Origin of the sequence: Sulfuriferula thiophila, assembly GCF_003864975.1 — a bacterium.
Classification (GTDB): Bacteria; Pseudomonadota; Gammaproteobacteria; order Burkholderiales; family Sulfuriferulaceae; genus Sulfuriferula; species Sulfuriferula thiophila.
Genome location: NZ_BHGL01000007.1, coordinates 134,359 through 192,029 on the forward strand (window position 1 = coordinate 134,359; position 57,671 = coordinate 192,029).

General features: G+C 51.5%; 52 protein-coding genes and 4 tRNA genes (1 of these 56 running past the window's edge). 23 read left to right on the plus strand and 33 right to left on the minus strand.

The features are described from left to right. Window positions 1-11: 11 nt before the first annotated feature. Complete coding sequence (locus EJE49_RS05425; RefSeq protein ID WP_124949399.1) at window positions 12-1,250, minus strand: tyrosine-type recombinase/integrase; 1,239 nt, start codon at window positions 1,248-1,250, stop codon at window positions 12-14. 216 nt (window positions 1,251-1,466) lie between these two features. After that, window positions 1,467-1,554, minus strand: a tRNA-Ser gene (locus EJE49_RS05430). A gap of 147 nt (window positions 1,555-1,701) precedes the next feature. Between EJE49_RS05430 and EJE49_RS05435 the strand changes: the two genes are divergently transcribed. Beyond that, window positions 1,702-3,306 (plus strand): cyclic-di-GMP receptor FimW-related protein, encoded by a 1,605-nt coding sequence (locus EJE49_RS05435; RefSeq protein WP_189941720.1) that lies wholly within the window; start codon window positions 1,702-1,704, stop codon window positions 3,304-3,306. Here the strand turns inward: EJE49_RS05435 and EJE49_RS05440 are convergent. The 10 genes from EJE49_RS05440 to EJE49_RS05485 form a co-directional block, all read right to left on the minus strand. After that, window positions 3,303-3,842 carry an NUDIX hydrolase gene (locus tag EJE49_RS05440; protein WP_124949401.1) on the minus strand — a complete coding sequence of 180 codons (540 nt, stop codon included), beginning with the start codon at window positions 3,840-3,842 and terminating at the stop codon, window positions 3,303-3,305. The genes EJE49_RS05435 and EJE49_RS05440 overlap by 4 nt on opposite strands. Further along, window positions 3,839-4,759 carry a tRNA pseudouridine(55) synthase TruB gene (gene truB / locus EJE49_RS05445; protein ID WP_124949774.1) on the minus strand — a complete coding sequence of 307 codons (921 nt, stop codon included), beginning with the start codon at window positions 4,757-4,759 and terminating at the stop codon, window positions 3,839-3,841. Before truB ends, EJE49_RS05440 begins: the two co-directional genes overlap by 4 nt. Continuing rightward, entirely contained in the window at window positions 4,759-5,139 is a 381-nt protein-coding gene (gene rbfA, locus EJE49_RS05450) for a 30S ribosome-binding factor RbfA (protein WP_124949402.1), read from the minus strand. The genes truB and rbfA overlap by 1 nt, the downstream gene beginning before the upstream one ends. Next, complete coding sequence (gene infB / locus EJE49_RS05455; RefSeq protein ID WP_124949403.1) at window positions 5,139-7,982, minus strand: translation initiation factor IF-2; 2,844 nt, start codon at window positions 7,980-7,982, stop codon at window positions 5,139-5,141. The genes rbfA and infB overlap by 1 nt, the downstream gene beginning before the upstream one ends. 34 nt (window positions 7,983-8,016) lie before the next feature. Beyond that, window positions 8,017-9,489, minus strand: a complete 1,473-nt coding sequence (gene nusA, locus EJE49_RS05460) for a transcription termination factor NusA (RefSeq protein WP_124949404.1) — start codon at window positions 9,487-9,489, stop codon at window positions 8,017-8,019. Between the two features lie 29 nt (window positions 9,490-9,518). After that, the gene (gene rimP / locus EJE49_RS05465; protein WP_124949405.1) at window positions 9,519-9,947 is read right to left on the minus strand and encodes a ribosome maturation factor RimP; all 429 of its coding nucleotides are present in this window, start codon (window positions 9,945-9,947) and stop codon (window positions 9,519-9,521) included. Between the two features lie 104 nt (window positions 9,948-10,051). Continuing rightward, window positions 10,052-10,140: transfer RNA gene (locus tag EJE49_RS05470), tRNA-Leu, on the minus strand. A gap of 3 nt (window positions 10,141-10,143) precedes the next feature. Continuing rightward, window positions 10,144-10,217: transfer RNA gene (locus EJE49_RS05475), tRNA-Cys, on the minus strand. Between the two features lie 108 nt (window positions 10,218-10,325). Beyond that, window positions 10,326-10,401 (minus strand) — tRNA-Gly (locus tag EJE49_RS05480). A 58-nt stretch (window positions 10,402-10,459) separates the two neighbouring features. Beyond that, the gene (locus EJE49_RS05485) at window positions 10,460-11,287 is read right to left on the minus strand and encodes a class I SAM-dependent methyltransferase (protein ID WP_124949406.1); all 828 of its coding nucleotides are present in this window, start codon (window positions 11,285-11,287) and stop codon (window positions 10,460-10,462) included. 118 nt (window positions 11,288-11,405) lie between these two features. Here EJE49_RS05485 and folB point away from each other — a divergent pair, with 118 nt between their 5' ends. Next, on the plus strand, window positions 11,406-11,762 hold the full coding sequence (folB, locus tag EJE49_RS05490; RefSeq protein ID WP_124949407.1) for a dihydroneopterin aldolase: 357 nt from the start codon (window positions 11,406-11,408) through the stop codon (window positions 11,760-11,762). Then, on the plus strand, window positions 11,759-12,496 hold the full coding sequence (locus tag EJE49_RS05495; RefSeq protein WP_223246763.1) for a sulfite exporter TauE/SafE family protein: 738 nt from the start codon (window positions 11,759-11,761) through the stop codon (window positions 12,494-12,496). The genes folB and EJE49_RS05495 overlap by 4 nt, the downstream gene beginning before the upstream one ends. A gap of 5 nt (window positions 12,497-12,501) precedes the next feature. Here the strand turns inward: EJE49_RS05495 and xerD are convergent, their stop codons facing one another. Genes xerD through EJE49_RS05510 form a run of 3 tightly spaced genes read right to left on the minus strand, consistent with a single transcriptional unit; the run spans window position 12,502 to window position 15,531 of the window. Continuing rightward, window positions 12,502-13,392, minus strand: coding sequence for a site-specific tyrosine recombinase XerD (gene xerD, locus EJE49_RS05500; protein WP_124949408.1), 891 nt, complete (start codon window positions 13,390-13,392; stop codon window positions 12,502-12,504). Further along, complete coding sequence (locus tag EJE49_RS05505) at window positions 13,389-13,874, minus strand: methylated-DNA--[protein]-cysteine S-methyltransferase (protein WP_124949409.1); 486 nt, start codon at window positions 13,872-13,874, stop codon at window positions 13,389-13,391. Before EJE49_RS05505 ends, xerD begins: the two co-directional genes overlap by 4 nt. Continuing rightward, window positions 13,855-15,531, minus strand: a complete 1,677-nt coding sequence (locus tag EJE49_RS05510) for a hypothetical protein (protein ID WP_124949410.1) — start codon at window positions 15,529-15,531, stop codon at window positions 13,855-13,857. Before EJE49_RS05510 ends, EJE49_RS05505 begins: the two co-directional genes overlap by 20 nt. 45 nt (window positions 15,532-15,576) lie before the next feature. Between EJE49_RS05510 and EJE49_RS05515 the strand changes: the two genes are divergently transcribed. From EJE49_RS05515 to rng, 6 genes are read left to right on the plus strand one after another with little or no spacing between them, the layout of a single operon-like run. After that, entirely contained in the window at window positions 15,577-16,833 is a 1,257-nt protein-coding gene (locus EJE49_RS05515; RefSeq protein ID WP_124949411.1) for a glutamate-5-semialdehyde dehydrogenase, read from the plus strand. Then, entirely contained in the window at window positions 16,811-17,503 is a 693-nt protein-coding gene (nadD, locus tag EJE49_RS05520; RefSeq protein WP_223246764.1) for a nicotinate-nucleotide adenylyltransferase, read from the plus strand. Before EJE49_RS05515 ends, nadD begins: the two co-directional genes overlap by 23 nt. Then, window positions 17,500-17,856, plus strand: a complete 357-nt coding sequence (rsfS, locus tag EJE49_RS05525; protein WP_124949412.1) for a ribosome silencing factor — start codon at window positions 17,500-17,502, stop codon at window positions 17,854-17,856. Before nadD ends, rsfS begins: the two co-directional genes overlap by 4 nt. Before the next feature lie 18 nt (window positions 17,857-17,874). Continuing rightward, the gene (gene rlmH / locus EJE49_RS05530) at window positions 17,875-18,345 is read left to right on the plus strand and encodes a 23S rRNA (pseudouridine(1915)-N(3))-methyltransferase RlmH (protein WP_124949413.1); all 471 of its coding nucleotides are present in this window, start codon (window positions 17,875-17,877) and stop codon (window positions 18,343-18,345) included. Next, entirely contained in the window at window positions 18,338-18,958 is a 621-nt protein-coding gene (locus EJE49_RS05535) for a Maf family protein (protein WP_223246765.1), read from the plus strand. Before rlmH ends, EJE49_RS05535 begins: the two co-directional genes overlap by 8 nt. 17 nt (window positions 18,959-18,975) lie before the next feature. Then, window positions 18,976-20,430 (plus strand): ribonuclease G, encoded by a 1,455-nt coding sequence (gene rng / locus EJE49_RS05540; RefSeq protein WP_124949414.1) that lies wholly within the window; start codon window positions 18,976-18,978, stop codon window positions 20,428-20,430. A gap of 44 nt (window positions 20,431-20,474) precedes the next feature. On the opposite strand, the gene EJE49_RS05545 is transcribed toward rng, so the two are convergent. The 5 genes from EJE49_RS05545 to EJE49_RS05565 form a co-directional block, all read right to left on the minus strand. After that, a complete protein-coding gene (locus EJE49_RS05545) occupies window positions 20,475-22,145 on the minus strand; it encodes a type IV pilus assembly protein FimV (RefSeq protein WP_124949415.1) in 1,671 nt (556 codons plus the stop codon). A gap of 14 nt (window positions 22,146-22,159) precedes the next feature. After that, window positions 22,160-24,082, minus strand: coding sequence for a dynamin family protein (locus EJE49_RS05550; RefSeq protein ID WP_124949416.1), 1,923 nt, complete (start codon window positions 24,080-24,082; stop codon window positions 22,160-22,162). A 153-nt stretch (window positions 24,083-24,235) separates the two neighbouring features. Beyond that, window positions 24,236-24,811 (minus strand): YggT family protein, encoded by a 576-nt coding sequence (locus EJE49_RS05555; protein ID WP_124949417.1) that lies wholly within the window; start codon window positions 24,809-24,811, stop codon window positions 24,236-24,238. A gap of 15 nt (window positions 24,812-24,826) precedes the next feature. Further along, entirely contained in the window at window positions 24,827-25,633 is an 807-nt protein-coding gene (gene proC, locus EJE49_RS05560) for a pyrroline-5-carboxylate reductase (RefSeq protein ID WP_124949418.1), read from the minus strand. A gap of 4 nt (window positions 25,634-25,637) precedes the next feature. Beyond that, window positions 25,638-26,327 carry a YggS family pyridoxal phosphate-dependent enzyme gene (locus EJE49_RS05565; RefSeq protein WP_124949419.1) on the minus strand — a complete coding sequence of 230 codons (690 nt, stop codon included), beginning with the start codon at window positions 26,325-26,327 and terminating at the stop codon, window positions 25,638-25,640. A 33-nt stretch (window positions 26,328-26,360) separates the two neighbouring features. Here EJE49_RS05565 and EJE49_RS05570 point away from each other — a divergent pair, with 33 nt between their 5' ends. Then, window positions 26,361-27,404: a type IV pilus twitching motility protein PilT gene (locus EJE49_RS05570; protein WP_124949420.1), complete on the plus strand. Its 1,044-nt coding sequence runs from the start codon at window positions 26,361-26,363 to the stop codon at window positions 27,402-27,404. Between the two features lie 3 nt (window positions 27,405-27,407). Next, window positions 27,408-28,535 carry a PilT/PilU family type 4a pilus ATPase gene (locus EJE49_RS05575; protein ID WP_124949421.1) on the plus strand — a complete coding sequence of 376 codons (1,128 nt, stop codon included), beginning with the start codon at window positions 27,408-27,410 and terminating at the stop codon, window positions 28,533-28,535. 50 nt (window positions 28,536-28,585) lie between these two features. On the opposite strand, the gene EJE49_RS05580 is transcribed toward EJE49_RS05575, so the two are convergent. Both EJE49_RS05580 and EJE49_RS05585 read right to left on the minus strand, forming a co-directional pair. Then, window positions 28,586-29,737, minus strand: coding sequence for a THUMP domain-containing class I SAM-dependent RNA methyltransferase (locus EJE49_RS05580; RefSeq protein WP_124949422.1), 1,152 nt, complete (start codon window positions 29,735-29,737; stop codon window positions 28,586-28,588). After that, a complete protein-coding gene (locus EJE49_RS05585; RefSeq protein ID WP_124949778.1) occupies window positions 29,734-30,150 on the minus strand; it encodes a CopD family protein in 417 nt (138 codons plus the stop codon). The genes EJE49_RS05580 and EJE49_RS05585 overlap by 4 nt, the downstream gene beginning before the upstream one ends. A gap of 16 nt (window positions 30,151-30,166) precedes the next feature. Here EJE49_RS05585 and EJE49_RS05590 point away from each other — a divergent pair, with 16 nt between their 5' ends. Continuing rightward, window positions 30,167-30,703, plus strand: a complete 537-nt coding sequence (locus EJE49_RS05590) for a peroxiredoxin family protein (protein ID WP_124949423.1) — start codon at window positions 30,167-30,169, stop codon at window positions 30,701-30,703. On the opposite strand, the gene EJE49_RS05595 is transcribed toward EJE49_RS05590, so the two are convergent. Next, the gene (locus EJE49_RS05595) at window positions 30,693-31,238 is read right to left on the minus strand and encodes a DinB family protein (protein WP_124949424.1); all 546 of its coding nucleotides are present in this window, start codon (window positions 31,236-31,238) and stop codon (window positions 30,693-30,695) included. The two genes, EJE49_RS05590 and EJE49_RS05595, sit on opposite strands and share 11 nt — an antisense overlap. Next, entirely contained in the window at window positions 31,235-31,744 is a 510-nt protein-coding gene (locus EJE49_RS05600; protein WP_124949425.1) for a peroxiredoxin family protein, read from the minus strand. Before EJE49_RS05600 ends, EJE49_RS05595 begins: the two co-directional genes overlap by 4 nt. 26 nt (window positions 31,745-31,770) lie before the next feature. Between EJE49_RS05600 and EJE49_RS05605 the strand changes: the two genes are divergently transcribed. The 8 genes from EJE49_RS05605 (at window position 31,771) to EJE49_RS05640 (ending at window position 45,038) form a co-directional block, all read left to right on the plus strand. Beyond that, window positions 31,771-32,478, plus strand: a complete 708-nt coding sequence (locus tag EJE49_RS05605; RefSeq protein WP_124949426.1) for a DUF4197 domain-containing protein — start codon at window positions 31,771-31,773, stop codon at window positions 32,476-32,478. A 4-nt stretch (window positions 32,479-32,482) separates the two neighbouring features. Beyond that, on the plus strand, window positions 32,483-33,229 hold the full coding sequence (locus tag EJE49_RS05610; protein WP_124949427.1) for a type 1 glutamine amidotransferase domain-containing protein: 747 nt from the start codon (window positions 32,483-32,485) through the stop codon (window positions 33,227-33,229). 180 nt (window positions 33,230-33,409) lie between these two features. Next, window positions 33,410-34,849 carry a circularly permuted type 2 ATP-grasp protein gene (locus EJE49_RS05615; protein WP_124949779.1) on the plus strand — a complete coding sequence of 480 codons (1,440 nt, stop codon included), beginning with the start codon at window positions 33,410-33,412 and terminating at the stop codon, window positions 34,847-34,849. A 2-nt stretch (window positions 34,850-34,851) separates the two neighbouring features. Then, window positions 34,852-35,841: an alpha-E domain-containing protein gene (locus EJE49_RS05620; protein ID WP_124949428.1), complete on the plus strand. Its 990-nt coding sequence runs from the start codon at window positions 34,852-34,854 to the stop codon at window positions 35,839-35,841. Between the two features lie 18 nt (window positions 35,842-35,859). Next, entirely contained in the window at window positions 35,860-36,624 is a 765-nt protein-coding gene (locus EJE49_RS05625) for a proteasome-type protease (protein ID WP_124949429.1), read from the plus strand. Continuing rightward, a complete protein-coding gene (locus EJE49_RS05630; RefSeq protein WP_124949430.1) occupies window positions 36,621-39,905 on the plus strand; it encodes a transglutaminase family protein in 3,285 nt (1,094 codons plus the stop codon). The genes EJE49_RS05625 and EJE49_RS05630 overlap by 4 nt, the downstream gene beginning before the upstream one ends. 7 nt (window positions 39,906-39,912) lie before the next feature. Further along, entirely contained in the window at window positions 39,913-41,133 is a 1,221-nt protein-coding gene (locus EJE49_RS05635) for a VOC family protein (protein WP_124949431.1), read from the plus strand. Between the two features lie 74 nt (window positions 41,134-41,207). Continuing rightward, window positions 41,208-45,038 (plus strand): DUF3683 domain-containing protein, encoded by a 3,831-nt coding sequence (locus EJE49_RS05640; protein WP_124949432.1) that lies wholly within the window; start codon window positions 41,208-41,210, stop codon window positions 45,036-45,038. Window positions 45,039-45,085: 47 nt separating this feature from the next. Here the strand turns inward: EJE49_RS05640 and EJE49_RS05645 are convergent, their stop codons facing one another. The 7 genes from EJE49_RS05645 to EJE49_RS05675 all read right to left on the minus strand — a co-directional run bounded on the left by EJE49_RS05645 (window position 45,086) and on the right by EJE49_RS05675 (window position 52,521). Further along, window positions 45,086-46,699 carry an adenylyl-sulfate kinase gene (locus EJE49_RS05645; protein ID WP_124949433.1) on the minus strand — a complete coding sequence of 538 codons (1,614 nt, stop codon included), beginning with the start codon at window positions 46,697-46,699 and terminating at the stop codon, window positions 45,086-45,088. Between the two features lie 156 nt (window positions 46,700-46,855). Continuing rightward, window positions 46,856-47,398 carry a shikimate kinase gene (locus EJE49_RS05650; protein WP_124949434.1) on the minus strand — a complete coding sequence of 181 codons (543 nt, stop codon included), beginning with the start codon at window positions 47,396-47,398 and terminating at the stop codon, window positions 46,856-46,858. An 81-nt stretch (window positions 47,399-47,479) separates the two neighbouring features. Next, window positions 47,480-49,702 (minus strand): type IV pilus secretin PilQ, encoded by a 2,223-nt coding sequence (locus EJE49_RS05655; RefSeq protein WP_124949435.1) that lies wholly within the window; start codon window positions 49,700-49,702, stop codon window positions 47,480-47,482. 14 nt (window positions 49,703-49,716) lie between these two features. Next, window positions 49,717-50,223: a pilus assembly protein PilP gene (locus EJE49_RS05660; RefSeq protein WP_124949436.1), complete on the minus strand. Its 507-nt coding sequence runs from the start codon at window positions 50,221-50,223 to the stop codon at window positions 49,717-49,719. Beyond that, window positions 50,223-50,861, minus strand: a complete 639-nt coding sequence (locus EJE49_RS05665) for a type IV pilus inner membrane component PilO (RefSeq protein ID WP_124949437.1) — start codon at window positions 50,859-50,861, stop codon at window positions 50,223-50,225. The genes EJE49_RS05660 and EJE49_RS05665 overlap by 1 nt, the downstream gene beginning before the upstream one ends. Then, window positions 50,858-51,448, minus strand: coding sequence for a PilN domain-containing protein (locus tag EJE49_RS05670; RefSeq protein WP_124949438.1), 591 nt, complete (start codon window positions 51,446-51,448; stop codon window positions 50,858-50,860). Before EJE49_RS05670 ends, EJE49_RS05665 begins: the two co-directional genes overlap by 4 nt. Then, a complete protein-coding gene (locus EJE49_RS05675) occupies window positions 51,445-52,521 on the minus strand; it encodes a pilus assembly protein PilM (protein WP_124949439.1) in 1,077 nt (358 codons plus the stop codon). The genes EJE49_RS05670 and EJE49_RS05675 overlap by 4 nt, the downstream gene beginning before the upstream one ends. Window positions 52,522-52,704: 183 nt before the next feature. Between EJE49_RS05675 and EJE49_RS05680 the strand changes: the two genes are divergently transcribed. Both EJE49_RS05680 and EJE49_RS05685 read left to right on the plus strand, forming a co-directional pair. Further along, window positions 52,705-55,053, plus strand: a complete 2,349-nt coding sequence (locus EJE49_RS05680) for a penicillin-binding protein 1A (RefSeq protein WP_124949440.1) — start codon at window positions 52,705-52,707, stop codon at window positions 55,051-55,053. Between the two features lie 5 nt (window positions 55,054-55,058). Beyond that, the gene (locus EJE49_RS05685; RefSeq protein WP_124949441.1) at window positions 55,059-55,652 is read left to right on the plus strand and encodes a nucleotidyltransferase family protein; all 594 of its coding nucleotides are present in this window, start codon (window positions 55,059-55,061) and stop codon (window positions 55,650-55,652) included. Here the strand turns inward: EJE49_RS05685 and hemB are convergent. Both hemB and yihA read right to left on the minus strand, forming a co-directional pair. Then, complete coding sequence (gene hemB / locus EJE49_RS05690; RefSeq protein ID WP_124949442.1) at window positions 55,644-56,657, minus strand: porphobilinogen synthase; 1,014 nt, start codon at window positions 56,655-56,657, stop codon at window positions 55,644-55,646. The genes EJE49_RS05685 and hemB overlap by 9 nt on opposite strands. A gap of 131 nt (window positions 56,658-56,788) precedes the next feature. Next, a complete protein-coding gene (gene yihA, locus EJE49_RS05695) occupies window positions 56,789-57,421 on the minus strand; it encodes a ribosome biogenesis GTP-binding protein YihA/YsxC (protein WP_124949443.1) in 633 nt (210 codons plus the stop codon). A 107-nt stretch (window positions 57,422-57,528) separates the two neighbouring features. Here yihA and EJE49_RS05700 point away from each other — a divergent pair, with 107 nt between their 5' ends. Beyond that, window positions 57,529-57,671, plus strand: the beginning of a protein-coding gene (locus tag EJE49_RS05700) for a c-type cytochrome (protein WP_124949444.1). It continues 487 nt past the right edge of the window; the window shows 143 of its 630 coding nt (coding positions 1-143); the start codon lies at window positions 57,529-57,531; its stop codon lies beyond the right edge, outside the window.

Here is a 57,671-nt window from a genome sequence, read left to right on the forward strand (position 1 = left end):
CAACATGACCATTAAGCCCGCTTCAATTCCACAATATCCGCACTCGATCTAACCGTGTCCAAATAATCGGCCCATTTCTGCATAATGCCCCGCCGTTCTTCCAGATAATTAGTACGAACGTAAGCCGCCTCAGTCTGATTTTCAATTGCATGTGATAGCATCGCTTCCAGCACCTCACGCCGATATCCCATTTCACCCAAAATAGTACGCGCAAGGCTTCGGAAGCCGTGCCCGGTCATCCTGCCTTTATAACCAATGGTTTCAATAATTTTCAATATCGTATTTTCACTGATAACCCGCCCGTGCGTATTTCGATTCGGAAATACAAAATCGCCACCGCCAGTAATTGGGAAGAGTGCGCGTAAGATCGCTACAACCTGAGATGATAGGGGTACGGTGTGGGCCTTGCGCTTGCCGTGCTTGCCTTTGCGTCCCTGCTGTTCTTCAGGAATCACCCATAACCCTTCATCAAGATCAAAATCACACCATTTTGCGAAGCGTACTTCGCTGGTACGGGTTGCAGTCAACATAACCAACTTAAAAGCTGATATTGCAATAGGTGACACCTTATCTAAACTCTCGTAAGCTGCAACCGCACGCAAAAAAACAGGCAATTCAGCAGGACTGATACATTTAAAATTTATTGTCTTTGGACGCTCAACCAGCGCGATTCTAATATCTGCAACCGGATTGTATTTAGCCCGCCCTGTGGCTATCGCATACTTGAATACTGCGCCAATTGATTGCCCTAACCTGTCACGTGTTTCATAATTCTTACGTTCTTCCAGATCACGCAATACCGCCACGACATCCAGAGGCTCAATCTCACTGATCGGCCTATCACCAAGCTTTGGAAAAGCATAGCGTTCCAAATTAACTAACCACTGCTTGGCGTGACCTGCCGTCCATGTTGGTACTTTGATTGGGTGATACTCCAACGCGATACTCTTAAAGCTGTTTGTAACTTCCGCTGTTGCAGTTTGCCTGGCAGCTTTCTTGGTTCCGCAAGGGTCAACACCATTTTTTATCTGCTTACGCGCCTCTTCGCGCCGTTCTCTCGCTTCAACCAAGGCTACGTCAGGATAAACACCAATAGCCAAAGTTTTACGTTTACCATCAAAGCGATAATCAAGTCGCCAGTATTTACCGCCATTCGGGTGAATGAGCAAATACAAACCACCGCCATCACTCAACTTCTGCGGTTTATCGGTCGCCTTAGTTTTACTTACCTTAACCGCAGTGAGTGCCATTAATATCCCTTTTATGACGGTATATTTCAATTTGACGGTATATTTTCTTATACCGTGACGGTACAAATGGAAATATACCGTCATTTGTCGTGGGATTCAATGACACCATTTGACAACGAATGAACGTAAAAAAACCCGCAAATCCTTATAGATAGCGGGTTTAATTAGCTTTTTGATACTGTTTGAAACCGTTTGAAAACGATTAAATACCAGTCCTGGCGGAGGCTGTGAGATTCGAACTCACGGAAGGTTTCCCTTCGGCAGTTTTCAAGACTGCTGGTTTAAACCACTCACCCAAACCTCCATGTCTGTTACGACAGATGCGCATTTTAACTGAAAAATAACGATTCAACCACCCTATTTGCAGTTCGTTTTTCGTCACATTATTACATTCTTTGTCAGTTCCACTCTGGTTTAGCAGGGCCGCATTTAATAAAACAACAATAAATCAATGACATTAGCCATTGGTATGATGTATGCTCAATTCAGAATAGATTATAAAAACAATATCACTACGATGCTCAATGAATTATTCGACAAATTCCGTATTAAACCCGCGCCAGCAATCTCTACGCCTCTGGACAGTTTAACTACGACCCATAAATGGGTTGAGCATCTCCAACAACTGCACGAGTATGAAGCTCACCAGCAAGTTGTCCTTTTACTCGATACCTACAACCGCTCAAAAGTCCCTTTTGATATCCAGCGTCTGCATATTTTAGGCGCAATTGAACACGCCGGTTCCAAATTGCAGCATGGCCTTATCACTCAGTTTTTAAAAAATCATGCTGATTACAAATATGCCGGAAAGTCGCTGTGGCAGGAGATAGTTGCGTTTTACTGGCAGCTTGCCCAGGCATATCAGGAAATGGCCAACACTATTCTGCATCATCAGCAAAGGGATAGCACCGCGTTGCCGACTATGGTATTGCGCGCGATACATTACCTGGGTAAGTTAATTCAATGGCGATATTTCCGTTATGAACTGCCCTCAGCTCAAACCTGGCACACCCTGCACAAGCTCTACAAATTAGCCGAACTACATGGCTTCGCTAAACAAAGCATGGTGCTCAAAGGTAGCGCTTATTGCAGTTGCGAACAGGCCTATGCAAGAATTTTACTGTTGCATCTGATGCGGCCGGTAGGTTTATCGCCCAGTGAAATTGAGTTGGCCGCCTACTGGGCATGGAAGTGGCGGGAATCAATTGTGTTCAGCAAAGAATTTGATGCCAACATGCACAGTCACTGCATAGCGTTGTCTGATAGCTTACCTCCGCAGGCAATTAATGGCCACGCCGTAGCATTAGATTCAGCAAGGTATTGGGCAATTAATGATGTTGTTGCGCAAATGGACAGGGTAAAGTCGAATACGGGTAGCCAGACCAAACTAATCAAGCTGTATGGCGTGCCTTATGCAGATAGTCCCAATGTCTTATTACAGCATATTCATGCGAAACTCACGAGCACCACGACGCCTGCTGAAAATTCCGTGTTTGATATGCCCGCAACGGTGAAGCTAAGCTGTGGTGTCAGATCCATTCTCAATGCATTTAAAGATACAGCGCCCAGCCCACAAGCTACCGCGTACTACCAGGCGACAGGTCACCCAAGCGAAGCCTATTACCGCTTGAGCATGGCCCCTGATGACGCCACTTGCAACGTGAAAGCGCACGACTTGCTTATCAGCTTTGATCAGAGCAATCGCCACATTCAAACATTATCGGCAATACGCTGGATGGAACAGTCCGCCAGTTCCACAATCACCCTCGGCATGGAACGCCTTGGGTGTTCACCGCAACTAATCAAGCTGCACGCGGTACAGGATGCAATTGCGCCTAGCCCGTTTATGCTGGCGGCAGATCAGTTAGTGTTTGTCGGTATCGCTGAAAAGCTGGCAACGACGCTGGTTAGCTTTCAGCACATGAAGCACAAGTATTACGATATGCAGGAAGGGGATTATATTTACCGGATTCGCATCCAGTTCTTACTGGAACAGAAACCAGGCTGGCTACGGGTACAATTCGTGCGTTTAACGCGCAGGTATCAGCCTGCTTAACGATTCCGACGTTCAATATCGCCAACATGGAATTCGAACTCGCCCTTGCGGCGATCTTCGAAATACTGACGCAGCGTTTTTTCTATGGTCAGAAATGCAATCTCATCCCAGGGAATCTCTTCCTCGGTAAAGAGTGCCACTTCCAGACTCTCTTCCCCGGCAGCAAAATCCAGATCTAGCAATCTGGCGCGAAACATCAGATACACCTGACTGATGTAAGGCAGGTTATAGAGGGTGAATAAATGGGAAATTTCCACTCGCGCGCCAGCTTCTTCCAGGGTTTCGCGTAAAGCACCTTGCTGGGTGCTTTCACCGTTTTCCATAAAGCCGGCAGGTAACGTCCATTTTCCGTATTGAGGTTCAATGGCGCGCTTGCATAGCAGCACTTTGTCTTCCCATTCCGGCAAGCAACCAACCACCATTTTCGGATTCTGATAATGTATGGTTTGACAATCCGCACACACAAAACGCAAGCGATTGTCACCAGTGGGGATAAGTTGACTGACCAGACTGCCGCATTCACTGCAAAATTTCATAGCGATTCTCCAAACGCATTAATCCGCATTAACCGTTGCGGGACTATCGCGCCATCAGCCTGCAAATTAACCAATCCCAGAAAAGTCGTCTGCTGATAAGCGCGCATCAAACCTGTTATGGTTACATCGCCGCTATAATTCGGCTGCTGTCCTTGTAACAGGGATTTGGCTTCCGCAACATTCAAAGCCACTGCCGGCAAATAACTAATCAGACCATCCACTGCTGCTAATCGAGCATCACGCTGGGGCAAATCATCCTGCTCCAACTGCGCAAGCGTTACCGCATCAGCCAAATTAAAACCGCCACTTGCCAGGCGTGTCAGCCGGGTCAAATGTGCGCCGCAACCGAGCTTCAGACCGATATCCTCAGCAAGAGTTCGGATATAAGTACCTGCGCTACAGGTCACATCTATGCTTAGCGTGTCACCGCCCCATGCCAATATCTCGATATTACGAATATGAACAGGGCGGGCGGGTCGGTCTATGGTAATTCCGGCTCGCGCATATTCATACAGGGGTTTACCCTGATATTTAAGCGCTGAATACATGGGGGGAGTTTGCATGGTATGGCCAAGGAATCTAGAAACAACTTCTGCTACCTGCTCCCCGCTAGTATTAACGGGACGCGTTTCCAGTATCTCACCTTCCGGATCACCCGTCGTTGTGGTGACGCCAAGCTGCAACACAGCACGATAGCGTTTATCTGCTTCAAGTTGATATTGGGAAAATTTGGTTGCTTCGCCAAAACATAATGGCAGCAGGCCATCTGCGAAAGGATCAAGTGTGCCGGTATGCCCGGCCTTTTCGGCCTGATATAAACGCTTGGCAATTTGTAATGCGGTATTAGAAGTGATACCGACCGGCTTGTTGAGCAACAATACCCCGTGAACCGGTCGTTTAATGCGTTTTACTTGTATCACTCGTGATTATCGTCCGGCCTAGCTGTGTCAGCGGCAACCGCTTCGTCAATCAAGCGGGATAATTCCGCTCCACGCGCCACTGAAGTATCGTAAACAAACGTTATTTGCGGCACGATACGCAGACGCATACGCGGCCCCAGTTGCGAGCGGATAAAGCCGGCAGCATGGTTCAACGCATGCGCAGCTTCTTGCGCCCGTTCCAGGCTCTCAAACACGGTGAAGTAGACTTTCGCATGTTCCAGATCATGGGTAACCACGACCTCGGTGATCGTAATCATACCCACTCGCGGATCATGTATCTCAGTCCGGATAATATCGGCTAATTCGCGCTGTATCTGCTCAGCAACACGACGGGAGCGTGGATAATCCTTAGCCATTATAAGCTACGCGCCACCTGAACAACTTCATACGCTTCAAGCTTGTCGCCTACTTCCAGCGCATTGAAGTTCTTTACCGACAGACCGCAGTCGTAACCGAATTTCACTTCCTTGACGTCGTCTTTGAAACGCTTCAGCGAATCAAGTTCGCCATCATGGATGACTTCATTATTACGCATGACACGAACACGCTGACCGCGTTTGATAACACCGTCCAGCACATGGCAACCCAGCACTGTACCGATCTTGGAGATTACATATACCTCACGCACCTCAGCCATACCGGTGATGTTCTCTTTCAGATCAGGCGTCAACATGCCGGACAATGCGGCTTTAACCAGATCCACAACTTCATAAATGATGTTGTAGTAACGGATATCGACGCCCAGCGTTTCAGCCAGTTTACGAGCAGCAGCATCAGCGCGGGTATTGAAGCCGATAATGACTGCTTTGGACGCCATCGCCAAGTTCACATCAGACTCGGAAATGGTACCTACCGCATTATGCAGAATATCGACCTTGACTTCGTTGGTAGATATTTTCTGTAACGAAGTAGACAAGGCTTCAGCAGAACCCTGTACGTCAGCCTTGATAATCAGCGGCAGACGTTTCGCTTCGCCATCGCCCATTTGCTCCATGATACTTTCGAGTTTGGCAGCCTGGCGTTTAGCCAGTTGCACATCACGGAATTTACCTTGACGGAACAACGCGATTTCGCGGGCTTTGCGCTCGTCCTGCAGCACCATTGCATCTTCACCTGCCTTAGGCACATCGGACAAACCTTGAATCTCGACCGGAATCGATGGACCCGCTTCCAGAACCGGCTTGCCGTCTTCATCCAGCATGGCCCGAACCCGGCCATACACGCCGCCAGCCAGCAGTACATCACCACGCTTCAACGTACCCGACTGTACCAGCAGCGTTGCTACCGGACCACGCCCTTTATCCAGACGCGCTTCAATAATCACGCCTTTGGCCGGTGCATCTTTAGCCGCTTTAAGCTCCAGCACTTCAGCCTGAAGCAGAATGGCTTCAATCAAACCATTGATGTTAGTGCCTTTCTTGGCAGAAACTTCAACGAATTGGGTATCACCGCCCCAGTCCTCAGGTACAACGCCCTGCGCAACCAGTTCCTGACGAATACGCTCGCCATTGGCTTCCGGCTTGTCTATTTTGTTGACTGCAACCACCATCGGCACATTAGCCGCTTTAGCATGGTGGATTGCTTCAATTGTTTGCGGCATCACGCCATCATCAGCAGCAACTACCAGCACTACCAAGTCAGTTACCTTGGCACCACGTGCACGCATTGCGGTAAACGCTTCGTGACCCGGGGTATCAAGGAAAGTCACCATGCCGTGATCAGTCTCAACGTGATAAGCACCAATGTGCTGGGTAATACCACCCGCTTCACCACTGGCGACACGCGCCCGGCGAATTGCATCGAGCAGCGATGTCTTACCATGGTCAACGTGACCCATAACGGTCACAACTGGTGCACGTGATAACAACTCTACTTCATGTTTTTCAGACTCATCCAGGAATGATTCCGGCGTATCCAATGGAGCAGGCTTGGCAACGTGCCCCATTTCCTCTACCACAATCATTGCTGTTTCTTGATCAAGTACCTGGTTAATCGTCACCATGCTACCCATTTTCATGAGCGTTTTGATAACTTCAGCAGCCTTAACCGACATTTTATGCGACAACTCGGCAACCGTAATTGTTTCCGGCACCATCACTTCTTGGACGATAGGCTCAGTTGGCGCACTGAATGCATTTGCTGCATCACTGTCGGATTTATGATGTCTGCCACCACCCTTGCGATTACGCCATGCGTCACCCCCCGTGTCGCCACGCGACTTGATACCGCGTTTTTTGGCCTGCATATCATTCCATGCAGTATCTTTGGTTTTGACGGGAGCTGCCGGTTTAGGTTTTTTATCAACCGGCTTGGGTTTTTCACCTGGTTTTGCTGGTGCTTTGTGCAAGGTACCTTCAGTAGTTGCCGGCTTGGCAACTACTGGTGGCGGATTCTTAGCAGCTTCTGCCGCGGCTTCTACAGCAGCCGCCTGATCTTCAATCTGTTGTTTGCGCTTCAGTTCACGCTCTTGCTTAAGGCGAATTTCTTCAGCCTGACGCTCATGTAACGCAGAATGTCGACGCGCTTCGTCAGCGCGACGCGCCAGCTCCGACTCATCCAACACTGGCCTTACTATGCGCCGGCGCTGCAATACCGGCTCTGCTGCCGCCGCATCCTGCGCTGGTGCAACTTCTGTTTCGACTTTCGGCACTTCCACAATTTGAGCAGGCTCAGCTTGCACAACTTCTGCGCTGACTTCTACCACAGGCGCAACTGCCACTTCGACTACAGGCACTTCAACCGGAGCCGGCTTAACCTCTTCTACAACTTCAATTATTTCCGCAACAGTTTCAGCAGGCGCCATCACTTCTTCAGCATGCTGCGCTTGCAATTCGGTTTCAGCTTCTGCTGACAAACCAGTATCAACTGGTTCCGATTCCTGTCCTGAGGTCACTTCATTTGCCAGAGGGGTTTCACGCTTCACCAGCACCCGTTTTTTACGCACTTCAACCTGAATAGTCCGCGCTTTGCCGGTACTATCCGATTTTTTGATTTCGGTGGTTTCCTTGCGGGTTAGCGTGATTTTACTTTTCACGTCGGTTGCACCGTGCTTTTTGCTTAAATAATCCAGCAAGCGAGCTTTATCCTGCTCGGTGACAGCATCCACAGCCGCCGATTTTTCTACGCCGGCTGCACGCAACTGCTCCAGCAATAATCCGGTGGAGAGCTTTAGTTCTTGGGCAAATTGTTCTACATTCATATCAGGGCTGTCGAGGCTTTCTCTACTAATTTATTTATGCAAACCACGGCGCACGCGCCGCCATAATCAGTGTAGAAGCACGCTCAGCATCCACACCCGTCATTTCTACTAATTCATCTACGCCCAGCTCGGCCAGGTCTTCTGAATTGACAATACCATGCTCGGCCAACTGGCGCAGCATTTCACCGTCCATACTTTCTAATGATGCCAGATCATTGGAAACATTTTCCACTTTTTCTTCGCTGGCGATAGCATCAGTCAACAATGCATTACGCGCACGCGCACGCAATTCATTGACCAACTCTTCGTCAAACCCTTCAATTTCCAGCATTTCACCGATAGGCACATAAGCTACCTCTTCCACGCTGCAGAAACCTTCTTGCACCAGCATGTCGGCAACTTCTTCATCGACGTCGAGCTTTTCTACAAACAACGCCCGCACTGCCAATGCTTCCGTTTCATTTTTCTTCTGCGCCTCTTCAACGGTCATGATGTTCAGTTCCCATCCCGTCAATTCCGAAGCCAGGCGCACGTTTTGTCCGCTACGGCCAATGGCCTGCGCCAACTGGTCTTCTTCCAGCACGACATCCATGCTGTGTTTTTCTTCATCAACAACAATACTGCTAACCTCAGCAGGCGCCAGTGCATTAATCACAAACTGCGCAGGCTCTGGCGACCACAATATGATATCCACCCGTTCGCCAGCTAATTCACCAGTAACAGCCTGTACGCGCGAACCACGCATACCGACACAGGTACCAATCGGATCCAGACGCTGATCGTTTGATTTTACTGCAATTTTAGCGCGCGCGCCGGGATCGCGTGCAGCACCTTTAATCTCCAGTAGGCCCTCTTCAATTTCAGGCACTTCCAGCTCAAACAGCTTGGCGATAAATTCGGGTGCGGTGCGTGACAAAATCAGTTGCGGCCCACGTCCACTGCGCTCTACGCGCAACAGGAAAGCCCGGACCCGATCACCAACACGCAAATTCTCTTTCGGTATCATCTGATCGCGCGGCAACAAACCTTCCACACGGCCGGATTCTATGATGGCACTGCCGCGCTCCATACGCTTCACAGTACCGGTTACCAGATACTCTTTGCGATCCAGGAAATCCGTCAGAATCTGCTCACGTTCCGCATCACGGATACGCTGCAGAATAACCTGCTTGGCAGCCTGCGCACCAATGCGGCCAAATTCGACCGCTTCCAGTGGCTCTTCGACAAAATCGCCAACCTGCAAATCAGGATGAGATATCTGCGAATCTGTCCACGCAATCTGGCTTTCCGGGAATTCGTGGTCATTATCTTCAACAATTTCCCAGCAGCGGAATGCATGATAATCACCGGTATCACGGTCAATCACCACGCGAATATCAGCATCTTCCTGAAAACGTTTTTTGGTAGCCGAAGCCAAGGCTTGCTCTAATGCACCAAACACGATTTCTTTGTTTACATTTTTTTCTCTGGCTAATGCATCAACCAACAGTAAAATCTCGCGGCTCATTCTCGAAAACCTCCGGCCATTTTTAGCAATTACAGACTAGGAACCAAACGCGCAGTATCAATATTGGCGATATCCAACTTGATTAACTGCCCATCCACATCCAATTCAATTTGAGTTTCAGTAGCACCATGTATAGTGCCAATAAAACGACGTTGCCCAGCTAAGGCGACGCGCAATTTAACTTGCGCTTTTTCGCCCATGAAACGTTGATAATCCGCCAGTTTCTTCAGCGGCCTATCCATACCTGGCGACGACACTTCCAGTCGCTCGTAGGCTATATTTTCCACCACCAGCCAGTTACTCAAATGATTACTCACCAAGGTGCAATCATCCAGCGTAATACCTTCCGGCTTATCAATAAAGACGCGCAGCTGTCCACTCTTGACCGACATGGACATATCGACCAATTCATAGCCCAGACCTGCCAGGGTAGCTTCTATTAACGACTCTAACGACATACGCGTTCCACAAACAAAAAATGGGCTGAAAGCCCATAAACATCTTGCGGCTCAAAAAACCCAAGACAAAAATATAATCCTACTCACAACTTAAATCCAACTACTGGTGCCCGGAGCCGGAATCGAACCGGCACGCCGATCTCTCAGCGAGGGATTTTAAGTCCCTTGTGTCTACCTATTCCACCACCCGGGCGGTTGGAGGCGGGGGTCGGAATCGAACCGGCGTCCACGGCTTTGCAGGCCGCTGCATAACCACTCTGCCACCCCGCCAATCGCTCAGCGCTACATTAACCAAAACCCAGGAACTAAAAAGGGAAAGCACCAAGCTTTCCCTTTTCTTTTTGGGTCTTCCCTTATTATCGGGATTTCTCCATATTCTGGAGCGGGAAACGAGATTCGAACTCGCGACCTATACCTTGGCAAGGTATCGCTCTACCAGCTGAGCTATTCCCGCGTTAATGAGATGCGTATTCTACGGATTACGCGGCGTTTGTCAACACTTTCCTGACATATCAATTAAACGGGGTAATGAAGAAACGCGACTCCAGCGCCTCTAAACCGAACATAATCAACAACTCACGCAAACGTTCCGCCGCTTTTCGGCGTGGTAAATTTTTATAAGTTGCCACTATTAATTCATTCTTCATGGAGTGTTCCCAGCCGACCAGCTCGGTTACTGTGAGTTGATAACCATGGGCTTCCAGCTGCAAACAACGCAATACGTTAGTAATATGACTGCCGAACTCACGCGTATGGATAGGGTGTCGCCACACTTCGGCCAGCGCCCCACGCGCCAATGCCTGTGCCTTACCCTGGCGCAGAGTTGATGCCACTTCCGCCTGACAACACGGCACCAGCACCATGAACCTGGCCTGCTTCTGCAAACCAAAACGGATAGCGTCATCCGTTGCCGTGTCACATGCATGCAATGCAGTTACCACATCTATCTTCTCTGGCAGCAACGGCGAAGCCATGGAATCTGCTACCGACAGATTGAGAAATGACATACGCTCAAAATCCAGTTGCGCGGCCAGCTCAACCGAACTCTTCACCAGCGCTTCGCGCGTTTCGATACCAAATATATGCGACGCATCATTACGCTGTTTAAAAAACAGGTCATAAAGAATGAAACCCAGATAGGACTTCCCCGCACCGTGATCAACCAGCTGCACGTTTTCGCCCACTTCCTGCAGTAGCGGCTCTATGAACTGGTACAAGTGATACACCTGCTTTAACTTGCGCCGGCTATCCTGATTCAATTTGCCATCCCTGGTCAGGATATGCAAAGCCTTGAGCAACTCTATGGATTGGCCGGGTTTAATTTCAGGAATCGCAAACATCTCTATACTTTCTTATCAGCAGCAAATAGAACGCATTGTAACCGTACTGGGCAATGCCACCATCACGCGACAGTTTAATAGGTTAAAATAGCGGCTTTTAATGCTAAGGCAAAATCTCATGGATACGCTGTTTTTGCGTGATTTCAGACTGCAAATGATTATCGGTATTTACGAGTGGGAGCGCAAAGTGCCGCAAACCGTGCAGCTCGACCTGGAAATCGGTTTGCCGCACAGCCGCGCCTGCCAGACCGATGATGTGGCTGACTCGATTAACTATGCTGATGTTGCCCAGCGTATCCGCGACACCATTGCCCAGCGCGACTTCAATCTGGTAGAAGCGCTGGCCGAACATGTCGCGCAAGTGGTGCTAACTGAATTCGGCTCGCCCTGGATCAAAGTCTGCGTCACCAAGCTCGCTGTCGTCCGCGGCATCAAACAACTGGGTATCTGCATCGAACGCGGCCAAAAAACTTGAGCCCGGAGCTGATCGCCCTTTCCATCGGCATCCTGCTGGCCGCTTATTTCATCCGCGGCATATCCGGGTTTGGTTCCGGCCTGGTCGCCATTCCACTACTGGCGTTATGGCTGCCACTCACGTTTGTCGTACCGTTAATGCTGCTGCTGGATTTTTCCGCCTCGATTTTACTCAGCGGTGTGAATTTACGTCAGGTTAATTGGCGCGAAATCCGCACCCTGATTCCGCTCAGCGTGATTGGCATACTACTCGGCACGCATTTATTAACGAGCCTGCCGATGCAGCCGATGCTTATTACGCTGTCGGTATTTGTGGCTATTTTCGGTGTGCGTTCCCTACTCAACCTGCACGGCGACAAAGCTATTTCACGCTGGTGGGCAATTCCAGCCGGCTTAAGCGGCGGCACAGTTGGCGCATTATTCGGTACCGGCGGGCCACCTTACATTATTTACCTGGGGCATCGCATCAGCGACAAAACCGCATTGCGCGCCACTTTTTCCGGGTTAGTACTCATCGAAGGCTCGTTGCGCATCAGCAGTTTTGCATACGCAGGCCTGTTCTCCGACACCCGCCTGCTGTGGTCATATCTGGCCGCCATGCCTGTGGTCGCCCTTGGCCTGACATTAGGGCATCGCGCTCACGTCGGCCTCAGCCGTGAACAGATGATGCGTATGATCGGCCTGTTATTGATGGGCAGCAGCGTCAGCCTGATGGTCAAGGCCTTTGCCCTATAGCACATTCATCCTCGCGGATGATGTTTTGCGTGTAGCTGTTTCAAACGTTCACGCGCAACGTGAGTATAGATTTGCGTAGTGGCAATATCGGCATGCCCCAGCAACAACTGCACCACCCGCAAATCCGCACCGTGATTCAGCAAATGCGTGGCAAAAGCATGACGCAACACATGTGGTGACGGCAACTTCAACAATCCCACCTGGCGCGCGCGGCGTTTGATCAGATACCAGAACGCCTGCCGCGTCATCGCCTCACCGCGATTCGTCACAAACAGCGCATCACTTACCCGTCCATGCAGCAACTGTGGCCGGCCCAGTTGCACATACTGCAACAGCGCATCTACCGCCACCTCCCCCAAGGGCACCAGCCGCTCCTTGCTACCCTTGCCCATCACCTGCACCACGCCCATATCGCTATTCACGCTACGCAGATGCAGGCCAACCAGCTCCGACACACGCAAACCACTGGCATACAGGATTTCCAGCATCGCCCGGTCACGCAGCGCCAGCGGCTCGTCGCCGGCCGGAGCAGCAAGCAACGCCTCCACTTCGGCTTCGCTCATGGATTTGGGCAAACTGCGCGGCAACTTAGGGGAATCAATTTTCAAGGTAGGATCTTGTGCAATACGCCCGTCACGCAATGCCAGCCGGTAAAAGCGTTTATAGGCTGACAACTGGCGTGCGGTACTGCGCGGACTGGTATGGCGCGCATAACGGTAATGCAGATAGCTTTCCAGATCGGCCTGCGTGACCTCGATCAAGGCTTTATCCCCAAGCCAGTCCGCCAATTGCAGCAGATCGCGCCGATAACTCTGCAAGGTATTGGACGCCAGTCCATCCTCCAGCCAGATCAGGTCGCAAAAACCATCTATTGCCCGCTGTGAATCAGGGTTCATAACGCTGACTCGTGTTGTAACAACCAGTCTTTATACGATAACGCCGCACTATCCAGCCGGTGCATGAATCCGCCGCGATTCGTTTTACCCACAACCCGGTGACAAGGAATCAAAATGGGCAACGGATTAGCACCACATGCCTGACCGACCGCGCGCGGACTGGAGCCAATCAGCCGGGCAATATCGCCATAAGTACGCGTCTGCCCTGGCGGAATAGCCAGCAACGCCTGCCATACCCGCAACTGATGTGCGCTACCCTGATACGACAACGGCAAATCGAATCCCTGTGTCGGGTCGCGCCAGTATTCTGCTAACGCCACACTCAGTTGCTGCACCGGTACATCTGCAGCGCTGAGCAAAGCATAATCCAGCGGCAGGAAATCAATACGCTGCACTGCTTGCGCATCCGCCATCACCCCCAGATGCGCAAAAGGCGCAGCAATGACCGCCGTATAATTTAACTTAGCGGGCGCCGAGCGCATAGCTTGCGGCTGCTTGTTGCGCAGCGTCCGTACTGGTCTTCAATACTAGTTCATACTGCTGTCCGGCATCACCATGCAACCCCGCCTTATCCAGACTGGCCGCCGCATCCAGCCGAGCCTGCCAGGCGAAACCATCAGCCTGCGGCAATTGCGTCGCAGCTTGCAAATACCATTGCGCCGCCTGCGTCCATTGCTGCTCGGCATCCGCCAACTGCGCCAGGCGATGCAACACCACGCGGCGCTGCTCTGGCGCCACTACCGGCAACAGCCGCAGCAGCAAATCTCGCGCCGGCACTACCATCGACGGTTGTTGCGACAAACGTTGCACCACGGCCAGCATCTGCCAACCGGCAGCTAACCCTGCCACAGATTCGTGGTCCAGCCAGGCTGACACAACACGGCTAGCAGCTGGCCAATCCTGTTGTCGCGTAAATAGCAGCGCGCGGCGCACTTGCCAGTTTGCCCCATTCACCCCGTCAGGCAGCGTAGCTAAGTCACGCCACAAATCGGCCGCCAACTTATATTCCTTAGCATCCAGCGCTAACGCTCCCAAGCGGTAGCGTACTGTCGAATTAAAGGCTGAAGCTGGCAAACCCGGCCACGCAGATACGAATAAACGTAATGCTGCGCGATCGAGATGCTGGGCCAACAATTGTTCAAGCAGTTGCTGCTGTGCGGCACTACGCAATTCAGGATCTTTAGCGTCGCGTGCCAAATAGGCCCAGATAGCCCGTGCCATAACCGGGTCAGCAGCCGCTGACTCACGCGCCAGATCTGCCCAGCCGGCATCCGAACCAAACAACAGCAGCCGCACATTGCCAAAACTCTGGGTCAGGCCACGGTAAGATTTCCACAATGCCGCCGTATCTGCGGCATCAGATTCATTCGCCTGATTCAGCAAACGCTCGCTGATTTGTATCTGTAACTCAGGCGCATTCATTTGCGCAGCCAGCTTACGCGCCACCAATAACATCGGCGCACTCACATCAGCGTTGAGCACCGTTTGTAAATGCTGCCTGACTTCAGCATCCGATAGCTGCGTGCCATGCGCATCAATCAATGCCGCCAGAGGGTCAGCCGCAGATAATTGCACCCGCGCCCAGCTCACGTCCGACTCTCGCCCGGCTTGCAACACCGCCAGCGCATAATCATGCAGCAAGGCCTTGTCTACCCCGAATTCCTGTTGAAAGCGCAACATTACGCTGGACGCCTCGACATCCGGTTGTGGCAGCAAATGGCTTTGCACGACCAGCACCCGCAGCTCACGGTACTCCGCCTTGTCGCTGGGCAATACCCATAACAGCTGAGCCAGATAACCGCGCGCCAGAATGCCATCTCCTTTGCCTATGGCTGCCCGCGCAGCCTGCAATGCAGCCATATGCTTCACATCTTCCGGCGCGTCTGCTGGCAGAGCCGCCGCGCGCTTGAGCACCTCATCGGGCTGGCCGGTTTTGGCCAATAACCGCCACTGCCAGCGCAGCCAGTCCGCACGTGCATCCTGACTGGCTCGCTCAACCCCCTGATCCAGCCGCTGCAACGCCAATTGCGGCGCATCAGCCTCAGCCAGTTGTTTGACCTCATCCAAGCCATCCGCCAGCACTGCATTCTGGCTAGCGAACAGCAAGCCAAATCCGATTAAAAAATTAGATAGTTTCATTTTTGAGTTAAAATTAAGTTTTAGTTTTCAACGCAATGGTTAGAGATGGACATTAAAACCTATATGCACCAAGTAGGGCAAGCCGCACGCGCCGCTTCACGCGCTGTCGCCCGCGCTGACAGCCAGGCCAAAAATCATGCGCTGCTGGTAATTGCCGATGCTATCGAACGCGACAGCGCCATTTTACAGGCCGCCAATGATCAGGATATGGCGGCCGCGAAAGCTAACGGTCTGGATGCAGCCCTGCTGGATCGACTGGCACTGAATGCCAAATCCATCGCCGGCATGGCTGAAGGCTTGCGCCAAATTGTCGCCTTGCCTGACCCCGTTGGCGAAATCACTGACCTCAAGTATCGCCCATCCGGGATCCAGGTGGGGAAAATGCGCGTACCGCTAGGTGTGATCGGCATTATTTATGAAGCGCGCCCGAACGTTACCGCGGACGCCGCCGGTTTGTGCCTGAAATCCGGCAATGCAGCAATATTACGCGGCGGCTCCGAAGCCCTGCACAGCAATCAGGCCATAGCCGCGTGCGTGCGCGAAGGTCTGGCTGCTGCCGGTTTACCGGAGAGTGCAGTACAAGTCATCAACACCACTGACCGTGCTGCTGTCGCCGAACTGATTACCATGCGTGAATTCGTCGACGTCATCGTGCCGCGCGGTGGCAAAGGTTTGATTGAGCGGCTGATGAATGACGCCCGCATTCCGGTCATCAAGCATCTGCATGGCGTATGCCACGTGTACATTGACGATCAGGCTGACCTGACCAAGGCTGTGCGCATCGCGGACAATGCCAAGACCAGCCGCTACGGCACCTGCAATACCACAGAGACCCTGCTGGTAGCACAGGCTGTTGCTGCGCAGGTATTGCCTGAGATTGCTGCCATCTATATCGCCAAAGGCGTAGAAATGCGCGGCTGCGCCATCACCCAGAGCCTGCTGAGCGGCATTAACCCTGCCACTGACGAAGACTGGTTTACCGAGTATCTGGCACCGATTATTGCCATCCGCGTAGTGGATGATATGGATGCAGCGATTACCCACATCAATCACTATGGTTCACAGCACACCGATGCCATCGTCACTGAAAATTACACACGTGCCCGCCGTTTCCTGCGCGAAGTAGACTCCAGCAGTGTGATGGTGAACGCTTCCACCCGCTTTGCCGATGGCTTTGAATATGGCCTGGGTGCTGAAATCGGCATTTCTACCGACAAAATTCATGCCCGCGGCCCGGTTGGCCTGGAGGGCCTGACTTCGCAAAAATGGGTAGTGCTTGGTGACGGACACGTACGTGGTTGATCCGCGTACGTTGAAGCCCATAGGCATATTCGGCGGCACATTCGACCCTATCCATTTCGGGCATTTGCGCCTGGCGGAAGAAATGGCAGAATCACTGGCGCTGGACCATGTGCGTTTCATTCCGGCCGGCACGCCGCCGCACCGCAGCCGGCCACGCACTGACGCACCCCACCGGCTGGCAATGGTGAAAATCGCCACGGCGAACAACCCGCGCTTTGTCGTCGATCAGCGCGAGGTGGAATTGCCGCATCTATCCTATACGGTAGATACCCTGCATTCACTGCGCAGCGAACTGGGTGACGACCAACCGCTATGCTTATTATTAGGTGCCGATGCATTTCTCGGCCTGTCGAGCTGGCATGAATGGCAGGCATTATTTAAGCTGGCGCATATCACTATTGCCCATCGCCCGGGTTTTCCGCAGAGCACGTGGAAAGATGCCATGCCCGACACCTTGCGCGATGAAATCGAAACGCGCATGGCTAATCCGGAAGATCTGGCAACCTGCGCGGCAGGATTGATCGTAACCCGTCCAATCACCGCATTGGATATTTCCGCCACGCATATTCGTGATACCTTACGCGCTGGGCGTAACCCACGTTATTTACTCCCCGATGCAGTGCTTGATTATATTCACGCCCATCAACTTTACTTACCGGAAACCGCATGAATACAGACCAAATTACCGCCGCCGTTGTTGCCGCCATTGAAGACATTAAAGGTGCGGACATTACCGTACTGGACGTCTCCGCCCAAAGTTCACTGTTCGAACGCATGGTGATTGCCAGCGCTGACTCCACCCGTCAGACCAAAGCCATTGCGCACAATGTGCAGGAAAAACTCAAAGAACTGGGCGTGCCTGACCAGGGTATCGAAGGCCTGACTTCCGGCGAATGGGTCTTGCTCGACCTGGGCAGTGTCATTGTCCATGTCATGCAGCCTGCAGTACGCCAGTATTACAATCTGGAAGCATTATGGAGTGCAGCCGCTGACCAGCGCAGCCGCCGCCAAGGCGAAGCCTGATACACGCCCAATATTGCCATGAAACTGCACATTATCGCGGTGGGGCAAAAAATGCCGGACTGGATCAGCGCCGGTTTTGATGAGTACGCCAAACGCATGCCCAGAGAAACCAGCATTAATCTGATAGAGCTGAAACCGGAAAAGCGCGCCAGCGGCAAGACCGGCGAGCAGATCAAAACCGCTGAACGTGACCGCATCCTCGCTGCCATCCCGCGGGACAGCACGGTGTGGGCGCTGGATGAACGCGGCGAACAGCTTACCACCCTTGCACTGGCCACGCACTTGCGCGAATGGCAAGGCGCCGGACGCGACACCTGTTTCATTATTGGTGGGGCAGACGGCTTGCATGATGATGTAAAAGTGCGCGGCGACAAGCTATTTTCCCTGTCCCGCCTCACCCTCCCGCATGGCATGGTACGCGTACTGCTCGCAGAGCAGCTGTACCGGGCCTGGAGCGTTACTCAGAACCATCCTTACCATCGTGAATAATTTCCCCAACCGTATCTATCTAGCCTCCCGTTCACCCCGTCGCCGCGAATTGCTCACGCAAATGGGTGTGCATTTTGACGTGCTGTTATTGCGCGAAACTGTCGGACGCACTGACGTCGATGAAACGCCAATGGCAAACGAACTACCGCATGACTATGTCGCACGCATTGCCCTGGCCAAGGCCGATATCGGCTGGCAACGGGTATGCCAGCGCAGTATCATGCGCCACCCGGTACTGGGTGCGGATACCACGGTCACGCTGGATAATGAAATCCTCGGCAAACCTGGCAACGTTGAAACAGCCATTGCCATGCTGAGCAAGCTTTCCGGCCGCACACATCAGGTCATGACCTCTGTTGCACTGGCTTTTCAAGGCCATATCCACCAGCTCACCAGCGTTTCCGAAGTAACGTTCAAGCATCTGTCCAGCCGCGAAATCGAACAGTATGCCGCCAGTGGCGAGCCCCTGGACAAAGCCGGTAGCTATGCCATACAAGGGCGCGGCGCTATTTTCATCCGCCATCTCGCCGGCAGTTATTCCGGCGTCATGGGTTTACCCGTATTTGAAACAGCTGAACTGTTGCAACGTTATAATCCAACCTCAACCGCATAATCGAGCCCAACTCCATCATGAGCGAAGAAATCCTGATCAACGTCACCCCGCAAGAAACCCGTGTCGCCGTCATGCATCTTGGCGTGGTGCAGGAGCTGCATATTGAACGCAGCAGTCAGCGCGGTCTGGTGGGTAACATTTATTTCGGCAAAGTCTGCCGGGTGTTGCCGGGGATGCAGTCTGCGTTCATCGACATAGGGCTGGAGCGTGCCGCATTTCTGCATGTCGCCGACATCTGGGAAGAGCGTCAGCACGGTGGTGAAGAGCGGCCAATCGAACGCATCCTGTTTGAGGGCCAGGGCATCATGGTGCAAGTCATCAAGGATCCCATCGGCACCAAAGGTGCCCGCCTCTCCACCCAGATCAGTTTTGCCGGACGCTTTCTGGTGTATTTACCGCAAGACTCACATATCGGCATCTCGCAAAAAATCGAGGATGAAGCCGAGCGTGAACAATTACGCCAGAAACTTCAGCTCATCATTCTGGAGGGCGAGCCAGGCGGTTTCATTATCCGCACCATGGCGGAACAGGCACAAACTACCGAGCTGCAAGCCGACGTAGACTACCTGCGCCGACTGTGGGCAGACATTCAGAGCCGCGCCAAAGTAGCCGCGGTGAAAACCTTGCTGTATCAGGATCTGAATCTGGCGTTACGGGTATTACGCGATTTTGCCAATGATGAAACCAGCCGCATACTGGTGGATTCACGCGAAACTTATCAGAAAATGTTTGAATTCGCGCAGAACTACACGCAAGGCGTAATCGAAAAACTGCAGCATTATGCGGCAGAGCGTCCGTTGTTTGACCTGTATGCAGTTGAAGCTGAAATTGAAAAAGCGCTCGCCCGCCGTGTCGATCTCAAATCCGGCGGCTATCTGATCATCGACCAGACTGAAGCCCTGACCACCGTCGACGTCAATACTGGTGGTTTTGTCGGCGTGCGCAACTTTGACGACACCATTTTCAAAACCAATCTGGAAGCAGCACAATCCATCGCCCGTCAATTGCGATTACGCAATCTCGGCGGCATGATCATCGTTGACTTTATCGACATGGATAATCGCGATCACCAGCAGGAAGTATTTCTGGAATTCAAAAAAGCCCTGTCGCGCGACTACACCCGCATGTCAGTGCATGATTTTTCACCGCTGGGCCTGGTCGAAATGACACGCAAACGTACCCGCGAAAGTCTCGCCCACATCCTGTGCGAACCTTGCCCTACCTGCCAGGGTCGCGGCGAAGTCAAAACGGCCAAGACAGTATGTTATGAAATTCTGCGGGAAATCGTACGCGAAGCGCGCCAGTTCAATGCCAAGGAATACCGCATACTGGCATCGCAACCGGTTATTGACCTGTTTCTGGATGAAGAATCACAAAGCCTGGCCCAACTCGGTGATTTTATTGCCAAGCCGGTTTCACTGCAGGTTGAGACGTTCTATACACAAGAACAATACGACATTATTCTGATTTAACGCATAAGCAGCCTGATTTTTGCGAGTATCGCGCAAAGATCAGCTTAATGAAAATCCCAGTCAAGATTATCCTCGGCTGCCACTTGCTCAGCGATAGTCGTCTCCGGTTTGCCCAATACGTCCAGAATCTCCTTAAGCCAGAGAATGTCACGGTAAACATCCAGACTGAAGCCCTGACGACTGCCCTGCCTGTCGTCATACAGCAACTCGCTCAGGAAGTCGTGACATTCATGACTAGGCCACAATGAGACTATCTTTGCCTGAATATGCGGCATCGCCAGTATACCTTCACCCTCCTGCTCGGGATGCAGGATAGAATCCCAGGTAGGCGGGATCAGATTGAAGCGTTGCCGGAAACCCGCAACGGTCTGATCAAATGACTCCCGATCACCCTGTTCACGATAAATACCCAGCAACATGAACCACACAGCAGGATGGTTACGCAGAGTAGCCGCAATATCTTCCGTCAGTACAGCGATTGCCCGATCGGGATAACCCAGGCCTAAAAACACTTCCGCTTCCTCTGTCACCCGCATCAAGTTGGATACGGACAAAGCTTCGGCGTGAACTGGCGTATTTTGCACTGTTGCTTGCGTAAGCAGGTTGTGTCCAGGCAGCTTATCCACGGAGAACTCGATATCCGGATGCTGCTGCTTTGCTGCCGGAAACTCATCAGACGCTGCAGGTGCCCAGAGATCATTCGTAGCGCTATCCACTTCAGTAATTGCGCCTAACTGCATTTTCTCCTGTTCCTCTGTACCTGCATACGCATCAGCAAATGTCAGATCCGGCAATCTCCGTCGACGATCCAGAACATAGCCCACGACCAGAACCATCAATGCCAGCCCGCTCCATAACCAGGCCGACTGCCACCAGCTAGTGACATGCTTAACCGCCGTCTGCGGAGGTGCCGGCTGCTGCTGATTTGTGGAATTTTTAACCAGCTCGGCTCTCAGCAAAGTCAGCGCCTGTTTTGCTTGGGCCAACTGCTGTTGGGTAGCGACTATATCGTCACGCAGCTTGTCAACCTCGGCGGGTTGCCCCCCCGCATCTATCGACAGCATCCCACGCATACGTTTTAGCTTAGTCACCTGTTCCGCTGACAGCGGATGCTGCCCCGGCAACCAGGTCAGGCCTGAGCTCATGCGTAAGGCCATATTATACTCAGGTTGCTCAACGTCTTGTACAGACTGAGGAACGGCAACTGCCTGGCGAACGCGTGATGCATGGTGTCTGCTGACATGGGTATGTTTTTCAGCCGGGACTGATTTAACGGGTGTTGGCACTGAACTGGGCTTATCAGTAACGGCTGGCGCCGATACGGCAGGACCGGCACTGTTTGCCACATCAAGCAGCGCAGTGTATTCACGCCGCACCATGCTTGAGCAGCGTGTCTCTATGGCAAAAAACAACACAGGGTCGTTAACCACCGTAGGTGTCGTCAATAGCAAATACGGCACACCTGCCGGATTTTTCAACACCAGTCTGGCTTTTTTTAATGAGGGCAAGCTGTCATCAGACTGATTTGACTGCGAGAGGGCAAAACAGTTATCCGCCAATTCTTCCGCGTGATCACTGAAAACAGGTATCACCACGCTCAGCGGTTGCCCTAAACTGGATTTGACCTGAGCTGCACCTAATCCCATGGCCGAGGCCAAATTGGACGCGCTTATCGCCGCCACCAATAAAGTAGTCTTGAATATGCTCCTGTGCATGCCCCTCCCCGTATTCAAATCGTCAGGGCTGAATCACTTGCATCCATACAGTTTGAACTCTGTACGATAACAGCGATTTCCCGTTGTTGTTGTTCCAGTGCGGCTTGCTGCGCTTTAAGCGCGATTGTTCTGGCCAGCAGGTTATCCAGATTATCATGTACCTGCTTAATATTTTCGATACGAATTTCCAATTGTTTCTTGTGATCACGAATGCGCATTACTACCGGATCCAAACTGCGGCGCAGCCAGCTATCAGCCTCTGATCTGGCCAGCCCGAACATACCCTGCGCTTCGGCCACCAGGCTCAGATAAAACTTCTTCACCATAAACCGCTTTTCCATAATCAGATTGACGGGATCATGGCCGAACTGATTGACCTGCTGCATCAATACAGCCATTTTTTGCCGGCAATTATCCATGGTTAACTGCGGCGGACTCAGCAACGGAAAACCATGTTCCTGATGGAAGCGTAAATAAGCCGCATCGAGCAGCTCGACAATTTTGGTAGAACGCCCTTCAACCTCGTGAAAACGGACGATGATCTGCGCAAACAGATCATTCATGCCCTGCACTAATCCAGGTGTAGTCCAGCAATCTTCAAGGCTGGCGCGTCCACTTACCAGCATCTCATCCAGCACCTCTTCCGACAGCGCGTCCAATAGCATCCTGCCCTGCTCTTGAATAAGAGTACGCGTTATTTTGAAATTCACCGTCGTGGCATCATACGCCGACTTTTCTTTTATCAGTTTATCGCGCAGATTCGTCACAATTTCACGATTTTTACCGGAAAAAGCGCTCAATTGCTCTAAATCCTGCCGCACCCCATCAAGCTGCATGCTTACGCTCTGTCGGGATGCATTTGCCATCGCATGGGTTTCGGCACAAACTGATTGGTATAACATAGCCTGACGCGCAGGAATAATTTTATCTGCCAGCAAACTTTCCAGCACACCGATACCAGACCGCGTTACCAATGCCTGATCACCCCGGATTTTACCCAGCAATGCCTTTTGGGCAGACAAAGCAATAACCTGGTCTTCCCTGAGTTGCAACTGCTGTGCGGTTTGTTCTTTCTGTTTATGAATGCTCTGCGCGATTTCCGCGTCCGTTTTGAGCTCATCCCATAACATGTCAACTTTATTCAGAATGGCAACATGGTGATTGGCATGATGCCGCACGCTATTTTCCCACACCTCCAGATCTGACCGTGTCACGCCCGTATCGGTCGACAACAGAAACAGGACGCCATGCGCGTTGGGAATTGTATTCAAGGTTAATTCGGGCTCAGTACCCAGCGCATTTAACCCCGGGGTATCCAGTATCGCCAAGCCGCTCTTGAGCAATGGATGCGGGAAATTAATCATGGCATACCGCCAGGCGGGGACTTCTATCTTGCCATCTGCGGATTTTTCCGCATCACTGGCATCACACAACCCCATCGCCAGCGCATCAGCCACCGCAACCCTTTTCACATCCGCCAATGCGCGCAAGGCTGTGCTCATCTGCTGCGCATCCTCCGGATCCAGACGGACACTGCTCCACTCGATCGGCAAACGTTTTAACCGGGAAATCGAATCATCACGCAAACGCGTTTCTATCGGCAACAAGCGTAAATAGGGTTCACTATCTGCATCATAAAACAATTCAGTAGGACACATAGTGGTGCGACCCACATCGGATGGCAGCAACCGCTGTTTCAAATCGGCAAAAAATAGCGCATTAATCAACTCTGATTTGCCGCGGGAAAATTCGGCCACAAAAGCCAGTAGCAACTTATCGCGCTTAAGGCTCTCGGCCAAATCATACAAACGCAGACTTTGCCCGGACTCAACCTCGGTATAGCGCTCCAGCCAGGCACGATAGGATTCCAATGTAGCCAAAATCGCATCACGACGCTGCTGATACTGAGCTATCCCTTGATCAAGCCTGTTATCCATCCACTCCACTCCTTATTACCCTGCTTATTATGATGATAAAGCGAAGCGCTTCATCAATTTTTAATGTCGCCACCCAGTAGCGCCTGCTTTTGGTAAAAAGCAGCTATAAACACATCCAGCAAGCCTTACTTGCTCATTTGGCCGAACACCGGGTCAAAGCATATTCCGCGCCCACATACCCAGCCACGCCAGCGGGAACGTGATGACAAATTGACAGAGCAGTAGAAATATCATGGGCGACAAATCCACATTACCAATCAGTGGCACAATGCGCCTAAATGGACGGAGCAATGGCGCGGTAAGCGAGTCAAAAATCACCATGAATGGCGAAAACGGATTCACTATCGACAAAACCGCGGTCACTATCACCAATCCCATAAGCACATAACATACCAGCATTAGCAAGCCGATGACTGCCAACAGTAAAAAGCCCACCAAGACGCCGGTGCCTGCAACTGCAAAGGGAAACCCCTGCAAAGCATACAGGCTTAACGTCAACAGGAACTGCAAAACTACCGCGAGCAACAAGGTTGCCATATCCAGACCAAACAAGCCGGGGATAACCCGACGCAGCGGCCGCACCACAAAATCAGTAAGCTTTACCACGAACTGGGCAAACGGATTTTGAAACGGTACCCTCATCCACTGCATGTAAACACGCAACAACAGTGCAATCAAGAATAAATTTGTCACATTTTGTAAAATGAAAGCCAATGCCTGATTAAACATATTTGTAATGCGGCTTTACGCCAACGCATCCCCCAGCTCTTTAGAACGACGCGCCGCAGCGAACACGGCCTGACCAATGGAAGCGTGCACAGCCGCTCCTTGCATACTCAAAATCGCCTGCTCGGTTGTGCCGCCTTTGGAGGTGACCCGCGCTCGCAACTGCGCCAGTTCTTCCGTGCTGGTCTCAGCCAGTTTAGCTGCGCCCAGAAAGGTCTCCAGCGTCAATTGGCGTGCCGCCGCAGCACTCAACCCCAGATCCATCCCAGCCTGTTGCATCGCCTCCATAAAATAGAATACATAAGCGGGACCACTGCCGGATACAGCGGTAACCGCATCCATCAAAGCCTCATCTTCCAGCCATACCACACTACCGGCAGCCTCCATGATCACTTCCGCCTGCTTGCGCTGCACCTCGCTGACTTCAGGCAATGCAAACAATGCGGTTACTCCGGCACCGATCATCGCCGGGGTATTCGGCATAGTCCGCACTACCAGGCCATAACCGCCCAGCCATTCTGACAATGACGCAGCACGCACACCGGCGGCAATGGACACCACCAGCTGCTTATCCAGCAAAGGCTGCAATTGCTCGGCGACAGCTTTTAATTGCTGCGGCTTAACCGCCAGCACCACCACATCCGCCGCAACCGCTGCGGCATTCAGGTCGGCACTGACCGCAACACGAAACTCATTATGCAAATGATGTTGCGCCTCGATATTATGCTCGACCACCGAGATGCGCTCTGCACCAAAGCCCTCGCGCAACAGACCGGCAATCAATGCCGAAGCCATGTTGCCACCACCTATGAATGTAATATGCATATACTTATCCTTTTATTCTGTTTCCAAACAAGGCTGTGCCTACGCGCACTATAGTCGCGCCTTCCGCCACGGCAGCTTCCATATCACCCGACATGCCCATCGACAAGGTATCCAACCCCGCTCCTTGCCGGTTCAGCTGTTCAAAGCATTCTCGCACCCGTGCAAATTGCGCCCTTTGCACGACCACATCCTCGGTCGCCTGCGGAATTGCCATTAAGCCACGCAAACGCAATCTCGGCAAACTGCGCAGCTCGGTAACCAGACCCGCCAGTTGTTCCGGCGCCACGCCGCTTTTGCTAACTTCACCACTCACATTGACTTGCAGACAGATATTCAATGGCGTCTGCTCAGCACCACGCGCTGTCGATAAGCGTTGCGCAACAATGACCCTATCCACTCCATGCACCCAGTCAAAATTTTCCGCAATCTGACTGGTTTTATTACGCTGTATCGGTCCGATAAAATGCCAGATTAATGGCAGATCGGCCAATGCCGCTATTTTTGCCACCGCCTCCTGCACATAACTCTCGCCGAATTCCCGCTGCCCGGCGTTTGCCAGTGCGCGCACAGCTTCGGCGGAACAGCTTTTGCTGACCGCCAGCAGAGCAACCTCTTGTGCCGAACGTCCTGCCAATTCTGCGGCTGCCGCAATTCGTGCTTGAACTGCTTGCAATGTGCTTTTCACTGTGTCCATAATAGCCGAAAGTAAATTGGGGAATTATAACAAATGGAAATATCTGAGCTGCTCGCTTTCGCGGTTAAAAACAAGGCATCTGACTTACATCTTTCGGCAGGATTGCCGCCGATGATACGCGTACACGGCGACATCCGCCGCATCAATCTGCCCGACATGAGCCATCAGACCGTGCATGACATGGTTTATGACATTATGAACGATGGCCAGCGTAAAATATACGAGGAAACCCTGGAAGTGGACTTTTCGTTTGAAGTCCCTACGCTGGCACGTTTCCGTGTTAACGCTTTTAACCAGAACCGCGGTGCAGGTGCAGTATTCCGTACCATTCCCAGTAAAGTTCTAACACTGGAAGAACTGGGCGCGCCCAAGATTTTCAAGGACATCGCTGACAATCCCCGCGGCATCGTACTGGTTACCGGCCCGACCGGTTCGGGTAAATCCACCACACTGGCGGCCATGGTCGATTACGTCAACGAAAACGAATACGGCCATATCCTTACTGTGGAAGACCCGATCGAATTCGTGCACCAGAGCAAAAAATGCGTAATCAACCAGCGCGAAGTCGGCCCGCATACTTTGTCTTTCTCCAACGCGCTGCGCTCCGCATTGCGTGAAGATCCGGACGTCATCCTGGTGGGTGAGATGCGCGACCTGGAAACCATCCGGCTAGCGCTCACCGCAGCTGAAACCGGCCACCTGGTATTCGGCACCCTGCACACCAGCTCAGCAGCCAAAACCATAGACCGGATTGTGGACGTATTCCCTGCGGCGGAAAAAGAGATGGTGCGTTCCATGCTGTCCGAATCCATCCGCGCAGTCATTTCGCAAACCCTGCTCAAAACCAAGGACGGCACCGGCCGTGTCGCCGCGCATGAAATCATGATCGGCACCCCGGCGATTCGCAACCTGATCCGTGAAAACAAAATTGCACAGATGTATTCATCTATCCAGACCGGGCAGAATGTCGGCATGCAAACACTGGATCAGTGCCTGCAGGATCTGGTCAAACGCAATATGATTTCCGTCGGCGAAGCCCGTATGCGCGCCGCTAACAAAGACATGTTCCTGGGATAAACAATGGACGCACTGAATACTGTACATGACCTGCTGCGCCTGATGCTGAGCAAACGCGCCTCCGATCTGTTCCTTACCGCTGGCTTCCCGCCGGCAATCAAGGTGGATGGCAAAATCGCCCCCGTTTCCAATCAGACCCTGACGCCTTCGCATACCCGCGAACTGGCGCGCAGCATCATGAATGACAAACAATGGAAGGATTTTGAAGAGCATCGCGAAGCCAACTTCGCCATTTCGCCACCCGAAATCGGCCGTTTCCGAGTGAATGCTTTTGTGCAGCAGGGCCGTATCGGTTTGGTATTACGTACCATCACCACCCTCATCCCTAAACTGGAACATCTCAATCTGCCGCCGGTGCTGCGCGACGTCGCCATGGTCAAGCGCGGCCTGGTGATCTTTGTCGGCGGTACTGGTTCAGGCAAATCCACTTCGCTGGCGGCCATGATCGGTCATCGCAATGAGAATTCACAAGATCACATTATCACCATCGAGGATCCGGTGGAGTATGTACATGAACACAAAAAATGCATCATCACCCAGCGCGAAGTCGGTGTCGATACCGAAAACTGGTTCGCCGCGCTGAAGAACACCTTGCGCCAGGCACCCGATGTCATCCTCATCGGTGAGGTACGCGACCGCGAAACCATGGAATACGCCATCGCTTTTGCCGAAACAGGCCACCTGTGCCTGACCACGCTGCACGCCAACTCGGCTAACCAGGCGCTGGATCGCATCATCAACTTCTTCCCGGAAGACCGCCGCCAGCAACTACTGATGGACTTGTCGCTGAACCTCAAAGCCTTCATCTCGCAACGTCTGATCGCCCGCAAAGGCACTACCGGCCGAATTGCAGCGATCGAAGTGCTGCTCAACTCACCCTTGATTTCTGATCTGATTTTTAAAGGACAGGTGCATGAAATCAAGGAAATCATGGCCAAATCACGTGAACTTGGCATGCAGACATTTGACCAGTCTTTATTCGATTTATATGAAGCAGGCCTGATCACCTACGAGGATGCCATGCGTAATGCGGATTCGCTTAACGATCTGCGGCTGAAAATCAAACTGCAGGGACAGGAATCGAAAGACCGCGACGTCATGTCCGGAATCGACAACCTCAACATCATTTAAGCCACTACCGGCACTGCTCACGCACATGCGTGGCCAGTGCCGGAGTCTGTTTACTTGCGGGCCGAACCGGCAACAATTTTATACTCGAACAAACGACATTCCAGCGCACCGTTAAACAGCGGTGTACGCTTGGTCGCATTCAGCCGTATCAGCTTGGGCAGATTCATGTCTGCAGACAGCACATACGCATTCCATCCCGCGCATTTACGTTTCAGCCAGTCGCCAAGCTTGGGATAAAACTCGGCCAGTTCAGCCTGTTCGCCAATGCGGATGCCATACGGCGGATTGGTAACGATGATGCCAGATTCAGCCGGTGCCGGCACTTCCAGCACATTACCCTGTTTCAGTTCGATCACATTTTCCAGCCCAGCAGCCTCCAGATTCACTCGCGCATCGCGCAAGGAGTCGCCGAACATATCCCGGCCATAAATCGGTTGCGGGGTTGGCGGCAATTGCGCATCGAGCGCCGCCTGTTTAATCGGAAGCCATACTTTAGGATCAAAACGGGTTAGTTTCTCGAAACCAAAATCCCGGTGACTGCCTGGCGCAATGTTCAAAGCCAGCAACGCTGCCTCCATCAATATCGTACCGCTACCGCACATCGGGTCAAAAAATGGCGTACCGGGCTGCCAGCCGGACAGCTTGATCATGCCCGCCGCCAGATTCTCATTCAGTGGCGCTGCACCTGCCTGCTTGCGCAGACCACGCTTGAACAGAGACGCACCGGACGTATCGAGATACAGCGTGCATTCCGTCGCCGTGAGGAAAGCATGAATACGCACATCCGGCTCGCGGATATCCACATCTGGACGCTTGCCTGTCGCATCACGGAAGCGGTCGCAGATCGCATCCTTGATCCGCAAGGTGGTAAATTCCAGGCTTTTTAACGGAGACTTCTGCGCCGTCATTTTCACTACAATAGTACGGTCAACGCTGAACATCGACGGCCAGTCAAACGACAATGCCCCCTGATAAACATCTTCTTCATCACGATACTCGCCACCACCTACCCGCCACAGCACCCGGCTTGCCAGGCGCGAATGCAGATTCACGCGATAACACAAATCGAACTCGCCGGAGAACGCTACCCCGCCATAGGTAGGTGCAATAGCCTGAGCACCCAGCGCGCGTAATTCATCGCCCAGCAAACCCTCCAGACCACGCGGGCAAGTAGCAAAGAATTGTTCCATTTTTTTTGTCATGCAAACTCCGGTTTCAATACCACTAATAAAACAACTGCAAATAAAATCAGCACTGGCACTTCATTAAACCAGCGATAAAATACATGGCTACGCACATTGGCGTCTGTAGCAAACACCTTCACCAGGTGACCGCAATACAGATGATACGCAACAAGCACGCCCACCAAAGCCAATTTAATATGTAACCAAACACCTGTATAACCGTAACCTAGCCACAACCAGCTACCAAATAACAATGCCAACACCCCTAACGGCGTCATAAACCGATACAATTTACGTTCCATCAACTTGAACTGGGCAATGGTTGCGGCATCGCTGACCATCGCATGGTTAACGAACAACCGCGGCAGATAGAACAAACCGGCGAACCAGCTAGCCACAAAGATGATATGCAACGCCTTAATCCACAACAACATTTAATACCTCACCATGCTTAAACAATTTGCCAGTCACCCGTGGGTCAAGAAACTGACACCCAGCCCATTCACCCTGATTTTAATGGCACTGATCGTGTATTTCTGGTTCCGCCCACCCGCGTGGGTGTCCGATGAACATCGCCCGATCGCCAACGTTAGCGCAAACATGACCGATGGGCGGACCATCCCGCTCGCATCATTACGCGGCAAAGTGGTACTGGTCAGCTTCTGGGCGACCTGGTGTCCGTATTGCCGTCACGAAATGCCTGACATGCAAACATTCTACCGCGACTGGCATGATAAAGGCTTTGAAATTTTGGCGCTGTCCATTGAAGACGACCCTGCACTGGTTGCCCAGTTTATCAGGAAGGAAGGCTATACCTTCCCGGCGGGGCTAGCTGATGCCACTGTGCAACAGGCATTTGGCGACATCAAGAAAGTGCCGATGTCATTCATAATTGATAAAAAAGGAATCATCCGCCACGAAATCAGCGGTCAGGTGCATTATGCGCGACTGGAAGATTTAGTCACACCACTACTCAAGGAATAGCAGCCAGTTCGCTACGATAAGCGTCGATATCCCGTTTGTAATACACATAATCCATTTCCAGACTGCGATAGCCCAGACGAGTAATGACTGCCGAAATCTGCCCGCGATGATGCGCCTGATGCGTCATCATGTGGGTGAGTACATCCCGCACCCACATTTGTTGTGGCTCACCCTTAGTCGTAAAGTAAGCCAGCTGCCGCTCAAAAAACGCATCATCACACTCCTCCAGCCACAGCTGCAACTCTCGCGCCTGAGCCTGCGTGACTTCGATCAGTTCATTCCAGTCGGAATAGGTGATTTTGGCAAAATCAGCAACAAATGTCTCTCCGCGTAAACGCGCAAACCAGAGCTGATTGACCAGCAGCATATGATCTACAGTATGGTGGATGCTGTCAAAAAACAGATCTTGCGTACTCATCAGCATGGCAGAATCCATGCGCCCCAGAGCGGCGAACAGCCTGTCATTCGCCCATTGCTGATAATCAGCCTGGACGACGAAATAACTTTTCCACGCATACGGCGCATTGGTACTCATGATGATTTGCCTATCCCTTCCAAGCGTTGCCGCAACTTCACAAAATCCAGATCGCCTATAGTCTGCTCTATGATATGCCCTTCATTATCAATCAGGAATGAAGTGGGCGTTAATTTCACTTCACCGAATGCCCGTGCAATATCCCCCTGACTGTCCATCACCACCGGAAACGGCAAACCGCGCTCCGCCACAAACTGGCGCACATGCTCTGGCGCATCGTAACTCATGGAAACGGCTACCACTTCAAAACCTTTAGCATGATATTGCTTGTAGGTATCGGCTAATTGCGGCATTTCTTTCACGCAACCCGGGCAGCTCGTCGCCCAGAAATTCACCAGCACTGTTTTACCGCGCAACTGCTCCAGAACGACAGGCTTACCCGACAAGTCGGTCATGGCGAGCGCCGGCACCACCGGTTTTTGCGTCAAGCCCAGATACAACAGCACCGCCAGCACGATGCCTAACACAGCAAATAGAAATAACTTGTGATATTGTTTATTACCCATCTCATTTACCCTTGAGGAATTCCAGCATGCGCCGAATTGTCATCTTTTTTATGATGCTTGTCATTAATACTGCCGCTTTCGCCGCTGGCGTCGATAACATCACCGACACCCAGGCAAGCAGCGGTTTAAAACAGGCGCTAATACAAGGTGCAACCAACGCGGTCAACCAACTCGGACGCAGCGGTGGTTTTCAGGACAATCCCCAAATCAAAATTCCACTGCCCCCCAGTTTGCAAAAAGTAGAAGGCATCATGCGCACCCTGGGTCAGGGCCAAGCCTTCGATGACCTGAACCTGGCCATGAACCGTGCTGCTGAGGCTTCCGTACCCGCCGCCAAGACTTTACTCATTAATGCTGTCAAGAACATGACACTGACTGACGCAAAAAATGTACTCACTGGCGGCGATAGCGCTGGCACTGAATATTTCCGCAAAAACTCGGAAATGAAATTACAGCAAACATTTCTGCCTATTGTAAGCCGATATACCCAGAAGCTGGGGCTGGCACAGCAATATAATCAACTGGCCGGACAAGCTGCTCAATTCGGCCTGGTTAATCAGCAAGATGCCAATATAGAACGCTATATTACCCAAAAGACCCTGGATGGCCTTTATCTGACCATCGCCAACGAAGAAAGATCCCTGCGCGCCAATCCGGTACAATATACCAGCAACATGGCCAGTAAATATGGCAGCACGATTTTAAAAACCGTATTCGGCGCTATCCAGCAATAATCCTATGGCACACGTTCTCTTTATTCTCACTGCGGCAGACAGCTTGCCACTCAATGACGGCAGCGTCATTGCCACCGGATTCTGGGCGCAGGAATTCGTTCCTGCACACCATCTGTTTCTGGAGCATGGCCACCAAATCAGCATCGCCACACCCAAAGGCAAGCCGGCCGCACTCGACAAAAACTGCTTTGCACCTGAATTCCATGAGCACGATCTGGGCCGCATCCTCAATTTGCGCGAACAGCTCAACGATATTGATGCCTGGCGCGCACCGTTATCGCTCGAGCGTATCGCTCTCACCGGCGTGAAATACGATGCCGTGTTTTTCCCCGGTGGCCATGGCCCCATGGTCGACCTGATCGACTCGGCAGCGGCAGGCACCCTGGTCAAGCGCACGCTGGCCAACCAAGGTTTGATCGGTGCCATCTGTCACGGCCCGGCAGGATTAATCCCCGCCCAGCACGAAGGGCGCTGGCTGTTTGCCGATTATCAGTTGACCTGTTTCAGCCCGGAAGAAGAGCGGCTCGCCGGTCTCAGCCAGCGCTTGCCCAAACTGCTGGCTGATCAACTAAGCGAACTTGGTGGAAAACTGAGTTTTGCAGCACCGGGTACTGAGCACGTGGTTATCGACCGTCAGCTCTATACCGGCCAGAATCCGGCTTCGGCAGATAAACTTGCCTACCATATGGCACGTCAACTGAAAAAAATGAGTTCGCTCAACAAAAATGCGTGTGAGGCACCGTGTGACTAAGCATCACCACGCACCAATCTAGCGCAGCCCCGCCAATCCATGCGTCAATTCGGGTCAAAACTCGCCAAGCAATCCAATAGCCACAACAAACACATTAACAAACAATAAGTTATAGAATTCATCAAAGTGGCACAAGAGTTGCGTATGCTTGGTTACACAATACAGTAACTGAGCATGATCATGGATCAAACCGCCAAAACAACTTCTGTATCGCTGATATTTGACGAAATGTACACCACCGCAGGCGAGGTGCGCCATCATTATCAGGACATCGCAACACAACTGTTTGCACTCCCTCTGGAAGCTTTGGCGCAAAAGCAGCGTGAAGCCGAGATGCTGTTCCGACGCCTAGGTATTACCTTCGCTGTTTATGGTGAAGCTGCTGGCGCAGAACGTTTAATCCCCTTTGATATTGTGCCGCGCGTGTTTGGTTCGCAGGAATGGGCACGACTGGAGCGCGGCTTAAAACAGCGGGTACAAGCGCTCAACACCTTTCTGCATGATATTTATCACGAGCAAAATATCATTAAAGCCGGCATCATCCCCGCCGAGCAGGTGCTGAATAACAACCTGTACCGCCCCGAGATGTGCGGTGTTGATCTGCCCAATCAGGTCTACGCGCATATCGCAGGCATCGATCTGGTACGCGTCGCCGAAAACGATTTTTATGTGCTGGAAGATAATCTGCGCACGCCATCCGGCGTGTCGTATATGCTGGAAAACCGTAAAACCATGATGCGGTTATTTCCCGACCTGTTTGCGACTCTTTCCGTCGCCCCGGTCGACCATTATCCCCAATTGCTACTCGACACCCTGCGTGAATCAGCGCCCGCTTATATCCGCGATCCGGTCATCGTGGTGATGACACCCGGCGCGTACAACAGCGCCTACTTTGAACACGCTTTCCTCGCCAGTCAGATGGGCGTGGAACTGGTCGAAGGCAAGGATTTATTTGTGCATGATTACAAAGTCTATATGCACACCACCGAAGGGCCGCAGCAGGTGCATGTGATTTACCGGCGGGTGGATGATGACTTCCTCGACCCTACCGTATTCCGCCCGGATTCCTCGCTGGGCGTACCGGGACTGGTTGAAGCTTACTGTCGCGGCAATGTGGCGCTGGCCAACGCCATCGGTACCGGCGTAGCGGATGACAAATCCACCTATATGTACGTGCCCGCCATGATCGAATTTTATCTGGGGGAGAAACCTATCCTGTCCAATGTACCGACTTGGCAACTACAAAAACCCGAAGATTTGCGCTATGTACTCGCCCATTTACCAGAACTGGTGGTCAAGGAAGTACAAGGCTCCGGTGGCTATGGCATGCTGGTTGGCCCAACCAGCACCCCGCAGGAAATAGCAGCCTATCGTGAACGTATTCTGGCATCACCCGCGAATTTTATTGCCCAGCCCACCCTGGCTCTTTCAACCTGTCCGACTCTAGTGGAAGCCGGCGTAGCACCGCGGCATGTCGATTTGCGCCCATTCGTTTTATCCGGCAAAGAAATTCGCCTGGCTCCCGGTGGCCTGACGCGTGTAGCTCTGGCAGAAGGCTCATTGATCGTTAACTCGTCGCAAGGCGGCGGCACCAAAGACACCTGGGTATTGGAGGACTAAACATGTTATCACGTACAGCTGATCATTTATTCTGGATGGCACGCTATATCGAACGCGCCGAGAACACCGCACGCGTGCTGGATGTCACCCACAACACATCGTTACTACCCGACGACACCGAAGGGGCAGAAACGCATCTGTGGTACGCCCCGCTGAATATTTCCGGTTGCGCCGAGGCTTATCTGACCAAACATCAGCTGGTGGAATCCCGCGCGGTCAACCGGTTTATTGCGCTGGACCCGGACAACCCGGCCAGTATTTACACCAGCCTGATGCTGGCGCGTGAAAATGCACGTGCAGTACGTGGCGCCATCACTTCAGAGATGTGGGAAAGCATCAACGCCACCTGGCTGGAACTGAACCGCATGATGCCCACCATCGATCACGCCAATCCGTCCGGTTTTTTCGACTGGGTCAAGGAGCGCTCCCATCTGTTCCGCGGTGTCACCCTGGGTACCATCCTCAAGGATGATGCGCTGAATTTCATTCGTCTCGGCACCTTCCTGGAGCGCGCGGACAACACGGCACGTATCCTCGATGTCAAATACCACATTCTATTGCCCAGCGTAAAAGAGGTAGGCGGTGCTGCCGATTATTATCAATGGGGCGCGCTGCTCAGATCGGTCAGCGCTTTCGAAGCCTACCGCAAGGTTTACCGCGATGTCATTACCCCGCAACGCGTCGCCGAACTGCTGATTTTGCGGGCGGATATGCCGCGTTCGCTGCATGCCTGCCTGAATGAGGTGGATACCACGCTGGAAATCATCAACGGTATCAGCGGGCGTGAATCACGCCGCCGTGCCGGAGAGTTGCATGCGGCACTGCACTTTGCCCGCATCGAAGATATTTTCAATCAGGGTTTGCACGAATACCTGACTGATTTTCTGGAAAAAACTGACCTGCTCGGACAGGAAATCCGCTCCAGTTATTTGGCGCATCGCCTTGAATTCATTCCTGTCGCCACGCAAAAAATGCTGGCGCAGGTACAGTAACCCACACGCGAACCTGATATGACTTATTGCGTAGCGCTTAAACTCAACACCGGATTAGTGTTTGCTTCAGATTCACGCACCAACGCAGGGGTAGACCAGGTTGCCAGTTTCAAGAAAATGCGCAGTTTTGTCAGGCCCGGTGACAGGGCGATGGTCATCCTCAGCTCGGGGAATTTATCCATAACCCAAAGCGCGGTAAATCTGCTCGAACAGCGTGGTCGTCATGCGGATAAAAGCAACATCTGGAATGCCGAATCGATGTTCGATGTCGCCATGTTATTAGGCGAATGCATGCGCGAAGTACGTGACCGCGACGGCCCATTTTTATTGCAGAGCAGCGTGGATATCGGTGCCAACTTCATCCTCGGCGGCCAGATTAAGGACGAAGCACCACGCCTGTTTCTGGTTTACGCAGAGGGTAATTTTATCGAGGCCACCGAGGCCACGCCTTTTTTCCAGATTGGCGAAACCAAATATGGCAAACCGATTATCGACCGGGTCATTCAGGCGGGAACATCGCTGATGGATGCCATCAAATGCGTGCTGGTGTCATTTGATTCCACCATGCGCAGCAATATCTCGGTTGGCATGCCCATCGATCTGGCCTGCTATAGCACAGATAGTTTAAGCCTGGATCGGGTATACAAAATTGGCCAGGGCGATCCCTACTTCACCAGCATCAGTCAACGCTGGAGCGAAGGGTTGCGGGGCGTATTTGCCTCGCTGCCTGATCCGGACTGGGGCTGCCCGACAACTGACACCCACTCGACACCACCGCCATGACCATACGTGCCGCGCTACATCACCACACTCACTACCAGTTCGATCGACCGGTGGTGTTATCCCCGCATGAAATCCGCCTGCGGCCTGCCGCCCATAGCCGCACCCCGATCACGGCTTACTCGCTCGACATCGAGCCCAAGCAGCACTTTATACATTGGCAGCAAGATGCTTACGGCAATTTCGTAGCTCGCGTCAGCTTCCCTGAACCCACACGCGAATTGCGCGTCACTGTCGATTTGATTGCGGATCTGACCGTTATCAACCCCTTCGATTTCTTCATGGAACCGTGGGCAGAGCATTACCCTTTCGTCTACCCCGACGCTCTCAAAACCGAGCTTGCACCATTTTTGCTGGCAGAACCCGAAGGTACGCAATTCAAGCAGTGGCTGGAAAAATTCCGCCGTGAACTACCGACCGGCATCAACACCACCGATTTTCTGGTGCACATAAATCAGGCTGTACAACACAGCGTGTCCTACCTGATCCGCATGGAACCGGGTGTGCAAAGCCCGGAAGACACACTGACTCTCGGCTCAGGATCATGCCGCGACAGTGCCTGGCTGCTGGTGCAGGCATTACGCCAGCTCGGCATCGCTGCGCGTTTTGTGTCCGGCTATCTGATCCAGCTCACTGCGGATGAAGCACCACTGGATGGCCCTGCCGGTCCGACTGCCGATTTCACTGATCTGCATGCCTGGTGCGAGGCTTATATTCCGGGAGCAGGCTGGATAGGACTGGATGCCACCTCGGGTTTACTCGCCGGCGAAGGCCACATACCACTCGCCGCAAGCGCTCTGCCCAGTTCTGCCGCACCGGTAAGTGGACTCACCAGTCCATGCGAGTCAAGCCTGGATGTCATCATGACCGTCACCCGCGTTCATGAAGACCCACGCGTTACCAAACCGTACACCGAAACCGAATGGCAGGCAGTCCAGGCGCTAGGGCGGCAAATTGATGTCGAATTGCAAACTCAGGATGTACGCCTGACCCAGGGTGGCGAACCGACTTTCGTTTCCATCGACGATATGGAGGGTGCCGAGTGGAATATCGCCGCACTGGGTGAGAAGAAACGGGAACTTGCCGAATCCCTCATGCAGCGTTTGCACACGCGCTTTGCACCCGGTGGTGCGCTGCATTTCGGTCAGGGCAAATGGTATCCGGGCGAGCCGTTGCCACGCTGGGCATTAACCACATTCTGGCGAACCGATGGCGAACCAATCTGGCATGAGCCTGATTTAGTCGCCAGCCAGCCGCAGGAAATCACTCCGTTACAGTTATTTTCATTCGCAAAACAACTCTGCGAACAACTGGGTCTCAGCCACAAATACCTGATTCCGGCCTATGAAGACCCGTGGCTGGCACTGGATACGGAAAGCCGTTTGCCGACCAATGTCGATCCGCACGACGCCGATCTGAGCAATCCTGACGAGCGCAGCCGTCTGGCGCAACAACTGCGTCAGGGCATCAGTGCGATTGCCGGCTTTGTCCTTCCCATTAAAGCAGGCGACACCGCCAAACCCGGCTGGCTTTCCAGCGTATGGCCGTTACGCCACCCGCGCCTGTATCTGATTCCAGGCGATTCGCCATTAGGCTATCGCCTGCCTTTGAACAGCCTGCCCTGGGTAGCACCGGAGCAGCGCGAAATCACCCCGGAAGTTGATCCGTTTGCCCCACGCGCAGCATTAGCCAAACACATGCCCCCCACTAAAGCTGCGGTCGCGGCACCGGTCATGCAGCAACCCGCCGCGCAGGAAGTCATTCACACCGCTCTGGCCATGCAAGTGCGTAACGGCATGTTATACGTATTCATGCCCCCCACCACTAAACTGGAAGACTATCTGACGTTACTGGCTGCAGTCGAATTTAGCGCTAAGAAATTCAAACAACCCGTGCGACTCGAAGGCTATCTGCCACCTCGCGATCCACGCCTGCAATCCTTATCAGTGACCCCTGATCCGGGGGTCATCGAGGTCAATATTCACCCCTCAGCCGATTGGGATACCCTGGCGGCACGCACCCAGGCGCTGTACGAAGACGCCCGCCTCACCCGCCTGGGCACTGAGAAATTCATGCTGGATGGCCGCCATACCGGCACTGGTGGCGGCAACCACATTACCCTGGGTGGCGCGACAGCCGCTGACAGCCCGTTCCTGCGCCGACCCGATGTTCTGCAAAGCCTGATCACTTACTGGCAACATCATCCAGCGTTATCCTATCTGTTTTCCGGCCAGTTCCTTGGCCCGACCAGTCAGGCGCCGCGTGTCGATGAGGCGCGTGACGACAATCTGTACGAACTGGAAATCGCCTTTGAACAAATGCGCGCCCATCTGCCACCCGGCATCGAGAGTCAGCAACCATGGCTGGTGGACCGACTGTTGCGCAATTTGCTGGTAGACCTGACCGGCAATACGCATCGCTCAGAATTCTGCATCGACAAGCTGTATTCTCCGGATTCAGCCACTGGCAGGCTCGGCATTGTGGAGTTGCGCGCCTTTGAAATGCCGCCACATTACCGCATGAGCCTGGTGCAAGCCCTGTTATTGCGCGCCCTGGTGGCGCGTTTCTGGAAAACGCCCTATCAGGGCAAACTGGTGTACTGGGATACCAGCCTGCATGATAAATTCATGCTGCCGCATTTTATCGCCCATGATATCCGCAACGTCTGCCGCGATCTGCAGCAAGCGGGGTATGCCGTTGACGAAGCATGGTTCGCACCATTTATGGAATTCCGCTTCCCGCGCCACGGCACCCTGAACATAGATAATATCCAGCTGGAACTGCGTCAGGCCATCGAGCCCTGGCATGTGCTCGGCGAAGAAATGGCCGGCGGTGGCACGGCGCGATATGTCGATTCCTCAGTAGAACGCGTCCAGGTTAAAGTCAGCGGCATGACCGACACTCGCCACCAGATCATCTGCAATGGCCGCCCGCTACCGTTACAACCTACCGGCGTACCCGGTGAGTTTGTCGCTGCAGTGCGCTACAAAGCCTGGGCGCCACACTCGGCGCTGCATCCCACTATCGGCACCCATGTGCCGCTGATTTTCGATGTGGTCGACAACTGGAATCAACGTGCCATTGGCGGTTGCACCTATCATATCAGCCATCCGGGGGGACGCAGTTACGACACTTTCCCGGTCAATGCCAATGAGGCCGAAGCACGTCGCCGCAGCCGGTTCTGGGATCATGGCCACACCCCAGGCAGCATTACAGTGCAAGCCGAGCACATTAATCCGCGTTTCCCCATGACATTGGATTTACGCCGGCAACCCGAACAGTGAGACCGACATGCTAAATTCCAGTTATTACCCACGCTTCGGCGATAAAAAAAATTCCGAATTTTTTGAAGAATACCTGCCGCGTGTACTGCAGGAACGCGACCGCAGTGGCTTAACCGAAATGATAGGCGGAATCGAAGCCTTGATTATCACCGTCGAGCCCGGCAACTCAATCGAATACATCACCGAGCTCTCGTTAATGACGCCGTATCATTACCTGGTCACCCTCGACAGCCCGAAACATCTTACCCACGTATTGCGTATCGACATGAATTCGCCTGACATACTGCTGCGCGAAGTCAAAGACCCCGATTACAGCGACATCTTCCGCAATCTCAACGACATCTACCCGATAGGCGCACGCCGCCATCATAGCCGCTATGTCGGCGAGATATTACTGACCAGCAATCGCCATGAAGTGGTAGCCCAGCAACAGGCCCGTGAATTCCGTTTTTTCCCTATCGGCCAGCTCGCCGAGCTGGATTTGCCAGTCAATGTCAGCATTTCCAAGCCTTCACCGTATACCCAGAATGTCGTCGGCTATATGGAACGCCAGTCCGATGGCATTCGCGTTTATCAGCATGGCGAATGCATCATCCTCGATACCGTGCAGGCGGCCTACGAACGTGGCAAGGAAATGCAGGAAAGCATCGGCATCAAGGATATGATTATGCCTATCGACCACCTCGCTACCCGCGTCTACAGCCAGAACCGGGAAGCAGCCATTCTGGAATACCTGGCGCTGTCGAGTTACTTTTACTGGGGCAGTTACGACATCAAGGACCAGAATTCCTCGACCAATGTCACTAAAAACTCGCAGTTGCTACCTGAATCTGTCAGTCCGGCCAAAGTATTTACTGCCAATAATCTGCCCTACTGTGTCAATCATCTGGACAAATTACCCAGCCCGACCGAGACTTTCGTGCGCAATTACGGTCCGCGTCTGCACCACATCGCACTCACGGTCAAAGACGGCCAGGTCAATGGCAAAGAGAATATTGATTACGTGGTGGATGCCATTGCCGACCAGGGCAAAGGTTTCCTGCTGGATACAGTAGGCTCGCGTGAAGAAGGGCTGAAACAGATATTTTCTTCTGCTTCCCAGTTCTCTTCACTCATCATCGAATACGTGCAGCGTTTCGGGGATTTCCAGGGTTTTTTTGCCAAAGACAACGTCGCCCAGCTTACTTTTGCAGCCGGACTGGAGGAGGGCGTGCAAAACCAGATTTAACCTGCACCCAGAAGTGGTTATATATCGCGCGAGTTGCTGTTAAAATAGCACTTTAGTAATCACCGCTCGTGCTCATGAACAGCCCACGTTTACGCGAAATCCCTTATAACTACACTTCATTTTCCGATCGCGAAATTGTTATTCGCCTGCTAGGCAATGAGGCGTGGACTATCCTCAACCAGTTGCGCGATGAGCGCCGTACCGGCCGTTCGGCACGTATGCTCTTTGAGGTATTAGGCGATATCTGGGTAGTGTCACGCAATCCCTATCTGCAAGATGATTTACTCGCCAACCCGAAACGGCTGGCAGCACTTATCGAAGCACTTAATCACCGGCTCAACGAGATCGAAGCACGGCGCCAGGACAATTCACTGGTAGCACCGGTATTGCACGCGGCACGCCAGGCCGTCGTTGACTTTGAAACCGACTTTAGTCGCACTCTGCAGTTGCGCCGGGAGGTCATCAGGAAACTGGCACGCCATACCCGCCGCGACAATATCCAGTTCGATGGACTGGCGCGCGTATCCCACGTTACTGACGCCACCGACTGGCGGGTGGAATACCCATTTGTGGTACTCAACCCCGATACCGAAGCTGAAATCGCCCATCTGGTCAAAGGTTGTATCGAGCTAGGGCTAACCATCATCCCGCGCGGAGGTGGTACCGGCTATACCGGTGGCGCGATCCCGCTCGACAAATATTCCGCTGTTATCAATACGGAGAAACTGGAAGCGCTGTCTGCAGTAGACGTGCAGCGCCTGCCAGAAGCAGACCGCGACTACGCTACCATCCATTGCGGTGCCGGCGTGGTGACACGGCGGGTAATGGAAGCAGCCGATGCTGCCGGTCTGGTATTTGCTGTCGACCCGACCTCCGCTGATGCATCCTGCATAGGTGGAAACGTGGCCATGAACGCCGGCGGCAAAAAAGCCGTGCTATGGGGTACTGCACTGGATAATCTGGTGTCATGGCGCATGGTGACACCTGATGCGGAATGGCTGGAAGTCACGCGCATCGGCCACAACTTCGGCAAAATCCACGATGCCGAGATGGCTCGCTTTGAATTGCGCCGCTATGCCATCGATGGCGTCACCCCAGTCGCCGAACCAGAAATACTGGCGATACCCGGCCAACATTTCCGCAAAGTGGGGCTGGGCAAGGACGTTACCGACAAATTCCTGGCCGGCCTGCCTGGCATCCAGAAGGAAGGCTGTGACGGCATTATCACTTCCGCACGGTTCATTTTGCACCGCCTGCCGGCACACACCCGCACCGTCTGTCTGGAGTTTTTCGGCCAGGTGCGCGATGCCGTACCTGCCATCGTGGAAATCAAGGATTACCTCGACGCCCATCCTGATGCCATTCTGGCCGGTCTGGAACATCTGGATGCGCGCTACATCAAAGCCGTCGGCTATGCCACCAAAGCCAATCGCAACCACCGTCCCAACATGGTATTGCTGGCCGATGTGGTATCCGACAATGAAACCGCATGCGGCGAGGCTGCTGCGCATATCGTGCAACTGGCCAACGCGCGCGGTGGTGAAGGTTTTGTCGCAGTAAGCGCTGATGCCCGCAAAAAATTCTGGCTGGATCGTGCCCGCACTGCCGCCATTGCTGCCCATACCAACGCCTTCAAAATCAACGAAGACGTCGTGATTCCTCTACCACGTCTGGCGGATTACTCCGATGGCATAGAACGCATCAATATCGAGCTATCGACACAGAACAAGCTGGCATTGATAGATGCATTGCTTGAATTTTTCCAGGGCGAATTACCTTTATTCAGTGACGACGATACGGTAGCCGACCCACAAATGACAGCACAGCGCCGTTCCCGCGCGCTGGAACTGCTGAACAAAACCCGCACTCGCTGGGAATGGCTGCTCACCCACCTCGATGACTCACCGGCAACCGCAGAGCTGGGCATAGCCACCACCGAAATGATTGCCGCCAATACCCACAACAGCACGTTTCACGCGTTGCAGGATCACACGATACGCGTGTCGTGGAAGCGCGAAATTCGCCGCGAAATTCACCAGATTTTTGTCGGTCGCGAGTATCAGCCTATCCTCGATAAATGTGACGAGATTCATCAGACAATCCGCAAGAGTCGCGTGTTTGTTGCGCTGCACATGCACGCCGGCGATGGTAACGTGCACACCAACCTCCCGGTCAATTCCGACGATTATGCCATGCTGCAAACGGCCAATGCCGCAGTAGCACGCATCATGCAACTGGCACGCGATCTGGGCGGCGTCATTTCCGGTGAGCACGGCATCGGCCTGACCAAGATGGAATTTCTGGAAGAAGAAGCCATCGCCAGCTTTGTTCGCTACAAAGACAAAGTGGATCCACAAGGGCGTTTCAATAAAGGCAAACTGATGCCGGGTGCAGATTTGCGCAACGCCTACACCCCCAGCTTTTCGCTGCTGGAAACCGAATCGCTGATCATGGAAAAATCCGAGATTGGCGAGATTGCCGACTCGATCAAGGATTGCCTGCGTTGCGGCAAATGCAAACCCGTGTGCAGTACGCATGTCCCGCGGGCCAATTTGCTGTATTCACCGCGCAACAAGATACTCGCCACCTCCTTGCTGATCGAGGCGTTCCTGTATGAGGAACAAACCCGGCGCGGCATCTCGATCCAGCATTTCGATGAATTTGGTGATGTGGCCGATCATTGTACGGTCTGCCACAAGTGCGCTAATCCTTGCCCGGTTGATATCGACTTTGGCGATGTCTCCATAGCCATGCGCAATTTCCTGCGCAAGCAAGGCAAGAAGAAATTCAACCCGGGCACGACGGCGAGCATGTTCTTCCTCAACGCCACAGATCCGACCACGATCAAAATGACGCGCAAGGTCATGATCGAGTGGGGTTACAAAGCGCAGCGCCTCGGCTACCAGTTCGGCAAAAAACTGGGGTTGATCAAGGCGCAGACCGCACACCCGCCTTCCACCCTGGGTAAAGCGCCGATTAAAGCGCAAGTAATACACTTCATCAACAAACCCATGCCCGGCGGCCTGCCCAAAAAGACCAGCCGCGCCTTACTGGGGCTGGAAGATGCCAAGATTGTGCCAGTGATACGCAACCCGGCGAAAGTCACAGAGGACTCAGACGCCGTGTTTTATTTCCCCGGCTGCGGTTCGGAACGCCTGTTCTCGCAAGTCGGACTGGCAACGCAGGCCATGCTATTCGAACTGGGCACCCAGACCGTACTGCCTCCGGGTTATCTGTGCTGTGGCTATCCACAAACATCCAGCGGCTTTGCGGATAAAGGCGAAGCGATTACTACCGAAAACCGGGTGCTATTCCATCGTGTGGCCAATACGCTGAATTACCTCGATATCAAAACAGTGATCGTGTCTTGCGGGACCTGCATGGATCAATTGCTCAAGTATCAGTTTGAGAAAATCTTCCCGGGCTGTCGCTTACTCGATATCCACGAATACCTGATGGAAAAAGGCGTTAAGCTTGATGGCGTATCCGGCACCCGGTATATGTATCATGATCCATGTCACACGCCCATGAAAACGCACCAGCCAATGAAAGTCGTGAATCAGTTGATGGGTGAAACGGTTACGCTGTCTGATCGCTGCTGCGGCGAGTCGGGTACGCTGGCGGCCACACGACCGGATATTTCCACGCAAGTTCGCTTCCGTAAGGAAGAAGAGATTCGCAAAGTTGCTGGACAAATTCGCACTGAAGCGGGTGCCGATAGCGCTGTCAAGATATTGACCTCCTGCCCATCCTGTTTGCAAGGCTTATCACGCTATGACAATGACGCTGATACCAGCGCAGATTACATCGTGGTAGAAATGGCCAAAAAACTGCTGGGTGACAACTGGATGGAAAGTTATATCGAGCAAGCCAATCACGGCGGTATAGAACGGGTCTTGTTATAAGCATGGAACAAACCGGCATGAATTCCAAATACATGCCGGTTTGTTTTTTATCTTATTAAACCTTCCTGCTCCAGCTTCAAAATTATCATTTGCAGTGACTGCGAAACTTGTGCGTCACTAGTATCAACTATTAAATCAGCCTGATCAGGTACTTCATAAATACTGTCGTCACTTTTAGTAACGAGACGCAAACTACGTGCCTGAACTGAAGCAGTCAGGTATAACTCCAGGTAACCGCCTTGCTGCTGAACCACCTTCCTGACTTCACGGCGAGCGGCATTAACCGGGCTGGAAACTGCACATATCGCTATGCCCTGATGCCTGACTATTTCAGCCATCATGAAGCCGAGTATGCCGTAATCACCTGCCATGGATGGGTGATGTAACAACAATGCGTTATCCAGCACAGTGACTTTGCGATCTCCACTCGCCATTAATATCTGGCTCAAAGCATGCGCTAAAGTCGTTTTACCTACCCCGGCCATGCCCGACATCATTATTGCAAAACCACCGGCATGGGGTGGCTGATAAGCATGGCGCATTTCTGTCAGGACATCCGGAAACGTATACCATTCAGGTATCACGAGTCCAGCCCGCAACCTTCTCCTAACCTCATCTGCACTTAAGGTTTGTTTATATGTTTCTTTCGGCGCCTCATCCAGCGGCATGAATTGCGCACGCTCTTCGACATAAACCATACGCGGATAAGGAATCAAAGCCACTCCGATTTCCTTAATATGCGCGGCATACTCTAGGAACACCTGACCATCCAGCAAATCACTACCTCGGCGCAACTGCCCATGACCACTTGGCTCGCCACCCACAATCAAGTGTGAGCAGCCATAGTTGCGCACCAGAATCGCTCTAAGCAATATCTCGCGTATGCCACCACGCCGAAGATAGACTGGAGACAAGCTCAATACGCCAGTGAGACTTGATAACCGCGACATCACGGCCTGATACCCGCGTATTAGCGGATAATATTCTGCCAATTGCGGCGCATTTCCACCCACCAGTACCTGCATCAGCAGACCCGCCTGATTTTGCGCTGCAGTACGTGTAACAAATTCATACGCCGCTCGATGTAATGGTTGCCCGCTCTGGTACGCTACTACCCGACTCCAACCATGCTCAAGAAAATAGCTACGTAATTTGGCGGGCGTAAAGCGCAACTCTCTGAAATCGAAACGGCTAATAACATCTAATCCGATGACTGAACCAGCAACATACCATTTCGGCTCGGTTGAAAAATCCAGGGTTGCACCAAGCTGTTTGGCTTCTAGTTCGAGGTCAGCCCGATAAATTTCAGAAACGGTCAGAACAGCAAGCAATTCGCCACGAGTGCCACTTAGCGCAATCTGCTGGCCCAAGTTCATTGATTGCGCCAATCGTATCGGAATCACCAAGGTTAATGGCAGTGGCCATACTCGGCCATCACTCAAACGCATGTTACTCAATACGCTTAAATAATCTGCCTGCCCCATATAACCTGATAAAGGAGAAAAGGCTCCAGTCAGCAACAATTCCAAATCACTTTGCGCGATTGGATCCAGCTTCATTGCCGGCAATTTTCGGGCCTGCTGCTGCACAGCTGACTTGATGTCCTCACCAACCTTCAAGTCCATCAATTTTTCACCGTAGGGTGGTATTAATGTTTGCATTGCTTTTGCCCGTTGTAATATTCACATTGCGAGTATGTGCTTGTACGATTTCGCAGGCACACAACGACCAGCCAAAAATAATGTCAGAATGAATAGTAATTATTAACACAATCAACTTATGCAATCGTGTTTAGCAAAACTTTTTAGCAAGTTATACTATTCAATGGGTGCTGATACGGTTTTAGCATTCAGATATTGAACCAGATGATGCACTAATACATTTACGTTCTGTCGCCCGGTATCGATAATGACATCCGCCACTTCACGGTACAGAGGGTCGCGTTGTGCATACAACTCACGCAGTCGCGCTTTCGGATCCTGGGTTTGTAATAATGGACGATTCCGATCGTGGCGCGTTCTTTGCCACAGTTCGTCCACTGTGCCACGCAAATAGACCACGGTGCCGTGCTGTTTAAGCAATTCGCGATTAACCGCACTAAGTATAGCCCCGCCACCTGTGGCTAAAACAACGCCTTCCAGCTGGGTCAGTTCGGCAATAATCTGCTCTTCACGCTTACGAAATCCCGCCTCCCCCTCAACTTCGAAAATCATGGGAATTGTCACTCCGGTACGACGTACAATTTCGTGATCAGTATCATAAAACGGACGACGCAAATGCTTGGACAATAATTTGCCTACGGTAGTCTTGCCTGAACCCATCAATCCGACAAGATAGATATTTTTATTCTGATTGTTCATTTTTGGATTGTAACGCAAGGCTATTACTTAACAAATAAAAAAGGCGGGGATTAGCCGCCTTTTTTATTTACTATGCCGTATTTATTTGAAGCTTAAATCTTCTTTGACTATACGTGGTGTCAAGAATACTAACAATTCAGTTTTGTTATTCTGCTTGTTTGTAGTTTTAAACAAATTACCTAAGAATGGAATGTCACCAAGCAATGGTACTTTAGACACATTATTAAGTGTTTGTTGTTCATAAATACCACCCAAGACGGCTGTTTCGCCATTATTGATACGAATCTGCGTCTTCACACGTTTGGTATCTATTGGATAGGCTACACCACCACCACCAAGATTAATCTGTTGACCTTGCGCATCCTTTTGGACTTCAACCGTTAAAATCACAGAATCGTTATTAAGGATTTGTGGATTAACTAATAGACATAAGAATGCATCTTTAAATGTCACAGTCGCCGGGGCTGTACTTGTTCCTGGTGTTACGTTAGGAATTTGTATACCTTGCAGAATAACAGCCGGTTTCTGATTTGCGGTAATAATACGTGGGCTGGATATAATCTTGCCACGATTATCAGCCTCCAAAGCCGACAGCTCCAGACTGAGCAAAGCTCCACTCCCCAGATTTAACAGTGAAAACCCCAACGTAGCTGGAGAACCATTTCCCAAATTGGCAGCAGGCAAATCAACATTGAACGGTGCTGTCCCAATTGCGCCGGAGGTAGTCCCTGCCGAGGCATTTGTAGCGGTATTTGCATAACCTATTCTGTTGCCAGGCAATATTCCTTGCTGCACGCCAAACCTAGCACCTAATTGACGACTGAACGTATCATTCGCAACCACGACACGCGCTTCTATCATCACTTGCTTAGCTGGGGTATCGATCATTTTCAGCATTTCGGCAACTTCGGCCTGCTTGCTCGGTATATCACTTACTATCAGCGTATTGGTTTGCGACTCTGAGGTGGCGCTACCACGAGCAGAAAGAATACGGTTAGGATTAGCAGTTGTAGTTGTCGGTGCAATCGCGGTTAAAACTGGTTTATCAGCTTTCACGCCTTGGGCTTGGGCTGAACAAGTCACATCCTCACCGCTATCCCCTGGTGCTGGAGGTAAACCTAACAAGACACGTGAAGCCTGATCAGCCTTCTTGTAGTTCAATTGATATTGACGCACGACCAATGGCTCAAGCGCTTCCAGACTTTGACGTGATTCCAGTTCTGTTTTCTCTTTCGCCAACAACTCATCTTTAGGCGCGACCCAGATTACATTGCCGTTTTCACGCTTATCCAAGCCCTTGCTTTGCAAGATTATGTCCAGCGCCTGATCCCAAGGCACATCCTTAAGGCGCAGTGTCAAATTGCCGGTAACCGTATCGCTGGTAATAATATTCTTACCAGTAAAGTCAGCAATCACCTGCAACACAGAACGCACTTCTACGTTCTGGAAATTTAGCGAAAGCTTTTCGCCAATGTATTTCGGCTTGCCACCCACTGCCTTACCTGTGGCATCTTCAAGCTTGGCACGAACTTCAATAATGAACTGATTATCTGCCTGATAAGCTGAGTATTCGAAATCACCCTTGGGCTGTATCGTCATTTTGACGTTATTGCCGCGTCCTTCGGTTTCTACAAACTGTACCGGCGTACCGAAATCGGTGACATCTAACCGACGCTGCAAGGCACGCGCAATATCAGTACTCATGAAGTCGACTGACAGGCCTTTACCTTGTTTACGGATATCAATACCTGTGGAACTGTCTGAAAGGGTCGCGATAATTCGACCCTCACCACCTGCACCGCGACGGAAATCAATATCCTTGATACTATGCTTGCCGACACTGGCAACTGCTTCAGCAAAACGGGGGGTAACATTACTTGTTGCGGCACTATCAGACTCTTGCAAAGTAATGAATAACGCATTGCCGTCTATGCGTGTTTCGTATTGAGCGGGTTTGCTAAGATTCAACACCAGGCGTGTCCGTTCACCCGCTTGCACAACGTTGATAGATTTCAATGGCCCTTGATTGACATTAACCGTATTCTTCCCCAGTCCGTTAGCTGTATTAGCCAGATCAAGCGCAACACGAGGAGGATTATTTACCGTGAACCCGGCAGGTGAGTTTTGCAAATTCTGCTTTAGACCCACTTTGATTAGCAGCTTGCCACCTTCCAATGTAGAGAAATCAACAGTATCCACACTATTAGTATCTGCATTTGCTTGCTGCACATTCAGCAGCATGACTAACACCATAGCGATATATATTGCAAAATGATGGCTAATTTGCGCAATTTTAGTTTTCATTTATTCCCTACTCCTTATTGTTCTTGCAACGTCAGCGTACTATCGCGTTCCGCCCAATCACCGGCACTGTCCTGCACGGTTTCTTTTATTTTGACTTCAGTATCGGTCACAGCCAGCACTTTACCAAAATTCTGGCCCAGATAATTTCCGGTACGCACCCGATAAATCGTGTTCTCAGGCGTTTTGATAACCGCGTAAATTTCATTTTTCTGCTTGAGAATGCCAACCAATTTCAGCGATTCCAATGCAAAAGACTCTAGCGGCTCTTTCGGCCTATTCATGTCCGGCTGCAATCCACCACCACCTCCCGCGCTTAGCTTTAACTTGCGCGGCTTGAATGGATCAGACAGATCATAAGCATTATATGTAAAAGGTTGGTAAGGCCGCATTTCCGGCAATGGATCTACTTTGCCACGCAGATTCGCACCGGATTCTTTAACGAACTGAGTCAAGTCATCATGTTCGCTTCCGGAACACGCAGCAAGGCTAAGCAAGGCAACAATAACTACTAATTGTTTCATTATTTATTGCCCCCTTGTTTATTGCTTTTATTTTGGGCTGCAAGCTCATCTTCATCCAGATAGCGGTAGGTTTTGATGGTTGCATTCATATAGAGAGTGCCATTATCATCTTTACCTGTCTTCTCTGGCCCTATATCCAGATCATGCAGCGTAACGATGCGTGACAGCTGCGATATATCGCTGGCAAAGGCCCCGAAGTCATGATAGGCACCTGTCACCCGAATGCTGATTGGCAGTTCCGCATAAAAATCCTTAGGCGTTTCCGTGCCGGGCCTAAACAATTCAAATTGCAAGCCACGGCCTAAACCTGCCTGGTTTATATCACTTAGCAAAGCATCCATTTGCGACTTGTTTGGCAGCTGCTTCAACAGCGCTCCAAATGAATGGTCAATATCATTTAACTGTTGCTTATAAATATCCAGATTCACTGCCTGACGCTTTTTGCCCATAAAACTGTCACGCAGAGTCATTTCTTCCTGTTGCGCAGCGTTCACCTCATCCAGTTGCCCACTCCATACAAACCAATACCCAAAAAACACAATTACAACCAATGCGACAGCTAACACAACGGCCTTTAGTGACATCGGCGCATTGGCCAGGTCTTTCAGATTGAGGTTATTTAAATCATTGAAATTCATGATTTCCCTCCAGCATTCTGTTTATTATTATCAGCGCCATCATTGCCGGGTTGTACTTGCTGCACATTCAGGCTGAATTCATTTGCACGCAATCCTTGCACCGTAGCTGCCTTGATTTCAACCAAAGTTGAGCCATCCAGCCAAGGTGAAGCATCAAGATTACGCATTAGCGTTGATACTCTAGCACTTGACTGCGCGTAGCCTTGCAAGTTGATTGTATTCCCTGTTTCTTTGATTGATTTCAGGTAAACACCTTCGGGCAATAACCTTACCAGCTGATCAAGCAAATGCACTGACTCGGAGCGATTAGTCTGCAGAGTTTCAACGACCTGTTTGCGCGACAATAAAGCCTGTGTTTGTTCTTTAAGTTTTTTAATATCCGCAATATCTTTATCCAGTTTGCTGATTTCAGCCTTAAGATATTCGTTCCTTGAGTTCTGATTCTCAAGACGCGCCTCTAGCGCCAGGTAACCTAAAATCACGATAGCAAACGCTATTGCCACAACGGCACCTAACATAATACTGAAATGCCGCAATCTGGCGGCACGCTGCATCTCACGGTATGGGAGTAAATTGATACGTATCATGCTGGATCAAACCTCCGCATTGCTAAACCACAAGCCACCATCAGGGCAGGGGCATCAACAGCCAGTTTGGCAGCCAAGACGCGGGACGACAAAGTCATACCTACAAAGGGGTTTGCAACAAGAGTGCTGGCTTCAGTGCGATTGGCCACAGCCTCATCCAGACTCGGAATGGCTGCACACCCACCAGCCAGTACGACATGATCAACTTTAGTATAAGAAGTTGAAGAAAAAAACAATTGCAAGGCTCTGCTAATTTCCAATGCCAGCGTTTCTGTAAAAGGCTGTAACACCTCTAGCGCGTAATTCTCAGGCAGTTTGCCTTTGCGTTTGGCTTTCTCTGCTTCTTCATAAGACATACCAAATCTACGCTGTATCTCTTGCGTCAACTGGACGCCGCCAAAAGACTGTTCACGCGAATAAACCATGACATTATTGACGAAAACCATAATATGCATGGTTGTCGAACCGATATCAATTAATGCAACTGATTGCCCGTTGCCACCATCCGGCAACACATGCAACATACCTTCATAGGCAGTTTGACTCGCGTTAAATTCGGCATCCATCACCAGCACCTTCAAGCCCGCTGATTCTGCTACTGCAACGCGATCCTCTACCTTTTCCTTACGACTGGCGACAATCAGCACCTCTACGTCATCAGCGGAGTTAGCAGATGGCCCCAGTATCTGAAAATCAAGATTCACCTCATCCAATGCAAAAGGGATCGCCTGGTTGGCTTCCGCCTCAACCTGGATTTCCATATCCGTCTCGGACAGACTGGCAGGCAAAACGATTTTTTTGGTAATCACCGCGGCCGCCGGCAAAGCGAGCGCCACATGTTTGGCACGGGTACCCATGCTCGTCCATGCGCGCTTCATCGCCTCCACCACCTCATCCATTTTTGCGATATTTCCCTCAACTACCGCATCTTTGGACAAAGGCTCGATGACATATCGCTCGATGCAATACTGATTACGACCAGCATCGCTTAGCTCCACCATCTTGATAGCGGACGAACTTATGTCAACGCCGATCAAGGGTGGGGATTTGATTTTGAGAAAGTCGAACTGCAACAGAAATCCCTTTTTTATTTAGTGGTTAGGAAACAAATCAACAATTCACGTTAAAGACTATCAGCAAGTTACTAGAGTGTAAACTATTTTTTTATTACCGAAAAAGAACAATTCATCATTTATATAGTCACAATCATTTCGCATCTATAATGTCGTTCAGAACGTTCTAATTGGATTAACTTCATGCTCAAATCACACTGGCGTTATATTTTAGCCATATTTATTGGTTTTATTATTCTTATAACTGCATTGGTGCTGCTTACTGTTGCATTAATCTACCCTAAATTACCCAGTCTGGATACGCTTACTAACTACCAGCCAAAAATCCCGATGCGGGTATATACAGCCGACGGCGCTTTGTTAGCTGAATTTGGTGCAGAGCACCGTGCTGTGGTAGCACTGAACAAAACGCCAAAATTCCTGCAGCAGGCGATTCTAGCAGCTGAAGATGACCGTTTTTATCAACATGGCGGCGTCGACACCATGGGTGTTATGCGTGCGGCGCTCAGCAACCTGACATCCGGTGGAGCAAAAGAAGGCGCATCCACCATTACCATGCAGGTTGCACGTAATTTTTTCTTATCTAGCGAAAAAACACTCACTCGAAAATTAAACGAAGCTTTACTGGCAATTAAAATAGAACACACCTTGAGCAAGGATGAAATCCTTACGCTCTATATCAATCAGATTTATTTAGGACAGCGCGCATACGGGTTTGGTGCTGCATCGCTAGCCTACTTCGGTAAACCTCTGGAAAAGATCAATCTGGCCGAAGCCGCCATGCTTGCCGGTTTACCCAAAGCACCATCCCGCTACAACCCAGTTGTAAATTTCCCGCGGGCTCAAGCGCGCCAACACTATGTATTGCGCCGCATGCTTGACTTGAACTACATTGACAATGACCAGTATCAAGCCGCCATCAACCAGCCACTCATCGTTCGCACCGCAAAAGAAGCTGGCAACGGCGTCAGTGCCGATTATGTTGCAGAAATGATACGCCAGGCAATGTATGACCGCTATCAGGATGCGATTTACACCAATGGTCTAAAGGTTTACACCACATTACGCAAACACGACCAGGACGTTGCTAATCTCGCATTGTGGCAAGGTGTCGAAGAATATGATCATCGCCATGGGTACCGAGGTATCGAAGGCAACATTTCCCTCCCCGCTGATGCACAAGCCATGCAAGCCGAACTGGACAATGCACTGCAGGACATAGCTACCGTCCATGACCTGGTTCCAGCTGTCGTCTTATCCAGTAACGCAAAACGGGTACATGCTTACGTCAAGGATATCGGCGAAGTTGATATTCGCGGAGATGGTTTAAAATTTGCACAAAAATTATTAGCCAATTCACCGCAAAACAAACTGGCATTGCATCCCGGCGCATTAATCCGCGTACAAAAAGTTGCCAATACAGACAACTGGCGCATCAATCAACTTCCCCAAGTAGAAGCCGCTTTTGTATCGCTGGACCCAAAAACCGGTGCTATCCGGGCTTTGGTGGGCGGAATTGATTATGACAGAAACAAATTCAATCATGTCACCCAGGCTTGGCGACAGCCCGGATCGACATTCAAACCATTTATTTATTCAGCCGCCCTGGAAAAAGGATTTACTGCAGCTACACTGGTAGAAGACGCCCCCATTACCATCAGCCCGGATCAAACCGGCGGCGTACTCTGGGAGCCTAAGAATTATGAAGGTGACTATTCCGGCATAGTCAGCGTGCGCAAGGCGCTAACCAAGTCACTGAACCTGCCGACTATCCGAATTTTACAGGCTATCAGCCCCGCCTACGCACAGGACTATATCAAACGCTTTGGTTTTGACCCTGCTCGCCAACCACCTTATTTGACACTTGCACTAGGTGCAGGATCAGTAACACCTTTGCAACTGGCGAGCGCTTACGCCGTTTTTGCAAACAACGGCCAGCAAATAAAGCCTTACCTTATCGACCACATTATCGATCAGAATGGCAACACCATTTTAAAAACGGTACCCGACGCAGCTAAGCCAGCAATTGACCCTCGCAATGCGTTCATCATCACCAGCCTCATGCACGATGTTGTCACGCGCGGCACTGCCGCTAAAGTGACTCAACTGGGTCGTAGCGATCTGGCTGGTAAAACCGGCACTACCAATGATCAGGTCGATGCATGGTTTGCCGGCTTCCAGCCGTCCTTGGTTGCAGTCGCGTGGATAGGGTTTGATCAGCCACGCACTCTGGGCAGGGGCGAAACGGGCGCACAAGCAGCCTTGCCAATGTGGATGAAATACATGGGAGAAATGTTAAAAGGAGTACCACAAGCCACCTTTACCCAACCTAAAGGCGTTGTTAGAGTACCTATTAACCCGCTGACAGGATTACCTGTCGGTGAAGGCGAAACAGGCACCCCCGAATATTTTTATGAAGAAGCTGTACCAATAGCGACCACTCACACTGCAGCTCCAAGCGAGGGCCTGGATACGCCAGCTCCCGATCAAAGCGATACCAAAACACCCGAACCGAGCAGTCCGCTAATGTGACCAATATGAAAACCGACCCAATCCGTGAACGAGTCGCTCAACTGGCGGCACAACTTATGCATGAACATGGCATACAGGATTTTGCGCTGGCAAAACGTAAGGCCGCAAGGCAACTAGGCATTGCCGAGGCACATCACCTGCCCGGCAATCTTGAAATCGAAGCTGCACTGAAAGACTACCAGGCGCTTTTTCACCATGACACTCACCCTGCAATCATTCAGCAATTAAGAGAGATCGCGCTTGAGACCATGGAAATGCTGGCTGATTTCAGCCCGTATCTGACCGGCTCAGTGCTTAATGGCACTGCGAACGAACATTCGGATATTCAAATCGAATTATTTACTGACAATGAAAAAGATGTTGAGTTATTTCTACTGAATCAAGGCATACAGTTCAAACAAGGACAGCGTCAAATTACCCATCAAGGCAACCGCAAGCAAATCCCCTGTTTCATTATGAGCAATCCGGCTTGCGATATCTACATTACCATCCACCCGCCAAGCAGAATACGTAACGCACCGCGAGCGAATGCCAATGACCCCCTCAAACGGGCATCATTGAATCAGACGCTCGCGCTCATGAATAGCGAATTAGTTTGAACCCTGCCGCAGCCATTCCGCGGCATCCAGTGCGAAATAAGTGAGTATCCCATCAGCACCTGCTCGCTTGAATGCCACCAGCGACTCCAATACGCATTTTTTCTCATCCAGCCAGCCATTCTGCGCAGCAGCCTTGAGCATGGCATATTCGCCACTGACCTGATATACATAGGTTGGCGCACCAAACGTGTCCTTTACGCGACACACGATGTCGAGATAAGGCATGCCCGGCTTAACCATGACCATGTCCGCCCCCTCCTGCAGATCCATCGCAACTTCACGTAGCGCCTCATCACTATTTGGCGGATCCATCTGGTAAGTCTCTTTACTGCTCACCCCAAGATTACCGGCCGAACCAACCGCATCGCGAAATGGCCCATAGAAGCTGGATGCATACTTGGCTGAATACGCCAGAATACGTGTATGGATAAATTTACGCTCATCCAGCCCACGCCGTATCGCACCTATACGGCCATCCATCATATCCGAAGGCGCCACTATATCCGCACCTGCTGCAGCATGGGTTTGCGCCTGACGCACCAGCACCGCCACAGTTTCATCATTTAACACATAGCCACTTGCGTCAATCAAACCATCCTGACCATGACTGGTATAAGGATCAAGTGCGATATCAGTAATAACACCCAATTGCGGGAAGGCCTGTTTCAAAGCACGCACAGTACGCGGAACCAGACCATCAGCGTTATATGCTTCTGCCGCATCCAGGGATTTCAGCGCAGAATCAATCACCGGAAAAATAGCCAGTGCAGGAATACCCAAATCCACACAACGTGCGGCAACTGGCAATAAATTATCTAACGACACGCGTATCACGCCTGGCATCGATGCAACTGCCTCACTGCGATTTTCGCCATCCAGCACAAAAACCGGATAAATCAGATCATTCACAGTCAACACATGCTCACGCATCAGTCGTCGCGAAAAATCATCATGACGCATTCGGCGCAAACGCGTCAGCGGATAACCCAAATTAGTATCACTCATAATTACCACTCGAAAAAATTGAACTTTTCAAAACAACGGCTATCTTAATTAACAGATAGCCGTTATTGCTGTCTCCCGCTTCTCCTCCCTGAGCGGGTGTCCTGACGCTAGTCAGGACGTTTTGACCTCGGTTACTCTCCCCTGTGACCGAGGTTTTTTTCGGCCTGATCATCTTCGTCAAACCATTTTGAAACAACTGATTCAACCTCATCCACGCCCAATTTCTTAGAGCTTGAAAACAGCTGGACACTATATGTAGACGACAGTTTCCCCAATTCTTCCTTAACCAGACGCAACACAGCCATACATTCACTACGATTCAGTTTATCGCTTTTAGTCAGCAAACAATGCACCGGCTTGCCGGTTGGCAAAAACCACTGCAGCATATTCCGATCAAGATCAGTCAATGGGTGTCGCGAGTCCATAATCAGAACCAAACCTCGCAATTGGGGACGTTGTGTCAGATACTCACTCAACAATTCACGCCAATGATCTTTTATTGCACCCGGGACTTTAGCATATCCATATCCTGGTAAATCTACCAAATATCGCTGCCCACCCAGACTGAAATAGTTAATATGCTGCGTCCGTCCTGGCGTCTTACTCACAAAAGCCAAACGCGTTCTATTAGCCAATGTATTGATTGCACTAGACTTTCCTGCATTTGAGCGTCCGGCAAAAGCAACTTCGGCATGACTCTCTACAGGCAGGTCGCGTAAATGATTAACAGTGGTATAAAACACTGCTGGTTGAAAAAAATTCATAAATTTAGTTCCAAAAAAACACACCCTAGTAGATTCGGGCTAGCGTGAAAAATAAAACAAGGATAAAATAATTACTTTTTAGCATGTTACGGTAAGAGGAGCTCACGATGAAAAATACTATGGCGTTCGCGGCACTCGCTGCTTTAACCGCATTTTCTCCTGCTCACGCAGATGAAGCGGTAGCGAAAGGCGACCCAGCCAAAGCACAACAACTGGTGACGGCGGTTTGTGCAGCCTGTCACGGCGCAGA

What these genes read in the sequence shown, in the direction of transcription:
- EJE49_RS05630 (WP_124949430.1), top strand. Translation starts at nt 36,621, where the DNA reads ATGACCATACGTGCCGCGCTACATCACCACACTCACTACCAGTTCGAT.
- xerD (WP_124949408.1), bottom strand. Translation starts at nt 13,392, where the DNA reads ATGAACCCTGATTCACAGCGGGCAATAGATGGTTTTTGCGACCTGATC.
- EJE49_RS05595 (WP_124949424.1), bottom strand. Translation starts at nt 31,238, where the DNA reads ATGAGTACCAATGCGCCGTATGCGTGGAAAAGTTATTTCGTCGTCCAG.
- infB (WP_124949403.1), bottom strand. Translation starts at nt 7,982, where the DNA reads ATGAATGTAGAACAATTTGCCCAAGAACTAAAGCTCTCCACCGGATTA.
- EJE49_RS05635 (WP_124949431.1), top strand. Translation starts at nt 39,913, where the DNA reads ATGCTAAATTCCAGTTATTACCCACGCTTCGGCGATAAAAAAAATTCC.
- EJE49_RS05665 (WP_124949437.1), bottom strand. Translation starts at nt 50,861, where the DNA reads ATGAATTTCAATGATTTAAATAACCTCAATCTGAAAGACCTGGCCAAT.
- rbfA (WP_124949402.1), bottom strand. Translation starts at nt 5,139, where the DNA reads ATGGCTAAGGATTATCCACGCTCCCGTCGTGTTGCTGAGCAGATACAG.
- EJE49_RS05425 (WP_124949399.1), bottom strand. Translation starts at nt 1,250, where the DNA reads ATGGCACTCACTGCGGTTAAGGTAAGTAAAACTAAGGCGACCGATAAA.
- EJE49_RS05565 (WP_124949419.1), bottom strand. Translation starts at nt 26,327, where the DNA reads ATGGACACAGTGAAAAGCACATTGCAAGCAGTTCAAGCACGAATTGCG.
- EJE49_RS05580 (WP_124949422.1), bottom strand. Translation starts at nt 29,737, where the DNA reads ATGACAAAAAAAATGGAACAATTCTTTGCTACTTGCCCGCGTGGTCTG.
- EJE49_RS05640 (WP_124949432.1), top strand. Translation starts at nt 41,208, where the DNA reads ATGAACAGCCCACGTTTACGCGAAATCCCTTATAACTACACTTCATTT.
- EJE49_RS05650 (WP_124949434.1), bottom strand. Translation starts at nt 47,398, where the DNA reads ATGAACAATCAGAATAAAAATATCTATCTTGTCGGATTGATGGGTTCA.
- EJE49_RS05680 (WP_124949440.1), top strand. Translation starts at nt 52,705, where the DNA reads ATGCTCAAATCACACTGGCGTTATATTTTAGCCATATTTATTGGTTTT.
- EJE49_RS05615 (WP_124949779.1), top strand. Translation starts at nt 33,410, where the DNA reads ATGGATCAAACCGCCAAAACAACTTCTGTATCGCTGATATTTGACGAA.
- EJE49_RS05550 (WP_124949416.1), bottom strand. Translation starts at nt 24,082, where the DNA reads ATGGATAACAGGCTTGATCAAGGGATAGCTCAGTATCAGCAGCGTCGT.
- EJE49_RS05570 (WP_124949420.1), top strand. Translation starts at nt 26,361, where the DNA reads ATGGAAATATCTGAGCTGCTCGCTTTCGCGGTTAAAAACAAGGCATCT.
- EJE49_RS05505 (WP_124949409.1), bottom strand. Translation starts at nt 13,874, where the DNA reads ATGCGCTCGGCGCCCGCTAAGTTAAATTATACGGCGGTCATTGCTGCG.
- EJE49_RS05435 (WP_189941720.1), top strand. Translation starts at nt 1,702, where the DNA reads ATGACATTAGCCATTGGTATGATGTATGCTCAATTCAGAATAGATTAT.
- EJE49_RS05655 (WP_124949435.1), bottom strand. Translation starts at nt 49,702, where the DNA reads ATGAAAACTAAAATTGCGCAAATTAGCCATCATTTTGCAATATATATC.
- EJE49_RS05485 (WP_124949406.1), bottom strand. Translation starts at nt 11,287, where the DNA reads ATGTTTGCGATTCCTGAAATTAAACCCGGCCAATCCATAGAGTTGCTC.
- rlmH (WP_124949413.1), top strand. Translation starts at nt 17,875, where the DNA reads ATGAAACTGCACATTATCGCGGTGGGGCAAAAAATGCCGGACTGGATC.
- EJE49_RS05660 (WP_124949436.1), bottom strand. Translation starts at nt 50,223, where the DNA reads ATGAAACAATTAGTAGTTATTGTTGCCTTGCTTAGCCTTGCTGCGTGT.
- folB (WP_124949407.1), top strand. Translation starts at nt 11,406, where the DNA reads ATGGATACGCTGTTTTTGCGTGATTTCAGACTGCAAATGATTATCGGT.
- EJE49_RS05605 (WP_124949426.1), top strand. Translation starts at nt 31,771, where the DNA reads ATGCGCCGAATTGTCATCTTTTTTATGATGCTTGTCATTAATACTGCC.
- EJE49_RS05600 (WP_124949425.1), bottom strand. Translation starts at nt 31,744, where the DNA reads ATGGGTAATAAACAATATCACAAGTTATTTCTATTTGCTGTGTTAGGC.
- EJE49_RS05545 (WP_124949415.1), bottom strand. Translation starts at nt 22,145, where the DNA reads ATGCACAGGAGCATATTCAAGACTACTTTATTGGTGGCGGCGATAAGC.
- EJE49_RS05670 (WP_124949438.1), bottom strand. Translation starts at nt 51,448, where the DNA reads ATGATACGTATCAATTTACTCCCATACCGTGAGATGCAGCGTGCCGCC.
- EJE49_RS05510 (WP_124949410.1), bottom strand. Translation starts at nt 15,531, where the DNA reads ATGAAACTATCTAATTTTTTAATCGGATTTGGCTTGCTGTTCGCTAGC.
- EJE49_RS05610 (WP_124949427.1), top strand. Translation starts at nt 32,483, where the DNA reads ATGGCACACGTTCTCTTTATTCTCACTGCGGCAGACAGCTTGCCACTC.
- rsfS (WP_124949412.1), top strand. Translation starts at nt 17,500, where the DNA reads ATGAATACAGACCAAATTACCGCCGCCGTTGTTGCCGCCATTGAAGAC.
- hemB (WP_124949442.1), bottom strand. Translation starts at nt 56,657, where the DNA reads ATGAGTGATACTAATTTGGGTTATCCGCTGACGCGTTTGCGCCGAATG.
- EJE49_RS05575 (WP_124949421.1), top strand. Translation starts at nt 27,408, where the DNA reads ATGGACGCACTGAATACTGTACATGACCTGCTGCGCCTGATGCTGAGC.
- EJE49_RS05625 (WP_124949429.1), top strand. Translation starts at nt 35,860, where the DNA reads ATGACTTATTGCGTAGCGCTTAAACTCAACACCGGATTAGTGTTTGCT.
- rimP (WP_124949405.1), bottom strand. Translation starts at nt 9,947, where the DNA reads ATGTCGTTAGAGTCGTTAATAGAAGCTACCCTGGCAGGTCTGGGCTAT.
- nusA (WP_124949404.1), bottom strand. Translation starts at nt 9,489, where the DNA reads ATGAGCCGCGAGATTTTACTGTTGGTTGATGCATTAGCCAGAGAAAAA.
- EJE49_RS05555 (WP_124949417.1), bottom strand. Translation starts at nt 24,811, where the DNA reads ATGTTTAATCAGGCATTGGCTTTCATTTTACAAAATGTGACAAATTTA.
- yihA (WP_124949443.1), bottom strand. Translation starts at nt 57,421, where the DNA reads ATGAATTTTTTTCAACCAGCAGTGTTTTATACCACTGTTAATCATTTA.
- EJE49_RS05515 (WP_124949411.1), top strand. Translation starts at nt 15,577, where the DNA reads ATGGACATTAAAACCTATATGCACCAAGTAGGGCAAGCCGCACGCGCC.
- EJE49_RS05645 (WP_124949433.1), bottom strand. Translation starts at nt 46,699, where the DNA reads ATGCAAACATTAATACCACCCTACGGTGAAAAATTGATGGACTTGAAG.
- EJE49_RS05685 (WP_124949441.1), top strand. Translation starts at nt 55,059, where the DNA reads ATGAAAACCGACCCAATCCGTGAACGAGTCGCTCAACTGGCGGCACAA.
- proC (WP_124949418.1), bottom strand. Translation starts at nt 25,633, where the DNA reads ATGCATATTACATTCATAGGTGGTGGCAACATGGCTTCGGCATTGATT.
- EJE49_RS05590 (WP_124949423.1), top strand. Translation starts at nt 30,167, where the DNA reads ATGCTTAAACAATTTGCCAGTCACCCGTGGGTCAAGAAACTGACACCC.
- EJE49_RS05620 (WP_124949428.1), top strand. Translation starts at nt 34,852, where the DNA reads ATGTTATCACGTACAGCTGATCATTTATTCTGGATGGCACGCTATATC.
- rng (WP_124949414.1), top strand. Translation starts at nt 18,976, where the DNA reads ATGAGCGAAGAAATCCTGATCAACGTCACCCCGCAAGAAACCCGTGTC.
- EJE49_RS05440 (WP_124949401.1), bottom strand. Translation starts at nt 3,842, where the DNA reads ATGAAATTTTGCAGTGAATGCGGCAGTCTGGTCAGTCAACTTATCCCC.